The sequence below is a fragment of the Nocardioides sp. NBC_00850 genome (assembly GCF_045207335.1).
Classification (GTDB): domain Bacteria; phylum Actinomycetota; class Actinomycetes; order Propionibacteriales; family Nocardioidaceae; genus Nocardioides.
On record NZ_CP108845.1, the window covers coordinates 794054 to 850796 of the forward strand.

Below are 56743 nucleotides of genomic sequence, written 5' to 3' on the forward strand. Positions count from 1 at the left end.
CGAGGGCCGTACGGCGCGCCGCCGGCATCCGGGTGACGTCGGTGCCGTCGAAGCGGATGGTGCCCGCATCGACCGGGAGCGTGCCGGTCACCAGGTTGAGCAGCGTGGACTTGCCGGCGCCGTTGGGCCCGACGATGCCGAGCGCCTCGCCCGCGGCGACGTGGAAGGAGACGGAGCGGGCCGTGACGACCTGGCCAAAGGACTTGGCCAGGTCGTCAACGTGAAGCAAGGTCACTTGAGCGCCTCGGGCTCGCCCCCGAGAGGTACGTCGGGAGCCAGCGAGTTCTGTACGACGACCAGCTCGAACGGGTGCTCCCCGCCCTCGACCTGGCGCCACTGACCACCCGCGAGCGAGGTCTTGGCGACGTACGGCGGGACGTTCGCGTCCTTGCCCCAGGCGACGTCACCGACGACCGTGGAGACCTCGAGCCCCGCCAGCGCCTTGGTGATCGCGTCGGCATCGGTCGAGCCGGCCTCCGTCACCGCCGCCGTCGCGACCTCGAAGAGCGCGTGCGCGAAGCCCAGCGGCTGGGTCCACTGCTTGCCGGTCTTCTCCTCGTACGCGTCCGCCAGCTCCTGCGCCGACTGGCCGGTCAACGAGGACTTGTAGGGAGCGGTCGGGGTCCACCACACCTCGGTGGAGAGGTTGTGGGCGATCGGGCCCAGCGCCTCGACGCTGCTCGGGAAGAGGAGCGCCTTGCCGATGGTCGCGACCTTCGGGTTGTAGCCCTGCTGCTTCGCCTGCTGCCAGAACGTGGTGAAGTCCGGCGGGATCGGGACGCCGACCAGGACGTCGTGACCCTTGTAGGCACTGATCTGGGCGGAGAAGTCCTTCGTGCCGTTGGGGTAGTTGCCCGGGTTGTCGATCTTGACGCCCGACGCCTCGGTCAGCGCCGGGAAGTTGGCGCCCCAGGCCTCGCCGTCGGGGTCCTTCGGGAACAGGCCGCCGGCCTTCTTGTTGTTCGGGACCTTGCCCCAGATGTCGGCGTAGACCGTCGAGACGTCCTCGAGACCCCAGAAGAAGTGGTAGCTGTACTTCAGCTCGGCCGGCTTGTCGCCGCTGCGGATCGCGAACGGCTGCCACGGGGCGACCGTGGTGATGCACGGGATCGAGTTGGCCTCGCACTGCTCCGAGACCGGGTTGACGATGTCTGGCGTCGAGGAGGCGACGATGATGTCGGCGCCGTCCTTGTTGATCAGGTCGCCGGCCACCGCCCCGGCCTTCGTCGTGTCGCTCTGCGCGTCGCGCACCACGATCTCGACGTCGAGCTCCTTGTCGCCGGCCTTGACCGGGTGGTCCTTGAAGTAGGTCTCCAGCTCGTCGACGACGAAGCTGTTCGCCTCGCCGAACGGCGCCGAGGAGCCCGTCTCGGTCGAGACGAACCCGATGGTGAGCGTGTCCTCTCCGCCACCGCCTTCGTCGTCGATGCCGCCCGACCCGCAGGCCGTCAAGGTCAGCGCCATCGCTGCGACACCGGCGGCGGCCAAGCTCAGGCCGCGTCCGGTGGTGAGTCCGTTGCGCACGTACGTCTCCTTAGAGAGTGTGGGGTGTTCGAGAGTGTCGTCCGCCACCGCCCCTACAGGTGGGAAGCAGGGTCTGGTTGGCGGAAAATCGCATGGAAGACCTATCGGACTTTGGTGGACTTGTCACCCTTTCGCGCCGAGAAGTGAGCAGAGGCTCAGGCGCGGGCGGCGCGGCGTACGTCTCCGGCGGCGACGCCGAAGCGCTTGCGGAAGGCGTGGGAGAAGTACGAGGCGGAGGTGAAGCCGCACTTCTCGGCGACGTCGACGGTGCGGACGGCCGGGTCCGAGCCGGTGGCGAGCATCGCGTAGGCGAGCTCGAGGCGGCGGCCGAGGATGTGGCGGGGGACGCTGGTACCGGCGTCGGCGAAGAGCCGGGACAGGTGCCGCTCGGAGATGCCGGCGCCCGCAGCGACGGTGGTGGCGGAGAGGCCGGGGTCGGCGAGATGGTCCTCGATGAACGCCTTCGCCGCCGCCCGGTGGGCGGTGGCCAGCGAGACCTTCCCGGCGGTGGCGATCACCGAGATCAGGTCGAGCACGGCGCCTTCGTCGGCCGGGACCGGGTCGTGGGGCCGCAGGGCGCGGCCGACCATCTGCACGAGGGCTCGGCCGTGCGGGTCCTGGTCGCGGCCCGCGTCGAGGACGAGCGGCGACGGCATCGACGCCATCCCGGTACGCGCCGCGAAGGCGTCCACCGGAACCTTGACCGCGAGCTCCTCGAGCCCGTGCCCGAAGCCCCGCAGGAAGGGCGCGTCGACGTCGCACACGATCAGCTGACCGGGCCGGATGACCTTGCGGCGGCCGGCGTACTCCAGGATCGCGTCGCCGCGCAGGCTGGCGTAGACGGCGATCGACCGGGCGGGGATCTCCTTGACGAGGCTGGCCGGCCGCTCGACGACGTGGCGAGTGGCCCGGACCCGCGCCAGATGGATCTCGTCGAGCTGCAGGTTGACCTCCTGCGCGTCGAACCCGTGGCCGTCGATGGGTCGGCAGGAGAGCGCGACCAGGGCGCTGGCGTTGTGGCGTTCCCAGGCCTCGACCTGCGCGTCCTCGCTCAGCCGGCTGGTCTCGAAGACCTCCGGGCGGCGAACCCGCGCGAGGAGAGGGACTGGAACGTCTCCGGCTGGCGGCACGAGCCGACTCTACGGCGTACCGAGAGCCACGGCGATGACTTAGGGAAGACTAACCTTTCTGGAATGATTCAAGAAAAGGTGGCACAGTTGGTGTCACCACGAAAAGCCAACACTTCAATCTGGGGGACCCACCGAACATGGCCACGAAGACCGACACGAGCAGCGCCACCCACACCTCGCACCCCGCGTTCATCCCGAGCCCGGCGTTCGCGACCCAGATGCAGCGCCTGCTCGTCGATCTGACCGAGCTCAGCCTGCAGGGCAAGCAGCTCCACTGGAACGTCGTGGGCAAGAACTTCCGCGACATGCACCTCGTCCTCGACGAGGTCGTCGACGCCGCCCGCGACTTCACCGACGAGGTCGCCGAGCGCATGCGTGCGCTCTACATCCTCCCCGACGGCCGCACCGGCACCGTCGCCGAGGACACCACCCTCGCGCCGCTCCCTGCGACCGAGGTCGACACCGCGACGGCCGCCGACCTCGCCGCCGCCGCGCTCTACGCCACCTCGAAGACCGCTCGTGACATCCACGACGACATCGACTCCGAGGACCCGACCACCGCCGACCTGCTGCACGCGATCATCACCCGCGTCGAGCAGCTCGCCTGGTTCATCGACTCCGAGAACCGCGTCGCCAACCAGTCCAAGCCGGCTCAGCTGACCGTCTGAGCCTCCTCGCCCAGGAAAGGCGCCCCGCGACCTGCTCGCGGGGCGCCTTCGCTGTATCACCGAGTCGGCTCATTCTGACCACGAAGCCCGCCGAGTCGGCTCGTTCTAACGCGCCGACTCGGCACGAAAATCGTCACCGGCGCAGCAGGGTTCGTAGGCTCTGAGTCGGATCCGCGAGATCAGCGGGCCGTACATCGATCCCCCGGTCGATCAGGCGACGGGCCGCCTTGACGGCAGCCGCGTCGTCGACCGCGACCGCGCCGATGACGCGCTCGCCGCGGAGAGTGAACACCGAGAAGGGCGGCTCGCCGATGGTGCCGCGTACGGCCCTCGTGTGCTCGGCGTCGGCCGACCGCATCTCGCCGACCCCTTCGACATGGAGGCCGTAGCGATCCGACCACCACCAGGGTGCGGTGGCGGGCGGGGGCTCGGTCTCGAGGATCGTCGCCGCCGCCCGGGCGCCGTCCAACTGGGCTGCCTCCCAGTGCTCGGCGCGGTGGTGGTCACGGAGCCGGGCGCAGTCTCCGACCGCGAGCACCGACGGGTGGCTGGTCACCTGACCGGAGTCGACCAGGATGCCGCGCGAGGTCTCCAGGCCCGCGGTCTCGGCGAGGCCGGTCTCGGGGATCAGTCCGACGGCCAGGAGCACGGCGTCGAACTCTCGCGAGTCCGGCTCGCCCTTCAGCTGCACTGCGACCCCGGTCGGGGTCTCCAGCAGCGTCTCGACCGTGGTCGTCAGCGCCTCCACACCGTGGTCGGCGTGCAGGCCGTGCAGCCACCTGGCCACCTCGGTCCCGACCGCAGCGGCGAGAGGCGGATCCAGCGGATCGACCAGCACGACCTCCGCCCCCAGCCCGCGCGCGGTCGAGGCGACCTCCGCACCGATCAGTCCCGCACCAACGATCAGCAGCCGGGCCCCGGGCACCAGATGCGTACGCAGCCGGTCGGCGTCAGCCACCTCCCGCAGAACGTGGCTCGGGGATCCGATCGCGGGCAGGACCGCACGACCACCCGTCGCGAGCACGATCTTGTCGGCAGCCAGCACCCGCCCATCGGCGAGCTCGACCTCGCCGGCGTCCGGGCGGATCGCGACCGCGACGGCTCCACCGACCAGCGCGATCTCCTGGTCGGCGTACCACTGCGGCGGCTGCAGCGCGATCGACTCGAGGTCGCGAGCGCCGGCGAGATACTCCTTGGACAGCGGCGGGCGGTCGTAGGGGACCGCGTCAGCCGAGACGAGCGTCAGCTCACCGGCGTACCCCTGCTTTCGCAGCTCCGCGACCGTCGACACACCGGCGATGCCGCCGCCGACGACGAGGACCGAGGAGACCGTCACGGCCTCTCGCCGGGGAACAGGTACACCTCACCGTCGCGCACCTCGACACGGTGCGGGACGGTGTCGCGGGTGGCCGGGAGCCCGTCGACCTTGCCGGTCTTGAGGTTGAACCGCGAGGAGTGCAGGGGGCACTCGACATCGCCGTCCTCGACCCAGCCCTCGGCCAGCGAGGCGGTCTCGTGGGTGCAGGTGTCGTTGAGGGCCCAGCAGGTGCCGTTGTCGTCGCGCAGGATGGCGATGTCGTCCTCGGTGCCGGTGATGTCGGAGGAGATGGCGATCCCCTCGCCCTCCGGGATGTCGTCGACGGACGCGACGCGGATGCCTGTGCTGGTTCCGCCGTTTCCACTATTTCCGGTCATGCCCCCATCTTCCAATGCCGGACACAACGGACCGGCCACCTCCCCCGGGTGGCCGGTCCGATTTCGTGCGTCGAGACCGACGGATCAGTCCGGGCAGGTGTTGCGGTAGTCGGACAGGTTGATCGAGGTCGGCGCCGGGCAGAGGAACTGCGAGTAGCGGGTGTCGTCGTCGACGTACCTCTTCAGCCAGGTGACGAACAGGCGCCCTTGCCAGTCGTCGTCGGTGTTGGCGATGAGGTGGTCGCCGTTGTTGATCTCGCCGTACGCCTTCTCCCGGGCCCCGGTGGCGGAGGTGTAGAAGGGGATCGAGTGGGAGTCGACGGGAGCGATCGTGTCGAGCTCCGCGCCGATGATCATGGTCGGGACCTGGATCTCCGGCCAGGTCTTGTCGGTGTGCCAGGGCTGCAGAGCGACCGCAGCCTTGACCGAGGAGTCCCGCGCCGCGGCGGAGAGCGTCCCGCCGCCACCCATCGAGTGACCCGAGATCGCGATCCGGGTCTCGTCCAGCCGCGAGGCGACCGCGGACGAGGCACTGTTCTTCAGGTAGGAGACCGCCGCCAGGATCTGGGAGCCGCGGCTGTCGGGCTGGTCGTAACGGGTGTCGGTGTCGATCGCGAAGACCACGAACCCGTGCGAGGCCACCCGGCGCGCGACGGAGGAGTAGGACGACGAGGAGGCCGTGTAGCCGGGGGCGAGCACGACACCGCCGAAGGTCCCCGCCGTGGTGGAGGTGGGGTAGTAGATCGTCCCTCCGCCGAAGCCGGTCACCAGCGAGGAGACCGAGGCGGTGGAGAGGGAGAACGTGCCGTTGTCCAGGACGCTGGCCGACGTCGGGTCCGGCCCGCGCTCGTAGGGGCTCTCCGCATCGGCCGGCGCGACCAGGCCGAAGAGGGGGAGAGTGACGGCCGCGGCGACCGCGGCGATTCGGAGAGAGAGTGATCTGAGCACCGAGCATGCTCCTTCGTCCGTCCGGCCCCGGGCTGTCCGGGGATCCGGTTGCTACTCGAAGGTAGGGGCGCAGCCGGGCGACCGACACCGGCACGGAGGCAGAACCTCGTTGGGCGCTTGTCACAAAACAGAAACACGACGGCGTACGCAGGTGGGGCTGCGCACGCCGCCGTTTCTGTGCGGGATGTCGGTCAGCAGTGCTCTATTGCTTCGGGCTCCGCTTCAGCAGTACAGGTTCCCACCCGGGTCCACTCCGAGCAGCGAGGTGACCTCGGTGTAGTTGTCGACGCGGCTCTGCACCTGGGCAGGGTTGCCACCGTTGCACTCGATGGACCCGTTGATGGACCGGATGGTCTCGCCGAATCCGGCGCCGTTGACCATCGCCGCGTGCGGGGTCATGGTTCCCGGGCCGTTCTGGGTGTTCCAGTACCAGAGCCCGGTCTTCCAGGCGACCGCCGGATCGGTGGCGACCAGGTTGGGGTTGTTCAGCAGGTCGATCCCGAGCGCGTCCCCGGCGGCCTTGTAGTTGAAGTTCCAGCTCAGCTGGACCGGACCACGGCCGTAGTACTGGTCGTTGCCCGCGGGGCAGCCGTAGGACTGGTTGGGGTCGCAGTAGTGCGGGTAGTTGGCCTCGTTCTGCTCGACGACGTAGAGCAGGTCACCGGTCTCGTGGGCGACGTTGGCGATGAACGCCGCAGCCTCCCGCTTCTGCACCGCCTCGTCCCCAGCATTGGTGAATTCCGGGTAGGCGCTGAGCGCCTCGACGAGGCCTGCGTACGTGTAGAAGGGGTTGCGGTTGGGGAAGAGCTGGTTGAACTGCTCCTCGCTGACCGGGAACTCACCGGCCACCGGCGCAGGCGTCTCCGGGTCGGTCGCGGTGCCGCCGATGTTCACGTCGATGCAGGCGTAGAAGGCGTTGGTCGTGTCGGCGACGTTCCAGACCGCGAGGACCTTCTGCCGGCCGGTGAACGAGCCGAAGTCGACCTGGTGCTCGACGGTGGCCGGCGGCTGCGCGCCACCGTCGTCGAACTCGGCGATCTTGGTGCCGCCGATGAAGTACTGCCAGGTGCTGGTGCTGTGCCGGGCGCTCAGTGACCAGGTGAACGTCTGGGTCCGGCCGACGGGTGTGGCCTGCCAGTTCTTGGAGTCGTCGTCGAGCTCGGCGAACCTCGAGTTGCCGCCGGAGCAGCTGGTCAGGCCCTTCGGGCCCTCGACACTCTGCGGTTCGTACTTGATGTCCCCGCACTCGACGGTGCCGGCAGCACACTGGGCCTGCCTGCTCGGGGGGTTCGAGATGTAGCCGTGCGCACTTGCGGGGCTCGTCGGCAACATGGCCAGGACGGGCGCCAGCAAGATCCCGCCGAGAACGGCGATCTTCGTGGTAGTACGCATTCCAAGCTCCTTGATGGGGGTTGAGATGGATGGCGATCGAAGCCCCACTGTAAGGTTCCTTTACAGTTACCGTCTAGACCCAGCGTGGACAAACACCGTCGCGAGCCCTGCAATTGTTAGGTTGGCGTTCCGTACGCCACCCCGACCCCCGAAAGGAGCGCCGCCGATGTCCAGACCGCCCAAGACACACCTGATCCGCGACACCAACGACCGCGCGGCGCTCGACCTGATGCTCTCGAACGGGCCGGTGACGAAGACCCGGCTCGGCGAGCTCGTCGGCCTCTCGAAGGTGACCGCGGGACAGCTGCTGACCCGGCTCGGCGAGCGCGGCCTGGTCGAGGTCGTCGGGACCCAGCAGGGCGGTCGCGGCCCCAACGCCGCGCTTTACGGCGTGGTCCCGTCGGCGGGCTACGTCGCGGCCCTCCACATCGGACCCGACCAGATCACCGCGTCGGTCGCCGACATCACCGGCACCGAGCTGGCCACGGGTGCGCTCGACCCCCATGAGACCTCCGACCCGGTCGAGGCGGTGCGGGCCACCGTCGCCGACGCCACCCGGAGCGCCGGCATCACGATGTCGCAGCTCCGCTGCCTCTCGATCGGTACGCCCGGCATGATCGACCCGCGCACCGGCGACTTCCGCTTCGCCAACGACCTGCCGGACTGGCGCGCGGGCGTCCTCCAGGACCTCCGCCGCAGCTTCCAGCGGCCGATACTGATCGAGAACGACGTCAACCTTGCTGGGCTCGCGGAGCAGTCCGCCGGAGCCTCCCACGGCGTCAAGGACTCGGTGCTCGCCTGGATCGACCGCGGGCTGGGGCTCGCGGTGATCGTCGACGGTCGCCTCCACCGCGGGGCCGGCGGTGGCGCCGGCGAGATCGGCTATCTGGCGGTTCCGGGCGCCTCCACGCCCCACGGCACCGACAGCCCGCAGCACGCGGCCTTCCAGTCGCTGGTCAGCGTAGAGGCCATGGACATCCTCGCCCGGGCGTTCGGGCTGAAGGGCAGCGGTGTGGACTGCGTACGCGCGGCCGCCGGTGGTGACCCCGACGCCGAGCCGTTCCTCGAGGAGCTGGCCAGGAGGCTCGCCCTCGGCCTGGCGGGCATCTGCGTGGTGCTCGACCCCGAGCTGTGCGTGCTCGCGGGCGAGGTCGGGTGCGCCGGCGGGCCGGTCCTGGCCGCCCGCGTGCAGAAGGCGATCGCCGCCCTCGGCCCCAACGTCCCCACCGTCGTCCCCACCGAGATCTCCGGCGACCCCGTGCTCCGCGGCGCCCTCCAGATCGGTCTCGACACGGCCCGCGACGAGGTCTTCACCCACCAGGGCTGACCCCGACGAGGATCCGCCGGCGGTCAGGGGAACGCCCGATGCCATAGGTACCGCGGCTACATATCGTCGTGGTGTGACCCCACAGATACGCGAGCGCCGACCACGCGTCAGCCTCTTCTGCTTCCGAGCCGTCGCGGTTGTGACCGCGCTCTTCGCGATCGGGCAACCGATCTTCATCGGCTCCTACTTCGCCGGCACCTTCGAGGCGTTGGGCCTCCACTCCGCGGGCGCGGTCGCGCTGCAGGGCCTCGGGCTGCTGCTGCCGATCGCCGCGGGCGCCGTCGTGGCGATGCGTGGGCGCTGGTGGTTCCTCATCTGGTCGGTCGCGCTCTTCTTCCTCATCCATGTCCAGGCGATCCTCGGCTACACCCGGGTCCTGCAGCTGCACGTCCCGGTCGGCGTCCTCACGGTCGGCATCGCGGTGGCCGTGGCCATCGCCTCCGTGCGCCGTGGCGCCGGCAGCCCGCGGGAGGTCCGGCGATGAGGATCGGGCGACGCACTCTTCTCGGCGCCGGACTGGCCGCCCCGGTCGCCGGATCGCTGGTCGCGTGCGGCGAGGCCCCCGAGCAGACCGGACGGATCCTGCGCAGCGCGGCACGGCTGCCGAAGGCGTACGAGAGTCCGTTGCCGTTGCCGCCGGTCAAGCGGCCTTCGGGCGGGATGATCGAGATCTCCCAGCGCACCGCCTCGGTGGAGATCCTGCCCGGGCTGCGGACCGAGATGATGACGTACGACGGGGTCTTTCCCGGGCCCACGCTGGAGACCCGCCGCGGCGAGGCGGTGACCGTACGCCACACCAACTCCCTCACGCTGCCCACCGCGACGCACCTCCACGGCGGGCACACCCCGGCGGAGAGCGACGGCTGGCCGACGGATCTGCTGGTGCCGCCGGGCTTCGAGTCGCACCATGCCCACCACGCCGGTCACGAGGCCATGACCGACCAGAAGGCGCTGGTCAGAACGGGAAAGCGCGACTACCGCTATCCACTCGAGCAGCCGGCGACGACGCTCTGGTACCACGACCATCGGATGGACTTCACCGCCCCGCAGGTGTGGCGCGGGCTGGCCGGGTTCCACATCATCCGCGACGACGAGGAGGACGCGCTCTCGCTGCCACGAGGCGAGCGGGAGCTGCCGCTGATGATCGCCGACCGGGCCTTTGACGAGGACGGCACGCTGCGCTACCCGGCGCTCGACCCGGAGCTCCTCGGCGAGCCCGGGGTCGAGGATCGCTACATGGCCGGTGTGCTCGGCGACGTCATCCTCGTCAACGGTGCCCCCTGGCCCGAGGCGGAGGTCGAGGCGGCGCAGTATCGGCTGCGGCTGCTCAACGCCTCCAACGCGCGCCGCTACGCGCTGAGCCTGCGGACCTCCGACGGGCAGCCGGTGAAGCTCACCCAGATCGGCTCCGACGGCGGGCTGCTCGCGGCGCCGGTCGAGCACGGCGAGATCACGATGGCCTCCGGCGAGCGGTTCGACGTCGTCGTCGACTTCCGCTCGCTCGCGCCGGGGACGACGGTCGAGATGCGCAACCGTCTCGGCACCGGCCGCACCGCTCAGGTGATGCGGTTCCGCATCGCCCGGCGCGCGGCCGACGACGTCCGGATCCCAGGGAGGCTGGCCGACGTACCCGCGCCCGAGAAGCCCGAGGGAGCCATCGTCCGCAGCTGGCACTTCCGCAAGGCGGACGTGCACGGCCGTAGGGGCTGGGGGGTCAACGGCAAGCCCTTCGACCCGGCGGTCCCGCAGGCCAAGGTGGCGCTGGAGTCCACCGAGATCTGGGAGTTCTTCACCGACGCGCACCACCCGGTCCACGTGCACCTCTCGCCCTTCCAGGTCCTACGGCGCGGCAACCGCGGCCCGGGCCCGATGGACCTCGGCTGGAAGGACACCGTCGACGTACGCCCCTATGAGGCCGTCCGGGTCAGGGTGAAGTTCGAGAGGTACGCCGGCAGGTTCCTCATCCACTGCCACAACCTGGAGCACGAGGACATGGCGATGATGGCCGGCTTCGAGACGGTGTGACCCGCCGAGAGCCGGCCCGATCAGCCGGTGAAGGGTGCCCAAGCGAAGCGGCCGATCGCCACGAAAGCGGTCAAGGCGAGGTAGGTCGCGTCCACCAGCGGGACCAGGATCGGCGCGGTGTCGAGCAGGGCGGGCAGGATCAGGCCGACGGCGCCGAGGATCTCGAGTGCTCCGATGACCTTGAGGGTGCTGGGCCGGAAGTCGAGGACCCAGCGCGAGGCGTCGCCCATCGCCGCCATCCTCTCCCTGGGGACCAACAGCTTCCCGAAGCCGGAGAGCAGATAGATGGCGGCCATCAGGCCGGCGACGATCCACAGTGCGATGTTCATGAGTCTTCTCCTGGGCAGAATCGATGAGGTCGGTGGCCGCGGCGGACCCAGGGCCGGGTCCGCCGCGAGCCCGAGGCAAGTCGTGTCAGGCGTACTGCCCGGGCTGGTACTCGCCGCCGGGAGTCCGGGTGATCACGTTGAGGCGGTTGAAGGCGTTGATCAGGCAGATCAGGCCGACCAAGGCCATCAGCTGGTCCTCGTCGAAGTGCTTCGCCGCGTTCGCCCACGCCTCATCGGTGACACCGCTGGAGTCGGCGAGGCGAGTGCCCTGATCGGTGAGCTCCAGCGCCGCCCGCTCCGCTTCGGTGTAGACGGTCGTCTCCCGCCATGCCCCGACCAGGTTGATCCGCATCGCGCTCTCACCGGCGGCCGCGGCGTCCTTGGTGTGCATGTCGAGGCAGCCGCCACAGCCGTTGATCTGGCTGGCGCGGATCTTCACCAGCTCCTGCACGGCCTTCGGCAGTGTCGAGCCGGCGATGATCTTGTTCGACGAGATGATGTGCTTCGCCCACGCGGCCCCGATCTCGTTGCCCATGGGGTTGATCCGGCTTTCCATCTTGGGTCTCCTTCGTCTTCGGATGCTTGCACCAGTACGACGAAGGCGTTCTCCAAGAGGTAACAAACCGGGGCGTCGACGGGCGCCCTATTCGGGTCGCGGGGGCAGATCCATGGCGTCGAGGCGCTTGCGGTCGCTCACCGTCACCAGCTCGACGATCCGGCCCCCGACCACGGTGCACGCCACGAGGCCGAGCACCTTGCCGTTGGCGCCCCAGGCCACGAACCCGGGCTCGCCGTTGACGCGGACCGGGAGCGCCGAGGTCATCGAGCGGGCGCCGCGCAGGACCGGTTCGGCCACCTCGGCCGCGCCGACCGTGGTCAGCACACCCTTCGGGTGGTACGTCCGCCAGGTCACGTTCGGATCGAGCAGGGTGACGAGCCCTTCGAAGTCCCCGTTCCGTGCCGCGGCGAGAAATGCGTCGACCACGGCGCGCTGGCGCCGCGGCTCCTCCTGCGGCTGCGGGGTGCCCTGCACCTTCCGGCGGGCTCGGCTGGCGAGCATCTTCGTCGCGTCGGTGGACCGGCCGATGATCTCGCCGATCTCGGCGAACGGCACCGCGAACATGTCGTGCAGGACGAACGCGAGCCGCTCGGTGGGCGTGAGGGAGTCGAGCACCACGAGCAGCGCCAGCCCGACCGACTCGGCGAGCATCGCGTCGTCCTCGGGCGCCGCCCCGCCGTCGACGGCCACGACGAGCTCGGGCAGCCGGTCCTCGTACGACAGCTCAGGCCGGGTCTTACGCGAGCGGAGCACGTCGATGCAGACCCGCCCCACCACGGTGGTCAGCCAGCCGGCCAGGTTGTCGATCGAGGCCTCGTCCTGCCGCGCCAGCCGGATCCACGCCTCCTGCACCGCGTCCTCGGCGTCCGCCCTGGATCCGAGCATCCGGTAGGCGACCGCCACCAGACGCTCGCGCTGCTGCTCGAAGGCCTCTGCCGTTGCTTCGTGTGGACCTGATCCGGTCATGTCGTTACCTTCCTCGCGCGAGCTCCGTCATGGTGATGACGGGCCAGCAGGCGCCAAGGTAACCGTCCTGCGCCCATCCGCGGGCTCAGCTCGCGTCGAGCCGCTTCTCCATGTCGTCGAGGATCGACTCGACCCTCCGGTAGGTGTGCGAGCTGTAGGCGCCGATGCTGCGCTCGGCGGCGAGCGCGTCGCGCATCGCATCGAGGTAGCGCATCTGCAGGATCATCGTCTGCTCCATCACCGCGGGCCTGAGTCTCGGCGTCTCGCGCACACCCGCGAGCACCCGCGGGAGGATGCTGTCCTTGAGCTTGGTCACCAGCTTCGGGTCGATCGGCTCGCCGTCGATGGTCTGCGACTCCAGCGGTCCGAGGGTGTCGATCGCATCCTCACCGACCTGCCGCAGCAGCGCCCGGAACGCGTCGTGCCGATCCTTCGAGGACTCACCGGGAAACCGCATCCGGCGGATCACCGCCGGGAGCGTGAGGCCGAAGAGCACGAGCGTGATGAGCGCGACCAGGAAGGCGGCGAGCACCACGGTCGCGCGGTGGGAGGTGCCGACCGGGATGGTGTGGGCGGCGGCGACCGTGACGACGCCACGCATCCCGGCCCAGCCGATGATCAGGAAGCCACGCCTGGTGATCGGCTCGCGCTCCTCGAAGTCGATGTCCGCCCGGCCCCGCGCCAGCCGCCGCCGGGCCGAGGTGATCCGGGCGTCCTCCCGGTCGTCGGCGGGGGTCAGCGAGTCGAGCTTCTCCTCGAACTGGTCGAGGCGGGTGCGTACCTCTTCCTTGTTCTCCTCCCGGTCCCTGAGCGCGGGCCCGGCGAGCCCGAGGAACCGGAGCGCGACGAGCAGGCCGACCACGATCAGGACCAGCCCGGCCATCTCGCCCATCGTGGTCTCGCCTCGGGCGGCGTCGACGAGCGCGGGCAACTGGTAGCCCATCGCCAGGAAGACGCCGCTCTCCAGGATGAAGTTGAACGTCGTCCAGGTGGTCGCCTGGGTCTGCCGGTCGCGGGCGCTGAACCGGCGGCTGCCGAGCCCACCCGTCACCAGCCCGGCGACGACGACGGCGAGCACGCCCGACGCGTTCAGCTCCTCGGCCGGGAAGTAGGCGATGAACGGCACCGCGAACGAGATCGTCGTGTTGAGCACCGGATCGTCCAGGCGCTGGCGGAGCAGCACGGTGAGCCAGCCGACGACGGCGCCGATCACGAGCGCGCCCAGCACCGCCCAGCCGAACTCCAGAGCCGTACGTCCCAGCGAGAACGAGCTGGCCGCCGCGATCCCCGCCACGGCCGTCCGGAGGACGACGAGGGCGGAGGCGTCGTTGACCAGGCTCTCGCCCTCCAGCACGGTCATCACCCGCGGCGGCAGCCCGACCCGGCGCCCGATCGCCGTCGCCGCCACCGCGTCGGTGGGGCTGACGACCGCCCCGAGCGCGACCGCGAGCGGGAAGGAGATCTCCGGGAACAGCCAGTGGACGACCGCCCCGATCGTCAGCGCCGAGACGATCACCATCACGACCGAGAGCCAGCTGATCAGCCGGAGGTTCCGCCAGAAGTCGATCACCGGCAGGTTGACCGCGGAGGAGTAGAGCAACGGCGGCAGTACGCCGGCCAGGATCCATTCCGGATCGAGCTCGATCTCCGGCGCCCCCGGCAGATAGCTCGCCCCGATCCCGAGCCCCACGAGCAGCAGCGGCGCCGCCACTCCCGTACGCCGCGCGAACACCGACGCCGCGATCATGATCGCCAGCGCCACCCCGACGATCAACAACACCCGATGGTCCATGCTCAGGAGCCTAAGCGGGGCAGTCCTGGGATCAGCGGAAGCGGCGCAGTCGGAGGCTACATGCAGGGCACCACCGGCGGATGTCCTCGGACCGCAGGTGCCAGAAGGCGTGCCACCCCTGGGCCGACGCACCGCAGAAAGTCACCTGGGTGCCGATCCGCTTGAGATGCGCCTCGCCCCACGGCGCAGGAGCCGCCGTCCCCGCAGGCTGGCGGTGCCTGGCCACGACGATCCAGCTGCGCCCGATCGTCCTGGGGTCGACGCTTGTGGCGGGCACAGCCATCTCATGCCTCCGCGTCTTCGGCGTCTTCGGCGTCGCGGTTCGCGATCAGGGCCATGACGCTCGGGTCGCTGAGCGTGGTGGTGTCGCCGATGTCTCGGCCCTCGGCGACATCGCGCAGGAGTCGGCGCATGATCTTCCCGGACCGCGTCTTGGGCAGCTCCGGGACGATCGTGATCTGCCGCGGCTTGGCGATGGCACCGATCTCTCTGGCCACATGGTTACGTAGCTCCTGGATCAGCGCCTCGCCGGTGTTGCCGTCTCCGGAGCGCAGGATGACGTAGGCGACGACGGCCTGGCCGGTGGTCTCGTCGGCGGCGCCGACGACGGCTGCTTCGGCGACCCGTGGGTGGGAGACCAGAGCGGACTCGATCTCACTCGTGGAGAGGCGGTGGCCGGACACGTTCATCACGTCGTCGACGCGGCCCAGGATCCAGATGTCGCCGTCCTCGTCCTTCTTGGCCCCGTCGCCGGCGAAGTAGTAGCCGAGGTCCGCGAAGCGAGTCCAGTACGTCTCGACGAAGCGGTCGTCGTCCTGCCACAACGTACGCAGCATGGCGGGCCACGGCTTGGTGAGAACCAGGTAGCCGCTCGACCCGTTCGGCACCGAGCGACCCTCCTCGTCGACCACGTCGGCGCCGATGCCGGGCAGCGGCCGCATCGCCGAGCCGGGCTTGCCGGCGGTGACTCCGGGGAGGGGACTGATCATCATCTGACCGGTCTCGGTCTGCCACCAGGTGTCGACGACGGGGCAGCGGTCGCCGCCGATGACGCTGCGGTACCAGAGGTACGCCTCGGGGTTGATCGGCTCGCCGACCGATCCGAGGAGCCGCAGCGAGGTGAGGTCGTACCTGTCCGGGATCTCGCGTCCCCACTTCATGAACGTCCGGACCGCCGTCGGGGCGGTGTAGAAGAGGGTCACGCCGTACCGCTCGATGATCTCCCACCAACGACCCCGGTGCGGGCTGTCCGGAGTGCCCTCGTAGAGCACCTGGGTGACGCCGTTGGCGAGCGGGCCGTAGACGATGTAGCTGTGTCCGGTGACCCAGCCGATGTCGGCGGTGCACCAGTAGACGTCCGTGTCCGGCTCGAGGTCGAACACGGCATGGTGCGTGTAGGCCGCGCCGGTCAGGTAGCCACCGGTGGTGTGCAGGATGCCCTTGGGCTTCCCGGTCGTGCCCGAGGAGTACATGACGTACAACGGGTGCTCGGCATCGAACGCCTCGGGCGTGTGTTCGGGCGAAGCGCTGTCGACGACGTCGTGCCACCACAGATCGGTGGCGTCGTCGAAGGGAACGTACTCCCCGGTGCGGCGTACGACGAGGACGTGTTCGACCGGACTCTGGCCGCCCAGCCGCGCCAGGGCGGCGTCGACAGCCGGCTTCAGCGACGACGGAGCCCCGCGGCGGTAGCCACCGTCGGAGGTGATGACCAGCTTGGCTCGGCAGTCCTCGATCCTGGAGGCGAGGGCCTCGGCCGAGAACCCGCCGAAGACCACGGTGTGGGTGGCCCCGATGCGGGCACACGCCAGCATCGCCACGATGGCCTCGGGGATCATCGGCAGGTAGATCGCGACCAGGTCCCCACTGACCACTCCGAGGTCGGTCAGCGCGTTGGCGGCTCGGGACACCTCGTCCTTGAGATCGGCGTAGGTGATGTCTCGGGTGTCACCGGGCTCGCCGACGAAGTGGAAGGCCACCTTGTCGCCGCGACCGGCCTCGACGTGCCGGTCGACGCAGTTGTACGCCGCGTTGAGCTTCCCGTCCGCGAACCACCGCGCGTTGGGTGCGTCGGACCAGTCCAGCACCTCGGTGAACGGCTCGGCCCAGGTCAGCCGCTCGGCCTGCTCGGCCCAGAAGCCTTCGAGGTCGGACTCGGCCCGGGCGTACGCCTCTTCGGTGACGTTGGCGGCAGCGGCCAGGTCGGCCGGGGGATCGAAGCGGATCGGTTTGCTGGGGATCGTCAGGTCGGTCATTGCGTCGTGCTTTCTCGGGAGGGCGGGAGGGGGAGGCGCTACCCGAGCAGGGCGGCCTCGTCGTCGGTGAACAGTCGCGACCGGATCAGGAACCGCACGCCCTCGGGCGCCTCCAGGGAGAACCCGGCGCCGCGTCCGGGGACGACGTCGATGGTGAGATGGGTGTGCGACCAGTACTCGAACTGCGAGCGCGACATCCAGACCGGCACCTGCTGGTCCAGGTCGATGTCCAGGTCGCCCAGGTGGATGTCGGCGTCGCCGAGCATGAAGTCGCCGCTCGGGTAGCACATCGGGGCGGAGCCGTCGCAGCATCCACCGGACTGGTGGAACATGACCGGCCCGTGGATACCGACGAGGCGGCGGAGCAGGTCCGCCGCCCCGTCGGTCACGGCGACCCGCGCCGGAAGGGAGGAGGCGTGGGTCGCGCTCATCAGAAGAACCCGAGTGCGTCGGGGCTGTAGCTGACGAGCAGGTTCTTGGTCTGCTGGTAGTGGTCCAGCATCATCTTGTGGGTCTCGCGACCGATGCCGGACTGCTTGTAGCCGCCGAAGGCCGCGTGGGCCGGGTAGGCGTGGTAGCAGTTCGTCCAGACCCGGCCGGCCTTGATCTCCTTGCCGGCTCGGAAGGCCTGCGACCCGTCACGCGACCAGACGCCGGCGCCGAGGCCGTACAGGGTGTCGTTGGCGACCTTGAGGGCGTCGGCCTCGTCGTCGAAGCCGGTCAGCGACACGACCGGTCCGAAGATCTCCTCCTGGAAGATCCGCATCGAGTTGTCGCCCTCGAAGACGGTCGGCTGCACGTAGTAGCCCTCGGCGAGGTCGCCCTCGAGGATGGTCCGCTCGCCACCGGTGAGGACCTTGGCGCCCTCGTCCTTGCCGATCTCGATGTAGGACAGGATCTTCTCGAGCTGGTCGTTGCTGGCCTGGGCGCCGATCATCGTGGTGTCGTCGAGCGGGTTGCCCTGCTTGATCTTCTCGACCCGGGCGATGGCGTCGCCGACGAAGTCGGAGTACATCGAGCGCTGGACGAGCGCACGCGACGGGCAGGTGCAGACCTCGCCCTGGTTGAGGGCGAACATCGTGAAGCCCTCGAGCGCCTTGTCGTAGAAAGCGTCCTTCTCCGCGGCGACGGAGTCGAAGAAGATGTTCGGGCTCTTGCCGCCGAGCTCCAGGGTCACCGGGATGATGTTCTGGCTGGCGTACTGCATGATCAGGCGGCCGGTGGTGGTCTCGCCGGTGAAGGCGACCTTGGCGACCCGCGGCGAGGAGGCGAGCGGCTTGCCGGCCTCGACGCCGAAACCGTTGACGACGTTGAGAACTCCGGCGGGCAGCAGGTCGCCGACCAGCTCGACGAGCTTGAGGATCGACCAGGGCGTCTGCTCGGCGGGCTTCAGGACCACGCAGTTGCCCGCGGCGAGCGCCGGGGCGAGCTTCCAGACCGCCATCAGGATCGGGAAGTTCCACGGGATGATCTGGCCGACGACGCCCAGCGGCTCGTGGAAGTGGTACGCCACGGTGTTCTCGTCGATCTCACCGATGGTGCCCTCCTGGGCACGCAGCACTCCTCCGAAGTAGCGGAAGTGGTCGATGGCGAGCGGGATGTCCGCGGCGAGCGTCTCGCGGACCGGCTTGCCGTTCTCCCAGGTCTCGGCGACGGCGATCGCGGTGAGGTTCTCCTCCATCACGTCGGCGATCTTGAGCAGGATGTTGGACCGCTCCGTCGTCGAGGTCTTCCCCCACGACGGAGCGGCAGCATGTGCGGCGTCCAGGGCGGCCTCGATGTCCTCGGCCGTGCCCCGGGCGATCTCGGTGAACGGCTTGCCGTTCACCGGCGAGATGTTCTCGAAGTAGGCACCCTTGACCGGGTCGACCCAGGCGCCACCGATGTAGTGGCCGTAGCGGCCTTGGACGGTGACCAGCGAGTCGGGCTGGCCGGGAGCTGTGTATACGGTCATCGGGATTTCTCCTCAGGCAGTTCAGGCATTGGGGCGTGATCGTGGTCACAGACGCTAGGAACGCTGAGGTTGCAGCAACGTTGCGGTCACCGGACGTGGACGAAGATCGACGGATGCAACGTGAATGCAACCTTCAAATGTGACTCTCATCACTTGAGGAGGTCCGGATGAACGATACGAAGCAGAGCCCCTCCATGCGTGCAGCCGTGGCGGACTCATGGCACCGATCCGCCGCCGCCGGGGTGACCGCGGACGACACGTGCGCGCCGATCACCCTCCCCGAGGACCAGCTCCGGGACATCCGCGCCGCCCACCCGCTGGCTCGCGTGTTCCCGCTACTCGACGACGTGCTCGGACAGGCGGCGCGCGACTGCGACGCGATCATGGCCGTCTCGGACGAGGCCGGTCAGCTGCTCTGGGTGTGCGGTTCTCCGGCGACGCTCCGGCGCGCGGAGCGGATCGGCTTCGTCGAGGGGAGCAACTGGGACGAGCGCCTCGCCGGCACGAACGCACCGGGGCTCGCGCTCCGGCTCGATCGGCCGACCAGCGTCGTCGCCGCCGAGCACTTCCGGCGCGCGGTGCAGCAGTGGAGCTGCGCCGCCACCCCGATCCACGACCCGGGCGACTCGCGCCTGCTCGGCGTCCTCGACATCACCGGCGGAGACTCCATCGTCGTACCCCAGACGATGGCGATGGTGCGCGCCGCCGCGAGGCTCGCGGAGTCCGAGCTCGCTCGCGAGCAGCTGCTGCCGAGGCAGCCCGAGACCCGGCCCGGCTGGGCACGCATCGCCGTGGAGACCCTGGGCCGTCAGGACCTGCTGCTCTCGATCGACGACGGCCGTGGGCAGCGCGCGCAGCTGCGGCTCTCCCCACGCCACAGCGAGATCTTCCTGCTCCTCGCCAGCGCCCCGCGCGGCCTCTCGGGCGACGAGCTCGCAGTCCTCCTGTACGAGGACGACGGCGGCTCCTCGACGCTCCGCGCCGAGCTGAACCGGCTGCGCAACCTGCTCGGCGAGGAGTTCCTCGCCTCCCGCCCCTACCGGCTCACGACCGAGGTGACCGGGGACTGGCTGGGGGTGGAGGCACGGCTCGCGGTGGGCGACGTCGCGGGCGCGCTCCGCTGCTATCGCGGCCCGATCCTGCCGCGCTCGGTCGCGCCGGGCGTGGTCCGGCTCCGCGAGACGCTGGCGCAGCAGCTGCGCGCGGCGGTGCTGCAGTCGGGCCAGCCCGACCTGGTCTCGACGTGGACCCGGTCGGCGTGGGGCGCCGACGACTACGAGATGTGGCTCCGGCTCCGGACCCTGCTGCCGTCCGGCTCACCGTTGCTGGCCCTCGCCGACGGTCAGATCGCCCGGCTGGACCGCGAGGTCGGTCTCTGAGATGACGGCTGGAGTGGCGTCGACGACGGCGGTGATGGCGCGCAGCTGGGAGGTGGCTCCTCGGCAGGAGCAGGTCCCGCCGGCCTCTGCTCCGCTCGACCAGGTGGTGAAGTTCCAGGCTCCCGAGGTGGTCTTCGGGCACAACTCGCTCGAGGAGGCGGGCTACGCGGCTGCCCGGCTCGGGGCCCGGCGACCGTTCGTGGTCAGCGATCCCGGCATCGTCGAAGCCGGCTGGGTCGACGAGCTGCTCCGGCTGCTCCGGGCCGAGGGCCTCGTCCCGGTGCTGTGGACCGAGGTCACGCCGAACCCCAAGGACCACGAGGTACGCCGCGCCTACGAGCGGTACGTCGAGGCCGAGGCCGACGTCATCGTGGCCATCGGCGGCGGCTCCTGCATGGATGCCGCGAAGGGCGTCGCGGTGCTCTCGGGCAACGGCGGCGACATCCTCGACTACGCCGGGATCGACCAGATCGCCCGCCCGATCCCGCCGATGCTGATGATCCCGAGCACCTCGGGGACCGGCGCCGACGTCTCCCAGTTCTGCATCGTCACCGACACCGACCGCCGGGTGAAGATCACGATCATGGGACGCGCCCTGGTGCCCGACGTATCGATCACGGACCCCCGACTGCTGACGACGATGCCGGAGGCGCTCAACGCCGCGACCGGCCTGGACGCACTGACCCACGGCATCGAGTCGTATGTCTCGCTGGCCCACAACCCGCTGGCCGACGGGCACGCGATGAGCTCGGTAGCTCTCGTCTGCCGGCACCTGCGCTCGACCGTCACCGATCCGACCGCGATGGAGCACCGCGCGATGATGGCGCAGGCGAGCCTGCAGGCCGGCCTGGCCTTCACCAACGCGATCCTCGGCGCGACCCACGCGATGAGCCACCAGGTCGGCGGGCTGCTGGACGCCCCGCACGGTGTCGTCAACGGTGTCCTGCTCCCGCACGTGATCCGCTACAACGCGCGCTCGGTCCCCGAGCGGTTCGTCGGCCTGGCCCGAGCCGCCGGCCTGCCGGTCGACGGGATCCCCGGTGACGTCGCGGCCGAGATGCTGGCCGACCACGTCAGACGCCTGGCCGACGACGTCGGCGTACCTCGGCGGCTGAGGGATCTCGGCGTGACCGACACCGATCTCGACACCCTGTCGGTGACCACCCTCGACGACGCCTGCCTGACGACGAACCCGCGACCGGCGAGCCGCGCCGAGATCCACGCGCTCTTCCGAGAAGCCCTGTGAAGGCGATCCAATGAGCGCACCCGATCTGGCAGCGCTGACCGGCGTACGTTCCGGCAAGCGGTCCTACTACCGCGCCTTCCTGCGCTCCGACGAGCGGATGCAGCAGGCCGTACGTGCCATGGACTCGATCTCGCGTGCGCTGGTGCGCACGGTCGAGGGTCCACGAGCGCTCCTGGAGGAGGTCGCCCGCGCGGCCGCGGTGCACCTGGCCGCGGAGTGGACGATCCTGGCACTGGCCGACGGCCACCTGACCGGAGCCAGGCCGAGGTTCATCGTCGTCGGCCACGACGGCCGGGTGGTCGGTGACGAGGAGGAGCTCCCCGGAGTCGTACGTCGCGAGCTCGGCGCGATCCGGGCCGGGCACGCGACCGGTGCACCCGGGCCGGCTCGCTGGGTGCGGGTGCCGATGACGCTGGAGAGCGTCATGATCGGCAGCCTGGTCGGTCTCCACGGGCTCGCCGACGACCCGGAGCCCGGAGACCTGTCGGTGCTGCGGATCCTGGCCAACGAGGCCGCCGTGGCGCTGCACACCTCCGAGCAGTACCAGGCCGGACTCGCCCAGCACCGCCGCGCCCAGCGGCTCTACGACGAGGTCGGCGCCCGCGAGCGGGACCTCGAGCAGCGGACCCGTGAGCTGCGCCAGGCCGAGGAGCGGCTGCTGGTGGCACGCCAGCGGGAGCTGGTCGACCACGAGCGCCACCGCATCGCGCGGGAGCTCCACGACAGCGTCACCCAGTTCGTGCTCTCGGCCGGGATGTCGGTCGAGGTCGCCCGGGGCGAGACGGAGGACCTGGGGCCGGCCGGTGAGCGGATCGCCGAGCTCCTCGGAACTGCCAAGCAGCTCACCCAGGACGCCGTCGAGCAGCTCCGCCGGGCGATCTACGCCCTGCACCAGCCGCACCGCGACACGGTCTCCTCGCTTCCCGAGCTGCTGCACGAGGTCGCCGAGCACCACCGTCCCCACCTGGACGTGTCGGTACGGGTGGAGGGCGAGGTGTGCCCGATGCCCGCGGAGGCCAAGCACGACATCGCCCGCGCGGTCGGAGAGGCGCTCTTCAACGTGGCGATCCATGCCGAGGCCACCCAGGCGGTGCTCCGGCTCCGCTACCGCAAGCACGAGCTCTACGTCGGGGTCGCCGACGACGGCCGTGGGGATCCGGGCCTGCTCGCCCGGAAGCTGCGGCTCGAGCGCGGCGCCTCGATCGACGGCCGACACCGTGGCCTGGCGAACATCGAGACCCGGATCAGCGAGCTCGGTGGCACCGTCGCGTTCCGGCGCTCGCACCTCGGCGGGGTCCGGGTGGAGCTCCGGGTGCCGCTGCCGGTCGTGGATCGCGGCCGAGGAACGATCTGCGGGCTCATCGAGGACCCGCAGTAGCCGCTTCGAGGAGGAACCGATGAACACGCTCAGCCCACCCCAGGCCGCCCCGGACCGGACCGAGACCCAGGCCACGGCCGGCATCGACGTACTGCTGGTCGATGATCACGCCATCGTCCGTCAGGGTCTGCGGTCGATCCTGGAGCGCGAGCCCGGCCTCCGGGTCGTCGCGGAGGCGGCGACGGCGGCCGAGGCGCTGGCCCGGGTCAACAGCGCTCGCCCGGACATCGTGCTGCTCGACCTGAAGCTCTCCTCGTCCTCGGACGCCGAAGGGCTCGAGCTGTGCGCCGCGCTGACCCAGCGGCACCCGGAGGCGCTGATCCTCGTGCTGACGACGTTCCTCGACGAGCAGCTGGTGATGCAGGCGATCCGCGCCGGCGCCCGCGGCTACGTCGTCAAGGACGTCGACACGACCGGGCTGGTCCGCGCGATCCGGGACGTCGCGAGCGGCGGGAGCGCCTTTGACGCGCGCTCCGCGGCGGCGATGATCCGAGGCGTGAACATGCCGGTGACCAGCGACGACTCCGAGCTCACCGCCCGCGAGCTCGAGGTGCTGGAGCTGCTCGCGCACGGGTTGTCGAACCGCGCGATCGGCCACCGGCTCTACATCTCCGACACCACCGCCAAGTTCCACGTGGGCAACATCCTGCGGAAGCTGGGCGTCAGCCGCCGGGCCGAGGCGGTGTACGAGGCGTCCAAGCTCGGCCTCCTCTGACCCGGCGGCCGGCGACATCACGGCACCGGCAGGACCGTACGGTCCCAGGTGGTGTTCACGATGATCGCGGCGGAGGCGTAGAGCGCCACCAGGGCGTCGAGGATCAGCACGTAGCCGGCGGTCTGGCCGAGCGCGACGCTGCCGAGGAACGACCCGAAGGCGGCGAGGTAGAAGACCCCGGCCAGGAGCACGAAGATCACGATCGTGGTGGTGTTGGTGCGCAGCGCCGCCAACAGCATGTAGGACGTGAACAGCGCCCAGGCCAGCAGGAACATCCCCGTGATCGCGGCCCCGCCTGCGGTCACCATCGGGCCGTAGAACTGCACGAGCAGGGCGTAGGAGAGCCAGAACCCGGCGTACGCGGTGAAGACCAGCGCCGGGAACGTCTCGCCCCGCCGGAAGTGGACCAGGCCGGCCACGAGCTCGGTCGCGAAGCCCAGGGCCAGCGCGAGGGGCAGGACCGCGGGCAGGGCGGCCGCGTCCACGATCCCCGACATCACGGTGGCCAGGACGAGCGCCGAGATCCCGAAGCTGGCCAGTCCGAGCGGGAACGGGTCGCCCCACGTCGTCGGCGCGGCGCCTGGCATGGTCTCCACTGCATCGATGGATGTGTTCGTCATCGGTTCCTCCAAGGGTTCAACCGTCGTCCGGCTGGGCCACGGTCCTCACAAAGTAGTGACGTACGACACACCGACGGACCCGCCGAGTGGGCGGTAGCTCACCTGCCCGCGGGTAGCCCTCCAGCACGGTTGCGTGCGGCCGACGGACAGGTCGGACCAGGCGTTGACCAGGCCCGACGCGGCGCCGGGAGGACGACTGCTCGTCCGCGTCGCCGCCGGACAGGTCGCCACCGGAGAGGCGCGATCAGCGGTCGGTGTCGATGACGAGCCAGCCACCGTGGTGCTCGGCGACCCGGTGCGGGTGTCCCGAGGCCGCGCCCCAGGCGGCGAGGTCGTCGAGCGAGACCGTCCGGACGTGTCCCCAGGTCTCGTCGGGCTCGTCCTCGAGGGGTACGGCGATCACCACCCGGCGTCGCGCAACCCGGATCGCCTCCGCGACCGCCCGGTCGCCGAGGCTCGGCTCGATGTGCTCGAGGAGGTGGATCAGCAGCACGTTGTCGGCGGCCCCGTCCGTCCACGGCAGCCGGGTCGCGTCGGCGGCTCGCGTGTTCAGCGGCACCTCTAGCCGGGCCGCCGCGGCGCTGAGCAGCGTGACGGTGCCGGCGGAGAGGTCGGAGGCGGTCACGTCGCGTCCCGCGGAGGCCAGCCGCAGCGAGAGGAACCCGAAGCAGCAGCCGACCTCGAGGACCGAGCCGGGTGCCAGCTGCTGCTCGACGAAGCGGTAGACGGGGGCGTACTCGGCGACGGTTCCGTGAGCCGGGGCGGCAGGACCGGGTCGGCGCAGCGCCTGCTCCACGCGGCGCAGCGTGTTGCGGTAGAACGCCGCCCAGGCCTGCTCCGGGTCCGGAGCGCTGCTGACCACGACGCCGGTGAAGAGCCGCTCGAAGAGGTCGGGGCCGCGGAGCCAACCGGGCTGGAACAGCTCCTCGGCCAGCAGACCGGAGAGGTCGTCGTCGATCTGGTCCGTACGCAGGCAGTGGATCAGATGGACTTGGTGGCCCTCTCGGTGCACGTCGAAGTGGCGGGTGCGGATCGTGCCGAGATGACGCCGCGGCCGCGGGCCGTGCCAGGCCCGGACGCTGACGAGCTCGTCGCGGTAGACCCCGGCCTCAGGGCCGGGTCGCAGCGCGTCGATCACGTCCAGCTCGCCGGGCGGCGTGGTCATCGGCCGACCGACATCGTCTGGGTTACGTTGTCCAGCCCGCGCAGGTTGCGTACGACCTGGACCTTGTCGCACCACTCGGCGTACTCCGGGAGGTCGCAGCCGCCGAGCGCCCACGAGTAGCGCGGCTCGGGGGTGAGCCAGATCGTCGACCGGGCGCGCCGGGTGAGCTCCTCGAAGGCGGCGAAGCCGGGATCCTTGCCGTTCCCGCGACCGTCGCCGAGGATCACCAGCGTGGTCCGTCGGTTCACGGCCGAGCCGAACTGCTCGAGGAACTGCTCGAAAGAGGCGCCGTAGTTCGAGTCCGCGTCCACGTCGAGCACCCCGCCGCCCGGCAGGCCCGCCAGCACCAGGGACAGCGCGTCCTCGATCCGGTGCTCGGCGAAGAGATCGGTGATCTCCACCAGGTCCTTCACGAACGCGAAGGACCGGACGGACGTCGCGACCGACTGCAGGCTGTGCAGCAGGTGCAGCGTGAAGCGGGCGGTGGAGCGTACGGACAGGGAGACGTCGCAGAGGACGAGCAGCCGCGGCCGGTCGTGCGCCTTGGCGACGGTGACCGGCCGGAACGGGACGCCGTCGTACTTCATGTTGGTGCGCATCGTCCGCCGGCCGTCGACGATGCCGCGGGCGGCGACCGTACGTCGCGGGCGCGGCGCGCCGTGGAGCTTCCTGAGCAGCCGGCGCAGCGACTCCTCCAACGCAGCGCGATCGTGCTCGGCGACGGTCTCGGCCTGAGCCGCCTGGATCTCGCGCGACTCGATCTCGCGCTCCATGCTCATCAGCCGCTCGAGGTGGTCCCGGATCCGCTCGGGGAGCGAGGCCAGCCACGGCGAGAGCGCCTTGCGCAGCCCCGCGAGGTCATCGTCGTCGTCGATGCCGCTGTCGAGTTCGCGCTCCTCGAGCCAGCTCAGGAGGGCGATCTCCTCCTGCACGGACAGCTCGGTGTCGAGCTGCATCCCGCTGTCCCGGATCAGCTCGCCCGGGTTGCCGGGGTTGTGCATCCGGCTGGTCGAGAGCTGGACCCGCGCGGCCTCCCCGGGGCTGGACTTGGGGTCGTTGGAGAGGACGATCTCGTCGGTGAGCGCGGCGATGTCGATCTTGTTCGCCTCCTGGTGGAGGTTGTAGCGCTGCGCCATGTCCTCGGGTTTGAAGTACTCCTTGATGTCGTCCGGCTTGCCGTGGCTGTGCCCGTCCTCGGGCACCTCGCCCGGCTCCTCGGAGAGCGTGAAGTCGGTGAGCTCACCGTCGTCGGAGAGGTCGTCGTGGGTGTGACCGTGGTCGTCGGGCTCGTCGACGACGTGTCGCAGTCCGAAGAACCGGTCGAAGACCAGGTCGAACGTGGCCAGGTCGCGGCGGTCCTTGACCAGGCTCGCCGTCAGCGCGGCGTGGAGCACGTGGCGCTGCTCGAGCACCCCGGGCTGGGCGACCGCGTGCATCGCGTCGATCACCTCGGCGGTGCTCACGCGTACGCCGTAGAGCCGGAGCAGCCGGATGAAGCGGTGGAGTGCGGTCTCCATGTCGGGCCCCGATCCCGGCTCAGACCGGACGCTTGCGGGCCGACGGGAACGCCCGGCTGCCCTGACTGGTTGACACGGTGGGCGCCGTACGCGGCCCGGTGCCGCCGGCCCCGCCGTAGTAGCCGGCGTTGTGCCGGCCGGGCTGGTCCTTCGCCTTCCGCTCGGCACGGCCGTCGACATCGTCGTGATCCTCGGGAGCCGGAGCGTGGGAGTGGCCGTGGCCATGGCCGTGGCCGTGGCCGTGCAGATGGTCGGGGACCTCGGCGTTCGGGTCGACCAGGCGCGGCAGCGCCTCCATCACCCGCTTGAGGTCGCGCTCGTACTTCACCACCACGTTGAGGGTCGTCGAGAGCACGTCGGCGGTGAGCTCCTCGACGCCGAGCACCGCCAGCGTCCGGGCCCAGTCGACCGTCTCGGAGATGCTGGGGGCTTTGCGCAGCTCCAGCTCGCGGATGCCTCGAACGATGTCGACCAGCCGCGCGGCGAGGGAGTCGGCGAGCCCGGTCTCCTTGGACCGGATGATCTCCAGCTCACGGGTCGCGTCGGGGTAGTCGAGGAAGAGGTGCAGGCATCGGCGCTTGAGCGCGGCGGAGAGGTCGCGGGTGTTGTTCGAGGTCAGGACGACGTACGGCATCGTCCTGGCGGTCACCGTGCCGATCTCGGGGATGGAGATCTGGAACTCAGCGAGCAGCTCGAGCAGCACCGCCTCCAGGGCCTCGTCGGCCCGGTCGACCTCGTCGATGAGGAGGACCACCGGGGTGTCGGAGTCGATCGCCTCGAGCAGCGGCCGCGCGGCCAGGAACCGCTGCGAGAAGAAGACCGAGTCCTGCTTGGTGATCCTCTCGACGGCCTCGTTCAGGTCGGCGGCGTCCTCGACGACCTGGCCGATCTTCTCGCGCAGGATCTGGGTGTAGAGGAGCTGCTTGCCGTAGTCCCACTCGTAGAGCGCCTTGGTCTCGTCCTGGCCCTCGTAGCACTGCAGCCGGATCAGGCGCCGTCCGGTCGCGGCGGCCAGGCTCTCGGCCAGCTGGGTCTTGCCGACGCCCGCCGGGCCCTCGAGCAGGACCGGCTTCTCCAGCCGCGTCTGCAGGAAGACCGTGGTGGCTAGCCGGTCGTCGGCGAGGTAGCCGCACGTCGCCAGCTGGGCGCGGGTGTCCTCGACGTCGGTGAAGCCCTGGATCGGTTCGGTGGTGGTCGACACGTGCACTCCTCGAGGTGGTGGATGGGGCGAGGTGGCGGGTCCGGCTGGTGTTCTCAGCGGGCCGGACCCGCCACGGATCGATCGGCAGGGACGATCAGCCGAGCAGGTCGTCCAGGTCGCCGTTGAGGCAGTGGTCGACCACCGGACGTACGGTCTCGAACGTGCACTCCTTGGCGTTGCCCGGCGTGCAGGCGTCACCCAGGACGTGGTTGGTGATCCGGTCGACGTCCGTGTCGTCGCCGACGATCTCCTTGGCGTTCTCGTAGTACGCGGTCGGCCCCTGGCCGAGCCGGTTCTTCGAGTACGTGTCCTGCTTGACGTCGACGAACCGCTCGGTGATGCCGACGTCGCGCAGCAGCCGGATGGCCGCGGCGAGCGCCGCGTCGGCGGCCTGCACGTCGGTCATGCCGTGGGTGTCGACGCCCATCGCGCGGGCGATGTCGGCGAACCGCTTGTAGTGCGTGGGCATGTTGAACGCCCACACCCGCGGCAGCGCGATCGCGTTGTTGAGGCCGTGGTGGGTGTCGTAGAACGCACTGATGGCGTGGCTGATCGAGTGGATGATGCCGAGGCCGCCGGAGTTGAACGCCTGAGCGGCGATGTACTGGGCGTACATCATCCCCTCGCGGCCGCCGAGGTCCTGGCCGTTCCAGACCGCCTGCCGCAGGTTCTCCGAGGTCAGCTTGATCGCGTGCAGCGCGTTGCCGAGCGAGGGCTGGAAGTTGATCCGGGAGACGTACGGCTCGCTGGCGTGCGCCAGGACGTCGAAGCCGCACTGCGCGGTGTAGTCGACCGGGCAGTCGAAGTAGAGCACCGGGTCGTCGATCGCCAGGCTGGCCACCGAGGCGTCGTCGAAGGCGACGTACTTGTGCGGGTTGTCCGGGTCCGTGGTGGTGTCGGTGATGACGTACGCCCAGGACGTCTCGGAACCGGTGCCGGCCGTCGTCGAGACGGCGATGTGGGGCGGGTTCTTCGGGTTCTCGGACATGTTGAAGCCCTCGAACTCGTTGACGTTACGGCCGTCGTGGGCGACCGAGATGCGCGCGCCCTTGCAGGCGTCGTGCGACGAGCCGCCGCCGATGGAGACGAACGAGTCGCACTCGTTCTCCTGGTAGAGCTTCACCGAGTCCATGACGTTGTAGTCCTTGGGATTGGACTCGACCTTGTCGTACACGACGACCTCGAGGCCGTGGTACTTCATCGACTCGACGATCTTGGTGACGATGTCCGTGCCGCGGAGGCCGGACGTCATCACGAGGGTCTTGCGGAAGCCCATCTTCAGAGCCTCGGGCCCGATCATCTCGTGAGCGCCGGGGCCCATGAGGGCTCGAGGGAACGGGTGGAACTCCTTGATGGGGAAGGGCTTGAGTAGTTCGTCGACCTGCATGGCAAACCTCCGTTGGTGTGTGACGCTCAGCACATTAGGTACGCCGACAGAGCCGCGAACAGGCGAGGAACGGGAAACAGCCCGGCCCGGGAGGGGCCGACCTACCCGTTGGGAGAGGTGCCTCCCTGGCCGGGTCGGCGCGGCAGCAGACAGGTCATCGAACGGGCTCTGATCGCGCCGGCCCACAGCCCCGCGCCGTACGCCACGTCGTCGAGGCGCCGGGCCAGCGGCCGGTATCTCGTGCCGGGGTTGTCGACCCGGGCGACGACCACGTCGACGAGCAGCGACGCGGCGAGAGCACGCCGAAGGAGCGCGCTGTGCGGGGCGAGGAGCACGGTCAGCGGCCACCAGTGCCGCAGCAGCAGCGCGGCCTCCTGCCGGACCGTCCAGCCGAGGCCCTGGGCGCAGAGCTGGACCGCGAGCCGGTCCCGTCCGGGAGTCTCCGGCAGCCGTCTTCGCAGCGAGAGGACGCCGTAGGCGACCCCCGCCGCGGCGACCGGCAAGGACCACCGGCGGTGCACCATCAGCGCTGCCGCGGTGGCCGCCATGCTCGCGGTCATCACCGCCGGAGCGCCCTTGCGGCCGTGCCGGACGGCGAGGTCGGCGCCGCCGGTCCCGTAGAGATACTTGCGGCCCAGCCAGCCGCGGACCGTGGTGCGGGTGTCGTGCCAGGCCACCTGGTCCGGGTCGTAGCGGACGACCTCGCCGGCCTCGACCAGCCGCCACACCAGGTCGACGTCCTCGCCCACCCGCATCGACTCCTCGAAGCCCGCGCCGAGCCGGGACGTACGTCCGACCAGGCAGGCGCTGGGGAGCCAGCCCACCGCGGCGCCGGGACGTACGACGCAGGCTCGGGTGCCGAGCGCGAGCGAGGAGTCGTCCTCGTCGAAGCGCTCGAACCACCGCGGCGCCCGGCTGCGGGCACGGCTGCGGACCAGCGGCGCCACCAGCGCGACTCGGCTGTCGGCGAAGTGGCGGGAGAGCGCCAGGAGCGTGCTCGCCTCGACGGTGACGTCGGAGTCGACGAAGGCGACATACGGGGTGCTGACGGCCCGCAGGCCGGCGTTGCGGGCGCCGGCGGGGCCGAGGTTCTGCGGCAGCCGCACGAGATGGGCGCCGTGGCGGCGGGCGACGTCCGCGACGGCGTCGGGATCGTGGGAGTCGTCGTCGACGACGATGCAGCTGAGCCCGGCCAGCGGCTCGAGAGCACGGTCGAGCTGGTCGGGCCGGTCGCGCACCGGGATCACGACGGTGAGCTCGGCCGGGTCCACCCCGGGGCCGCCGAGCACCGGATCGGCCAGGTTGCCGTCGACGAGCCTGGCCGCGAGCGCCTCGGTGGCCGCGTCGACCACCGTGATCTCGCCGTCGTCGAGACGGGCGAGCGCGGCGTCGGTGAGCCGGACGGCACGCAGCGGCGAGCCACCGACCAGCAGGCGCCGGTCGATGCGGCGTACGTCCTCCCGGACTCGGACCCGGAAGCCGATCGGGAATCTCACCCCACTGCCACGCCGCCGGGAGCCATGACGTCCATCGTGGTCTGCTCGATCATCGTGGAGAGCGCCTCGGCTCCCTCCTCCGCCGTGGCACCGGTCGGGTCGCCGAGCACGCCGTTGGCCGAGACCGCTGCGACCCCGCCCGCCCGCATCGCCGGGAGGATCGCCGCGAGCGGCCGGGTGTCGCCGGGCTCGGCCAGGTCCATGCGTACGGCCTCGGGCCGCAGGTGCAGCATCAGGGACGTCTCGGTGCGGCCCGCGTGCAGGTCGAACTCCTCGGTGCGGCACGGCAGCCAGCACGCGGTCTGCCGCTCGAAGGTGAGCTGGTTGACCGCGCTGGTCAGCGCGGCGGCGTTGCCGCCGTGGCCGTTGACGAGCACGACCCGTTCGGCCCAGGTGCGGGCCGAACGGACCAGCTCGACGACGACCAGATGGAGCGCATCGCTCCCGATCGACACGGTGCCGGCGAAGGACTGGTGCTCGCCGCTGGAGCCGATCGCGATCGGCGGCGCCGTCCAGCTCTGGACACCCTGCTCCGCGAGCCGTTCGGCCACCCCCTGCGTGACCGCGGCCGCGATGGTGGTGTCGGTGTCGAAGGGCAGATGCGGTCCGTGCTGCTCCAGCGAGCCGACGGGCACCAGCAGGACGGTGCCTCTGCGCACCTGCGGCCAGGTGGCGTCACCGAGTGTGTACATGGAAGCCGTCCGGGACGATCAGGTGCTCCGGCCGCAGCTCGGTGACCGACCCGAGCGCCAGCCCCCGCAGCGCGGAGTCGATGCCACCGCTGAGCACGTCGAGGACGTTCTCGACCCCGGCCTGGCCGTTGGCGGCCAGACCCCACAGATAGGCCCGGCCGATCAGCACCGCCTTCGCACCGAGCGCGAGCGCCTTGACGACGTCGGAGCCGCGGCGTACGCCTCCGTCCATCACCACGTCGACCTGGTCGCCGACGCGGTCGGCGATCGGCTTGACCATCCTGATCGCGGCCGGGGTGCCGTCGAGGTTGTTCCCGCCGTGGTTGGACACGGAGATGCCCGCGACCCCGGCGTCGACGGCGCGGAGCGCGTCGTCGACCCGGCACACGCCCTTCAGCACGAACGGGGTGCCACTGATCTGGTGCCACTGCTCGCGCATCCAGGCGACGTCCTCCCAGCTCGGCGGCGGGGTGGTCATCCACTCGTAGTAGGCACCGAAGAACGTCGGCGCGCTGCCACCGGGCGGGGCGAGGTTCGGGGCGGTGAGATCCGGGAAGGAGCCGGTCCGCCCGAACTGCCACGCCCACCGCGGCCTTGCCGCCACCTGCGGCGCCAGCCGCATCATCGTCCGCAGGTCGACCTTCTCCGGGATCTCGGGACTGCCCCAGTCGCGGCCCATCGAGAAGGACCAGTCGAGCGTGGCGATCAGGCCCTGGGCGCCGGCGGCGTGTGCCCGCTGCATGCGCTGGACGATCGTGTCGCGGTCGCCGGTCCAGTACATCTGGAAGAACGTGGTCGCGCCGGTCGCGGTCACGTCCTCCACCGACCTCGAGGCGAAGTTGGACAGCCCGATGATGGTGCCGCGGGCCGCGGCGGCCCGGGCGACCGCGACCTCGCCGTCGGGGTGTACGGCCTGGACCCCGGTTGGGCTGATCAGGACCGGCAGCGGGACGGAGTGACCGAAGACGGTGGTGCCCAGGTCGCGCTTGGTGTGCTGGCCGACGACGTGGGGCGCCCAGCCGAGCTCGGCGAAGGCGGCCTGGTTGTCGGTCATGCTCTGGCCACGCTCGGAGCCGGCGACCAGCGCACCGTAGACCGGCTTGGGCAGCCGACGCCGGGCTCGTTCCTGGGCCACCGCGACCGACTCGAACCACGGGTTCTTCTTCCAGGGGTTCTCGAGCTTCACGACAGGTCACCTCCGGCGAGCGGGTCTTCGTTGCAGGCCGAGACGGGGCGCCGCCTGGTGGCACCGAGGTTCAGCAGAACCGGTGCGTTGCGGCTGGCCTGGCTGCGCGAGTGGTCCTGGCTCGCCGTCGGCACCAGCCGGTCACCGGCGAGCGCCGCCTCGCCGTAGCCCTGGACGCATTCCGGGTCCGGCCCGTCCAGCGGCAGCCCGGTGAAGAACTTGGCCGCCATGCAGCCACCGCGGCACGCGTCGAAGTGCTGGCACTTCGTGCAGGCTCCACCGGTCTGCGGCGAGCGCAGCTCGGTGAACAGCGGCGAGGACTGCCACACCTCCTGGAAGCCGCCCTCACCGAGCAGGTTGCCGGCCAGGAACTGGTCGTGGATCGCGAACGGGCAGGCGTAGACGTCGCCGATCGGGTCGATCAGGCACACCACGCGCCCGGCGCCGCACAGGTTGAGCCCGGGCAGCGACTCACCGTAGGCGGCCAGGTGGAAGAAGGAGTCGCCGGTGAGGACATCCTCTCCGTGCGCCATCAGCCAGTCGTAGAGCTCGCGCTGCTGCTCGGGCAGCGGATGCAGCTCGTCCCAGACGTCGGCGCCGCGACCCGACGGGCGCAGCCGGGTGAGGCGCAGGGTGGCGGCGTACTCGTCGGCGATGGCCTTGAAGTCGTCGAGCTGACCGATGTTCTCCCGGGTGCAGACGACGGAGATCTTGGCGTCGGAGAAGCCGGCGTCGCGGAGGTTCCGCAGCGCCAACAGCGCGGTGTCGTAGGAGCCGGCGCCGCGTACGCGGTCGTTGACCTCCGCGGTCGCGCCGTCCAGAGAGATCTGTACGTCGACGTAGTCGGTCGAGGCCAGGAAGGCGGCGCGCTCGGAGGTGATCCGGAAGCCGTTGGTGGAGAACTTCACGCCGACCTGATGGTCGACGGCGTACTCCACCAGCTCCCAGAAGTCGGGGCGGATCGTCGGCTCTCCGCCGCCGATGTTGACGTAGAAGATCTGCATGCGCTGCAGCTCGTCGATGACCGCCTTGCACTGCTCCGTGCTGAGCTCGCGCGGGTCGCGCCGGCCCGAGCTCGACAGGCAATGGGCGCACTCGAGGTTGCAGGCGTACGTCAGCTCCCAGGTCAGGCAGATCGGGGCGTCGAGGCCGAACTCGAACTGCTCGACGAGGCTGCCGCCTGCGGGACGGCCCTTGGGAGTGGTGGGGCGTTCTGGTGCGAGGGTCACACTGCCTCCTCATGGCGGGGGCGGATCATGTCGGTCTCGGCGAGGGCGCGGAGCGCCGCTGCGTACGCGTCGTGCTGCTCCGGCGGGATGCCGGCCGCGTCGAGCGCGCTGCCGAGACGGGGGTGCTGCTCGAGGAGCCGGACCACCTCGACCAGTTCCGGCCGCTTGAGGAAGGTCAGCTTCCGGTTGCCGAAGTGGTAGGCGAGGGCCCCGAAGGGCTCAGGACGCAGCGCCACCGAGGGCGAGAGTGTCCACGGCTCCTCGAGCATGCGATCGGGCATCAGTAGACGCCGCACATTCCGTCGATCGAGACCTCCTCGATGAGGTCCTCGGTGGCGACGTCGGTCGGGTTCGACTCGTTCTGGGGTTCCATCTGCTGCTCCTCTCACGGGGTGACCGTTCGCACGTTAATCACGGCGTGAGCGGAGCAACCTCCCCGATCGGAGAGTCTTGCGGGCAGGATCAGGGAGTAGATCAGCTCGTGGCGTAGGTGATGACCTGCTGACCGAGCGGCGAGAGCCGGCCCTCCTCGACCACCAGCTCCCAGCCGTGGCCTGCCTCGGCGGGGACGAACTCCGAGGACGTGGACTGCGCCAACGCCTGGGCGGCGTCTGCCTCCTCTGCTCCGTCGGTGTCCTCAGCGATGGCGATCAGGCCCGGCGTGCTGATCGAGTCGGCGACCGAGGCCAGATCGACGCCGGCCCAACTGGACGGCCCCGACAGGTCGACCCAGCCGTCGACGTCCACGCCGGCGGCGACGGCCCGTACGGTCTGGCTGCCTCCCATCGAGGCGCCGACCAGCACGACCGGCGCATCCGGCCACTGCTTCTCGACCTCGCTCAGCACGGCCTGCACCTGCGGCACCGGGTCGTCGGGATCCTTGATCCCGCATTCGGCATCGCCGTAGCCACACTGGTCGTACGAGAGGCCGGCGACGCCCTGGAGAGCCGCCAGGATCGCGAAGTCACCCCAGCCGCAGCGGTCCCCGTCGGTCTGGTGGAGCATCACCAGCACCGCCGACGGTTCCTGGCCGCCCGGAGGGGAGAAGCGGATGGCCGGCAGCTCGAGGTCCTTGCCGGCGACCTGCATCGGCTCCACCCCGGCGTCGGTCTCCGGCAGGAAACAGCCGCCGAGCTCACCTTCGATGTACGGCCCGTCCGTCGGCAGCGCGCTGCCCGACTCCTTCGCCTGACCCGCGCCGTCCCCCTCGGCACCGCTCTCCGCACCGCACCCGGCCAGCACCAAGCCGAGGATCGCCGCCCCGGCCGCTACGCCCTTCACGCTCCGCATATGTCAATATTGACATATGAATGATCTCGAGGTGACCGCTTCCAACCTCGGCTTCGCGATCCTCGGCCTGCTGGCACGGCGGGCGAGCACCGGCTACGAGGTCGCGCAGCGGATGCGGCAGCCGATCGGCTACTTCTGGACCGCCCGCCACTCCCAGATCTACCCGGAGCTGAACCGTCTCGACGCCGCCGGGCTGGTCGAGCACGAGGTCATCGAGGGAGCCGGCCCCAGGCCGACGAAGCGCTACCGGATCACCGAGACCGGTCGGGCCGCTCTGGCGGCATGGGTCGTCGGCGACCTCGAGCCCCAGCCGGTCCGTGACCTGGAGGTCCTCCGGCTGTGGTCCATCTGGACCGTCGAGCCCGCCGCCGCCACCGAGCTGGTCGGCCGGCTCGAGGCGGTCCACCAGGGCGTACTCGACCGCTATCTCGAGGAGCTGGCCGAGATCGCCGACCGCCCCGGCGGCCGCGACCCGTCGAGCCCGCTGTTCGCCACGCGGATCACCCTCGAAGGAGGCATCCGGTCACGGCGTACGGCACTGGAGTGGTGCGCCTGGATGCGCGCGGAGTTCGCGGCCGCCGAACGCTGATCAGCCCAGACCGGCGGCTTCGGCGGTGATCGTGGTGTCGTCGCCGTGCCCGGTGTGGACGACCGTCTCGCCCGGAAGCGTGAACAGCTTGGCCCGGATCGACGACTCGATGGTGGGCCGGTCGCTGAACGAGCGTCCGGTCGCCCCCGGACCACCCTGGAACAGGGTGTCGCCGGTGAAGACGCATCCCAGCGAGGGCACCGACAGGCAGACCGCCCCCGGCGCGTGACCCGGGGTGTGCAGGACGGTCACCGAGGTGTCGCCGATCTCGATGACCTGTCCGTCGGAGAGGTCCGCGTCCCACAGCTCGTCGGGGTGGGTGAGCTCCCACAGCGGCCGGTCGTCGGGATGCAGCAGGATCGGGGCCCGGACGGCCTCCCGCAGCGCCGGCGCCACGCGTACGTGGTCATCGTGGGCGTGCGTGCAGACGATCGCCTTCACGCGGCGACCGTCCACCACCGCCAAGATGTCCTCCACCGAGTGCGGTGCGTCGATGACCAGGCACTCCTGGTCGTCGCCGACCACCCAGACGTTGTTGTCCACCTGGTGCGTCTCGCCGTCGAGGCTGAAGGTGCCGCTGGTGACGCCGTGGTCCACACGTACGGCCATCAGAGCACCACCACCGAGCGCAGCACTTCGCCGTGATGCATCTTCTCGAAGGCGGCCTCGATGTCACCGATCCCGATCTCCTCGCTGACGAAGGCGTCCAGGTCGAGACGCCCCTGGCGATAGAGGTCGACCAGCATCGGGAAGTCGCGGCTGGGGAGGCAGTCGCCGTACCAGCTGGACTTGAGTGAGCCACCGCGACCGAAGACGTCCAGGAGCGGGATCTCGGGCACCGTCATATCCGGCGTGGGCACACCGACGAGCACGACGGTGCCGGCCAGGTCGCGGGCGTAGAAGGCCTGCTTCCAGGTCTCCGGGCGTCCGACCGCCTCGACGACGATGTCGGCGCCTTCGGCACCTTCGTACGTCTCCGAGCAGATCCGCCGGATCTCCTCGACCGGGTCGGTCTGCGAGGAGTCCACGGTGTGCGTCGCGCCCATGGCCGCGGCGCGCTCGAGCTTCTTGGCGTCGATGTCGACGGCGATGACCGGGCTCGACCCGGCCAGGGCCGCACCGGCGATCGCGGCCACCCCGACACCGCCGCACCCGATGACCGCCACCGACCTGCCGCGGGTCGCGCCGCCGGTGTTGATGGCGGCACCGATACCGGCCATCACGCCACAGCCGAGCAGGCCGACAGCGGCGGGCCGGGCCTCCGGGTCGACCTTCGTGCACTGGCCCGCCGCGACCAGAGTCTTCTCCGCGAAGGCGCCGATGCCGAGCGCGGGCGAGAGCTCCGTGCCGTCCTCGAGCGTCATCTTCTGGGTGGCGTTGAACGTGGCGAAGCAGTACTGCGGCTCACCGCGCTTGCACGCCCGGCAGCTGCCGCAGACCGCGCGCCAGTTGAGCACCACGAAGTCGCCCGGCGCCACGTCGGTCACGTCTGGACCCACCGCCTCGACGATCCCGGCGGCCTCGTGACCCAGCAGGAACGGGAACTCGTCGTTGATCCCGCCCTCCCGGTAGTGGAGGTCGGTGTGGCACACCCCGCACGACTGGATCTTCACCACCGCCTCACCCGGCCCTGGCTCGGGCACGTTGATCGTCACCAACTCCACCGGGGCTCCCTCGGCTCGGGCGATGACGGCCTTGACCTGCTGCATATCTCTCCTCTCAAGGCACCGGAGGCATCCGGTCACTCGTGATTCATCCTGGGGGTTCGTGATATATCTCGGCAAGAGCCGATCTCGGCGTCCAAGGTTTCCCCGGGTCAGGAGCCCGGCCCACGCCCGTCAGCCGGCTCGAACTTCTCCCGGTGAACGAGCCGGGGTGCCATCCGGCGCCGCTTGAACGCCTTGACCCCGGCCTCGACCAGCGCCGGCGACCCGCACAGCCACCCGGACCAGCGACGCGCGCTGGCAATGTCCTCGACGAACGCGTTGGGCGCGTAGCCGCTGCGGTGACCGGGACGCGTCTCCCGGGAGAGCACGGTGACGAAGCTGAAGCTCCGATACCTCTCGGCCAGCTCCGCGAGACGGTCGGTGTCGTAGAGGTCCGCCTCGGTGCGTACGCCGTGGTAGAGCACCATCGTCCGGTTCGGGTGGCGTTGGAGGGCGGTGCGGGCGATGCCGAGCAGCGGAGCCAGCCCGGTGCCGCCGCCGATGAGCACCATCGGCTCGCCCTCGTCCTGGTCGGCGTCCGGGACGTGGAAGTCACCCAGCGGGCCGCGCACCTCGACCCGGTCGCCGACCGACACCGGCCCGAAGATCCAGTCGCTGGCCACCCCGCCGGGGACGCGGCGTACGTGGAGCTCGAGGACCTTGTCCTCCTGGGCCGTGTTGGCGAGCGAGTACTGGCGCCGCTCGGAGGTGCCGGGGACGAGCACCTCGACGTACTGTCCCGCCGAGAACGCGAGCGGCTCCTCGAGGCCGAGCCGGACGCGCCGGGTGTCGCGGGCGACGTCCTCGACATCGACGACGGTGGCGGTGAGGTCGCGGAGCGGGTGGGTGGCGCGACCCATCTCCGTGCCACGCAGCGCGACCTCGGTGTCCTCGAGCGGCCGGGCCTGGCACGCCAGGGCCAGACCGCTCGCGCGCTCGCCCGCGGTCAGCGTCTCGAGCGGCGAGTCGCGGTGGTCGACCTCGCCGCACAGCACCTGCAGCTTGCAGGTGCCGCAGGTGCCCTGGTTGCAGGAGTTGGGCATCCACACGCCGGCGCGGAGGAACGCCTCCAGGATCGACTGGTCCTCGGCACACTCGACGCGGCGGCCGGAGACACTGATCGCGGCGGACATCGCTCAGACCTCCCAGGTGCAGTGCAGGCTGGTCGGGCCGCGGAATCCCCAGCCCCAGAACTCGACGCCGTCGCCGGTGTCGCGCTCCAGGTTCGGGATCGCCTCGAAGAGCTCCTCGAGCCCGATCCGCATCACCTGGTTGGCGTAGTAGATGCCGGCGCACGCGTGGTTCCCGGCACCGAAGGCGAGGTGCGGCAGCGGCGGCCGGTGCAGGTCGTACGCCGTCGGCGCATCGTATTTCCCGGAGTCGTGGTTCGCGGAGCCGTAGGAGAGGATCACCGGGGTCCCGGCGGGCAGGTCGACGCCGGCGATGGTGACCGGCTTGGTGCTGATCCGCGCGGTCGCCGACCAGATCGGGGAGGTCCAGCGCATGCCCTCCGAGATCGCCCGAGGCAGGAGCGACGGGTCGTCGACGACCTCCTCCAGCTGCTCGGGACGGCTGAAGAGGCCCACCAGCGTCGAGGCCATCCCGTGGCCGGGCTCCTGCATCGCGCCCAGCAGGTAGACGTAGATGGTGGGGTAGATGTACGCGCGGTCGCGGGTCTTCCCCGGCGGCATGCCGTCGTGGAGCCAGTGGGAGATCGCGGTGTTCTCGGGGTGCTCGATCCACCGGTCGATCAGCGGGTCCACGACCGCCTGGATCTCGGCTCTGGCCTCGTCGCCGGGGGTGAACCCGTCGGGGTTGGTGAACTCCCCGTTCTCGTCGACCGCCGCGTTGGTGAACGAGACGCTCAGCTTGTGGAACCACTCGCGGAGCTTGTCGGAGGAGACCGACTGCAGCCCGAGCAGGTCGCCGAGCGAGCGTACGGAGACCGGCTCGCAGTACTCCGCGACCAGCTCGCCGCGGCCGCGGTCCTCGAACTGCTCGACGTAGCTTCGGGCGATCGGGCGGACCAGGTCGTCGACCCAGCTGTCGACCTCGGCGGGCTGGAGCTGGGGCTCGACCATGCCGCGCAGGTCGGCGTGGATGTCGCCGTTGACGCCGATGATCGCCGGGTGCCCGAACGTACGTCCTCCGGCCGGCGTGATCACTGCCTCGAAGTCGGGGCTGGTGGCGACCTCGCGGCAGATCTCTGCGGTCGAGGCGACATAGGAGCCGAGGACCGGGACGAAGGCGAGCGGCGCCTCACGGCGAAGGCGCTCGTAGGTCGGGTAGGGGTTCCGTTCCAGCTCGGTCATCGTCACGTCGTCGAGCCAGGAGAGGTCCTGCTTGCCGGGTTGCTGCGTGGTCGTCATGGGTGCTCCTCGGGAGGATGGGAGGTTCCGAACAGGACTCGAAAGTAGGTCGGTCCCGGCGCACCGGCGACACGGATTGCGCGGGTTCGGCACCCTGAACGCGGCCGATTTGTGACGCTCGTCTCAGGTACGCTCTGCGGCATGTCCGGTCGTATGCGAGCCGCTCCCAGGGACTGGGGGCAGGCCTCGCGCGTCGTGGCCCAGGCGTACTTCCCGCACGAGCTCCGGCCGGTCGGCGGCGCAAACGAGCCGCGGCTCACGCTGCGTACGCTCGATCTCGGCCCGGTCCTGATCGGCCACGTCGGCTGGGGCGCGGACGTCGCGATCGAGTGCGACTACCCGAGCGCGTACGAGGTGAACATGCCGATCACCGGCCACCTGGAGAGCCGCGGCCGGTTCGGGGAGCTCACCTCGGTGGTCGGCCAGGGCACCGTCTTCCGGGCCGACACCCCGTCCCTGATCAGCCACTGGGACGCGACCTGCACCGTGCTCGGCGTGAAGTTCGACAGCGACTGGCTGGAGGTCGAGACCGAGCGGATCCTGGGCACCGACCGCGTCAACACCCGCGCCGTCCTCCCGGAGCAGCTGTCGCTGGAGCACGGCCGCGGGCGCGCCTGGCATCGCCTGGTCACGAGCCTGGCCACCAACCTGCACGACCCGGACCTCTTCGCCGACAGCGAGCTCGTACGCCGCCAGCTCGCCGGCGCGGTCGCCGCCGGCCTCCTGGAGATGTGCTGCCCCGACGGCGGCGTCACAGCGGCCGCACAGCCGCGGACGATCCGCCGCGTGGTCGAGGCCCTCCACGACGACCCGGCACGAGCCTGGACCGCCGCCGACATGGCAGCCCTCGCAGGCACCAGCGTCCGCCGCCTGCAGGAGGGCTTCCAGCAGTGGCTGGGTTGCGCGCCCTCCCACTATCTCCTCGACATCAGGCTCCAGCGCGCCCACGCCGAGCTCACCACCGACTCCACCCTCAGCGTCGGCGACGTCGCCGCGCGCTGGGGCTTCTCCTCCGCGAGCCGCTTCGCCGCCGCCCACAGACGCAAGTACGGCACCGCCCCGTCGGCTCTCCGCCGCTGACGGGTCTAGCTGCGCGGCGGCACCACGAGGAACCGCTCCAGCAGGCGGCGCTCTGCGTCTTCGTCGTCGCCGGGGCTGGTGAGGAACGACAGGATGATGCGCAGGACCCAGTCGGCGAGGTCGGGATCGGTGGCGTCCGAGTCGGCGGCGAGATAGCTCTGCGCGACCCCGCGGATAACCGGGGAGTCGTGGAGGACCTCACGGAGCAGGGTGCTGTCACCGGCGTACCAGGCGGCGAGGTGGGGGCGCTCGCGCACGGCGGCGAGGCAGGCGAGGACGGCCTCGAGCACGCGGCGGCGGGGGTCGGAGACGTCGGTCGTGGCCCGGGCGACCTGCTTGGTGATGAGCCGCGCCTCGCGATGGGCGAAGGCGTAGATAAGCGCCTGCCGGTTCTCGAAGTAGCGATACAGGGTCGCGCGCGAGCAACCGGCCGCGCGGGCCACCTCGTCCATGCCCGGCCTGTCGACGCCCCGCTCCACGAAGAGCTCGCCCGCGGCGTCGAGGATCCGCTCGGCGGCGAGCTCGGTCCGCTCCGCCTCGAGCCAGCTCATCGGCCGACCTCGACGTGAAGACTGACGGGCCTGCGTACGTAGCTCCCCGGTGCCCACTGCAGGGAGTCGTGGTCGACGGTGAAGGACGGCATCCGGGTGAGTATCTCGGTGAGCGTCACCCGGCCCATCATCCGGGCGGCCGCGGCACCCAGGCAGTGATGCGCCCCGTGGGCGAAGGTCAGGATCTGCCGCGGCCGACGGGTGACGTCGAGCTCCTCGGCGTCAACGCCGAAGGCGCGCGGGTCACGGTTCGCGGCCGCGTAGCAGAGCAGGACCTTCTTCCCCGCGGGAATCGTGACGTCGTGGATCGTGACGTCGCGGGTGGTGGTCCGGGCGAGCCCCTGCACGGGCGAAGTGAGCCGCAGCAGCTCCTCGACGGCGGCCGGAATGTCCTGCAGCGCGAGCTCCCGCTGGTCGGGGCGGTCCGCCAGCAGCGGCAGGCCACCACCCAGCAGCCCGGTCGTCGTGTCGTTGCCGCCCGCGACCATGGTGAAGGCGAACGCGAGCACCCGCAGCAGCCCGGCGTCGTCGTCGGCCTCCCCGGCGGCGACGAGATGGGAGACGGTGTCGTCACCGGGCTCCTCTCGGCGCCGCTCGATCAGCTCGGCGAAGTAGCCCATCAGCTCGGCGGCGGCGCCGGCTCCGATGCTCTCGTCCTGAGCCGCGTTGGCCGTCACGATCGCGTCGGTCCACACGTCGAACCGATCCCAGTCCACCTCGGGAACGCCGAGGTAGTGGGCCACCACCATGCTCGGCAGCGGCTTGAACAGCTCCGTGACGATGTCGCCACCGCCCGCTGCCCTGAGCTGCTCGACCCGCTCGACGACGAACTGCGTGACCCGGGGAGTCACGTCCTCGACCTGCTTCGGCGTGAACCCGCGGTTCACCAGCTTCCGGAACGCCGTGTGGGCCGGCGGATCGGTCATCACCATCGGCGGGTTGTCGGCCAGCCCGATCCGCTCGAGCTCGTCGTGCGCTGTCGTCAGCCCGCCGCTCGAGCTGTACGTCTCGTGGTCACGCACCGCCGCGAAGACATCGTCGTGCCTGGTCAGGACCCAGTAGTCACCCCGAGCGACGTGGTGGACCGGGTCGTGCTCGCGCAGCGCGGCGTACATCGGCCACGGGTCGGCCCAGGACGCGCCGGTCGGAGGGACGTACGCGGCGATCCTGTGAGACACATCACTTGACATGTCTCACAGAATCAACACATCACACGGGTTTGTCAATGGGTCGGTCCGGCGAGGGCGACGCCATGGCGCTCGGTGACCGACAGGATCGCGGCCATCGAGTCCGCGGCCGGCTGGTCCGCGGGAACGGAGCTGGCGAAGTCGGCGAAGAACCGGCCGGCGCCGTCGCCGGTGGTGATCGCGAGAGCTCGGGCGGAGTCGCCGACGACCTCGAAGGTGCCGGGGGTGCCGGCCGGGAAGACGACCAGGCCGCCGGGCTCGACGTGGTAGGCCCTCCCGTCGACGTACGCCGTGATGCGCCCCTCGAGCAGGTACAGCACCCCGCTCCACGGCGAGACGTGCGGCGGCGCCATCGGGGCAGCGGGTGCGAAGACCTCGAAGACCTCGAAGGCCCCCTGGGCGTCCTTGACGGCGGCCTTCGCGACATGGTCCCCGTCGATCATCGGGCTGTGCTGGCCCTCGTCGGGCCGTACGTAGGTGGTGCTCATGACTCCTCCTCTGGTCGGGTGCGTTCAGCATCCGCCGCTGGAGCCGGAGCGGTGCGAGTAGCGCGCTACTCGACTCCGAGAGGGTCGGCCAGCGCGGCTCGTTCGGAGACGCCGAGCTTGTGGCCGGCCCGGTAGAGGTGTCCCTCGACGGTGCGCACCGACAGGGTCAGTCGCGCCGCGATGTCCTTGTTCGACAACCCTCGGGCGGCCAGGGCGGCGATCTCCCGCTCACGGGCGGTCAGCGGCAGCGGCCGGGCCGCGACCACCAGCGCCGGGGTGCGGGCACCCGACCTCTCGGCCAGCTTCGCCGCGGTGGCCGCCGCGGTCAGGGCCGACCCCTGCCGCCCCGCGCGGCGCTGCACGTCGGCGGCCTGCGCGGCCGCGTCGCCCGCGGCGACGAGGTCACCGAGCCGGGCCCACGCATGCGCCACCCGGAGCAGCGCGTCGCCGTCCTCGCCGGCCCACGCCCGAGCATGGGCCAGCGCCGTGTCGGCGCGAGGGCCGAGTCCGGCCAGTGGTGCGAGCCGGCGGGTCGGCGCCACGGTCGTGTCGCCGAGCTGGACCGCGGTCTGCCAGGCGAGGACCTCGTACGCCGGCGAACCCGCCTCGCGAGCGAGATCCGCCGCGGCGACCGCGTGGCCGATCGCCTCCGTCGTCCACCCCTCGGCAGCGGCACCCCACGCCAGCGCCAGGCGGTCGTCGGGCAGATAGAGCCGGTACGCCGGATGGTGCCCGGCCGCCACGCCGGCCAGCAGCGGCGCGGCGCCCTCCGGTCGGCCCGCCTGCGCCAGGGCGGTCGCCAGCAACGTACGACACCGGAACCGGAACTCGTGGCCGGAGCCCTCCAGCGCGGCCCAGGCCTCGCGCAGCGAGAGCAGAGCATCGAGCAGGCGACCCTCGGCAAGGGCCGCGTGACCTGCGACGACGAGGCCCATGAGCCTGGCCGGCCCGGGGAGGTCGGCCGATGCGGCCCGCATCCTCCGGGCCAGGTCCGCGCCCCGGTCCGGTGTGCCGGCAAGACGGTGCCCGAGCACCTGGAAGTCGGCGAGCCCGAAGCCAGGGATGACTGTCGGCACCCGGTCGGCGGTCAGTCCGCCCACGACCGCGGCCTCGTCGAGGAGCTCGCGGTCACCGGTGACGGCGGCCGCCGCGGACGCAGATGTGGCAACCAGGATGCCGGCCAGGTCGTCGGGAACCTCGCTCCGCAGCAGCTGCGGCGCCCGGGCGAGCACGGCGGAGATCTCGCCGTCCACCAGGCGCAGGACGAGCGCCATGGCGGCGACGTGGACCGGGGCTGCGCCGGTGGCCTCGGCTGCGGCCAACGCCTGATGGGCCTCGTCGGGCCGGGCCATCGTGAAGAGCAGGTTGCCGGTGCGGTGCAGCTGCACCATCGCGAGCAGCCCCGGGTCGGACGCGGTGGCGACGATGTCTTCGTGGATCGCCTCGGCCTCCTCGCCGCGGCTGAGCCAGGAGAGCGCCGCGGCGTGCACGACCCTGGCGGCGATGTCGCCGGTGGCAGCGGCCGCGCGCGCCAGCCGCTCGGCCAGCGGCAGGTCGTACATCCGGGTCGCGGCCTCAGCGGCCCGCAGGAACAGCACTGGCTCTGGTGGCAGGTCGGAGTCGAGGGTCAGTACGGCGCGAGGGATCGGGTCCGGCTCCGCGTCCAGGGTGAGCGCCACCCGGCCGCGGAGGCGTCGGGCGCGCAACGTGCCCATCGCGGCGCGGCGTACCTCGCCGTAGAGGGGGTGCGCCAGCCGGGCGACCACCCCGTCGGTACGCACCAGCCCACGTTCCTCCGCCTCCTCGAGGTCGGCGGCCGAGGTCAGCGCGGACAGCGTCGCGACCGCTACCGGTTCGGCCAGGGCTACCAGGTCGACGACGTCCCGCACCCCCGCCGCGAGGTCCCCGATCTCCCGTTCCAGGAGACCGGCGAGCTCCGGCGAGATCGCCGGCTCGCTGCTCCATCGCCAGATCCCGGACGCCGCGGTGAACCGTCCCGCCGACAGCTCCCCGGCCAGCAGGTGCCGCAGGAACAACGGGCTGCCCTGGGTCATCGTCCACAGCCGGTGGGCGGAGTCCGTGTCGACCGGACCGCCGAGCACCTGGGAGATCAGCCGGGTGCTCTCCTCGGCGTCGAGCGGCGCCAGGTCCAGGCGCGGGAGATGCTCGTCCTTCCACAGCGAGGTCACGATGTCGGGCGCGGGCTCCCCGGTGCGGAGTGTGATCAGCACCGGAGCCATCCGCCGGGCCACCACCCGGTGGACCACGATCGCGGAGTGCTCGTCGAGCAGATGAGCGTCGTCGACGGCCAGCACGAGCGGCAGCTGCCGGGTGATCTGGTCGAGCGCCCTGCCGATGGTCTCGGCCGCCTCACCGGGCGGGACGTCGAGCAGACCGGCGAACGCACCGAGCGGGAACTGCCGGGCGGCCGTGCTCCCCTGGGCGTACAGGACGGATCCCCCGTGACCGGCGGCGGCCGCCAACGCCTCACGGGCGAGCCGGGTCTTCCCCACCCCCGCCGGACCCGCAACGATGACGCCCGCCGCACCGGGCCTGATCGCAGCCGCGACCCTCCGCAGCTCCTCGTCCCGGCCGGTCAGCGGCCACGGCCGCTCCATGAGGTCAGGCTAGTGGCACGGGATCCGGCCGCGCATCACTCAAAAGGTGGCTCCGCTCAACGGCTCGATCCCGGCCGTCGCCAGACCGATGCCAGTCCTGACGGCACCAGCCGCGGGCGCCCTCACAGAGCGGGCGAGAGGTCCTCCCAGACGACCTTCCAGCCGTCCGTCGGGAACCCCGGAGCGGAGCCGCGTGGTCCCGGGGTGCCGGTCGCGCCACGTACGCCTTCGGGCGAGTCCGCCCACCCGGCGCACATCATCGCCACCGAGTAGAGCAGCCCGCCGGCCGACGGGAAGTACGGCGAGGGCACACCGCTCTTGCCGCTCGCCGGAAGCCCGGTGTCGGTGAAACCGAGGCGCTCATGGAGCAGGTTGTCGACCGCGCTGACCGGGTCACCGAGACGGGCCGCGTTCATGGCGAGCAGCGGGAAGTCCCAGCTGTAGAGGTCGGTGACCGGCCAGGTCTCGTACACGCGTCGGGTGGTCGCCCGCATGGTCTCCAGGTCGACACCGTCGCCCGGCAGCATCCCGAACGGCGCGATCGGGTCGGGGTGGTTGGTGTTGCGTTCGGTCCACATGTTCGGCACGCCCTCGTAGAGGACATAGGTGCCGTCCTCGACAGGCAGCGGCGCGAGGTTGTCCAGGATCTCGTCCAGCGCCTCGTCCCGCGCCCGGCCGAGCCGCTGGCGCCACTGCTGGGCGATGCGCAGCCCGAACTTCCAGTAGGAGAGCTCGAAGGTCGGGTTCAGCGTCGACTCCGGCTTGTTCCGTTCGTTGCAGCACATGATCGGCGGCCCGATGACGTACCGGCCGGTCTCCTCCTCACGGTTCGCGAACGACGCCATGAACTCGGCCGTCTCACGGACCACCGTCTCCCACTTGCGCAAGGTGCTCCGCTGCGGATGCGCCTGGTAGTCCATCTCGGCGAGGAACAAGGGGTGCGGCTGCTGCCAGATCAGCAGGCAGGTCGGCGTGCCCGGCGACTCCCGGCCGATCGCGTCACCGAAGGCGGTGGTCATCTTGGGCCAGCGCGCGCCGCGGAAACCCTGCGACACGGCAAGCTCACGTGCGTGCGGAAGGAACCGTTCATAGATGTCCGTGCTCCGGTCGAGGAGCGACCAGCGGTTCCACAGGCCGTAGTGGAAGGCGTGCCACCAGTACATCTCCATGTGGAACTTGCCGTACCAGCCGTTGTTGACCAGCCCGGACTCCTGGGCCGGATCGTTGCCGGCGTCGTTGACCGCGAGGTGGTACTGGCTGAGCACGATGCGGCGCTCGAGCTCACGCCAGCGCGGGTCTGTGCTCCGCGAGAGATCGACGGCGCCGCCGGTCCGCCAGAACCGGGGCCACCACTCCTCGCTCGCGTCGACCACGTCGCGGGCCGACGGCACCTTGTCCACCTCTGGGGCGAACAACGCGGTCAGCTCCAGACGGTTCCCGCGGCCGACGATCTGGTAGCGGTGCAGTGCCGGGTCCAAGCGGGTGATCTCGGCCCCGCCCGGCAGGTCGAGACCGACCTGGTACTCGGTGTCGTCCATCGTGTGGGTGACCCGGGCGGTCCGGCCGCGGCGCGTCACGGTGGTGGTGTGCCTCTCGGGGCGATCCCAGAACCCGACGAACGGCGCCGAGAACTTCTGGGTGCCGGTGGTCATCGCATACGGGAAGTCGATGAACGCCGTCAGGCGACCGGACCTGACCAGGTCCGAGTCGATGCGTACGCCGATCGCGTCCTGCCCCGGGTGGCAGGCGGTCTCGACCTTCACCTGGTGGCCCTCGAGCCGGAACCTGCTGCGTAGCAAGCCGGTCCACGGGTCGAGCACCTGCTCGACGTCGGTCAGGTCGGCCTCGACCGCCTCGGTGCCGTCGGCCTTGAGCATCCGCAGCCCGACCCGCCCGAGGTTCGCCCGGTGGGGGTTCTCCCGGAGCCAGTTGAAGATCTCCGGCTCGCCCTCGTCATGGGTCCAGTACGCGACATCGCGGCCGTAGGTGTCCCAGACCCGGCCCTTGAGGTCGGAGATCTGCTTGCCGGCGGGCAGCGCGTCCTCGTGCCAGCCCCAGTCGGCGAGGGTGTTGAAGGCGAGGAAGGTCTGCAGGCCGGTCACGTCGGCACCGAAGGCGAACCGGCCGTTGCCGACCTGGATCGGAAGCTCGAGGTCGCTCTCGTGGCGAACCACACGGTGCCGGGAGACCAACGCCTCGCGGTCGATCGACCGGCCGCGTGATGACGCGGCCGCCGCAGCCGACTCGGCTGCCAGGACACGGCTCATGAGGGTCGCCGACGCGACGGCGGCCATGCCTTTGAGGACACCACGACGGGCAAGCTGGTGCTGATGGATCACGGTATGTTCTCCCACCTTGATCGGAGCTCCGACCACATCGACATGAAACGATTCAACGTGTGAACCGTAAGATGTGACGTCAGTCACGTCAAGGTTCTGGCCGGGTCCGGCCATGTGCGCCATGTCTGATCGCGTAGCCCTTGCCCAACTTCTGACCGATCGGTAAGTAACCGATCGGTCAGAAGTCAAGGGAGGTCGTTATGGATGCCCTGGGTGCCGTCAGCAGCGTCATGAACTGGTGGATCAGCCACCCCGAGAACGGCGCCGGCGAGATGGTCCGGCACTGCCGATCAAGCTCGACAAGGTGGTCGGTTAGAACGGCTCGATCGCGAAGCGCCCCCACGCGATGAAGACCATCGCCGCGAGGAAGAGCAGGTCGCCGAGGAGCTCCTTGTATTCACCGCGCCGAAGCCGTTCGGTGATCGCTCCGGCCATGTAGAGCGCCATGCACGACGCCGCGATCGGCACCAGGACCGGCGCCACGCCGACCAGCCCCGGAAGGACCAGGCCGATGCCGCCCAGAATCTCCACGACGCCCATGAATCTCACATTGCCGGGCGTGAAGTCCTCTGGCCAGCCCAGCTTCGCTGCGTACTTCTCATAAGGCATCGTCAGCTTGACGATGCCGCCGGCGACGTAGGCGATGCCGAATACGCCGGCGACGATCCAGAGGGCGATGTTCATGTTGTCTCCAAGTGTCAGGTGCTTCCCGATGTTCACCCCCTTCGACGGGACACTTGGCGAATCTGTGACATCGCGACGCCGCAGGCTACTGACGTGCCATCGCGATCCGGAACCGCTCGTCGGGGTCGATGTAGTGGTCATGCACATCGTCGCCGAGGTCGATCTGGACCCACGCGAGCTTGCCGCTGAACCGGCTGGTCCGGCTCGTGTAGTCCGAGGAGACCGTCGTACCGGACTCGTAGCCGATGTCGGTGGTCTCGTCGGCCGAGAAGACCATCGGCTGGGTCACCTCCACCCGGCCCGACCCGATCGGCTTGCCGTCGTCGTAGAGCGTGACGCCGCCTCCCTTGGCGAGGCCACCGCCGTCGTACGCGAACTCCACCCGGACCTGGCGGGTGCCGGCCGCGAGCAGGGATTCGGAGACGACGGGGAACTCCTGGATGCCGAGCACGTTGTAGACGAACTTGAGCCGTCCGTCGCGGGCGAAGAACGCCCAGCCGCCGAACCGCCCGCCCTGGGCGATGATCACGCCCTCGGCGCCGGAGTCGGGGATCGTCACCTCGGCGGTGACGGAGAACGACTTGTTCTTGATGCTGACCACGCTGTTCTCCGAGAGCCGGCCCATGCCGGGGAAGAAGAGCTGGGTCTTGCCTCGGACGAGCGTCGGCCTGCCGGCCATCGTGGGCTCGAGCCGCTCGCTGGTGCGGTCGTCCATCGGCAGCACGCCGTACTTCACGGCCTCGATCAGCCAGAGCCGCTGCAGCTGGGCGAGCTTCTCGGGGTGCTCCGCCGCGAGATCCCTCGCCTGGCTGAAGTCCGTGCTGCCGTCGTAGAGCTCCCACACGTCGTCGTCGAACGCCGGCAGCTCTCCGCCGACCATCACCCACGGGGTGCGGTGCTTGGTGACCGCGCTCCAGCCCTTGTGGTAGACGCCGCGGTTGGCGAACATCTCGAAGTACTGCAGGTCGTGCCGCTCCGGCTCGCTCGCGCCGCGGAAGGTGTAGAGCATGCTCGTCCCCTCCATCGGCGACTGCTGGACGCCGTTGACCATGGCGGGCTCGGGCAGTCCGGCCGCTTCGAGGATGGTCGGCGCCAGGTCGATCACGTGGGCGAACTGCGCGCGCACCGAGCCCGGGTCGTCGATCCCGTCCGGCCAGTGCACGATGGTGCCGTTGCGTGTGCCGCCCCAGTGCGAGGCGACCTGCTTGGTCCACTGCAGCGGCGAGTTCATCGCCCACGCCCAGCCGACCGAGTAGTGGTTGTAGGAGCTGGGTGAGCCGAACTCGTCCATCTTCGCCCGCATGAACTCGGGCGTCTCCAACGCGGCCATGCCGTTGAAGTTGGCCATCTCGTTGAAGGCACCGTTGAGGGTGCCCTCGGCGGAGGCGCCGTTGTCGCCGATGATGTAGTAGACGATGGTGTTGTCGAGTACGCCGAGGTCGGCGATGGTGTCGATCACGCGGCCGACGTGGTGATCGGTGTGCTCGAGGAAGCCGGCGTACACCTCCATCTGACGGGCGAGCACGGGCTTGAGCTCGTCCGGCATGTCGTCCCATGCGGGGATCTCGTCGTGGCGGACGGTCAGCTCGGCGTCGGCGGGGATGACCCCGAGCTCCTTCTGCCGCGCGAAGGTACGCTCCCGCTGGACGTCCCAGCCGTCGTCGAACTTCCCGGCGTACTTGTCGATCCACTCCTTGGGGACGTGGTGCGGAGCATGGGTCGCGCCCGGCGCGAAGTAGGCGAAGAACGGCCGGTCGGGCATCAGCGCCTTCTGCTGCCGGATCCAGGCGCACGCGTGGTCGGCCAGGTCCTCGGTGAGGTGGTAGCCCTCCTCGGCCGTCGCCGGCGGCTCGATCGCGGTGGTGCCTTCGTAGAGCGCGGGGTCCCACTGGTTGTTCTCGCCGCCGATGAAACCGTAGAACGTCTCGAACCCGCCGCCGGCCGAGGGCCAGGCGTCGAAGGGGCCGAGCGGCGAGGACTGCCAGACCGGGACCTCGTGGCACTTCCCGAACTGTGCCGTCGAGTACCCGTTGAGCTTGAGCGTCATCGCCAGCGGGGCCTTGGTGTTGGGCCGCACCGAGCTGTTGCCGGGCGCCGAGGTCGCCGTCTCGGTGATGCTGCCCATCCCGACGGAGTGGTGGTTGCGGCCGGTGAGCAGCGCCTGCCGCGTCGGGGCGCACAGCGCCGTGGTGTGGAACCGGTTGTAGCGCAGGCCGTTGCCAGCCAGCCGCTCGGCGACCGGCGTGGCGCAGGGCCCTCCGAACGCGCTCGACGCTCCGAAGCCGACGTCGTCGAGGAGTACGACGAGTACGTTGGGCGCGCCGTCCGGCGGAAGCAGCGGCTCGATCGGCGGGTACTTGGTCTCCGGGTCCTTGGCGTCGTACGTCGTGTGTCCCGACGCTGGTCGGTCCGGAATCGGCAACATGGTCCGGGCGTGAAGGTCGGGACGGTTCGGCATCGCGGGGTGCTCCAGTCATCGGTGAGGTATTCACCGAGCGTCGCAATCGACCGCGCGCGAGTCGTCACCCTTACCGGGTGATCGTCTGCTGCCTCAGCGGCTCACTCTGAAATGCACGAAGCCCCAGGTCATCCCTGGGGCTTCGGTGGTGGTGCGCGAGGGGGGAGTTGAACCCCCACGTCCTTTCGGACACACGGACCTGAACCGTGCGCGTCTGCCTATTCCGCCACTCGCGCGTGCAGCAGAGGAAACGTTAGCCCACGGGCGCCCACCGACCCAAAACGACGGCACCCCGCTCGCCTTGACGCTGGTGGTCACCCGATCGTGGGAGGATCGAAACCACGCAGAATGCGGGAAGTGGCAGATCCCCTAGGGTGCACCGATACGATCGGGCCGAATCCCGGGGACCACTGTGCCCGTACGCGACTGACCACCCACCCCGACCGGCCCACCCCGGCACCTGAGAGGAGCGCAACAACGTGAGCGGCCTGCAGAAGTTCGAGCAGAAGTTGGAGCAGCTCATCTCAGGCGCTTTCGCCAAGGCGTTCCGGTCCGAGGTGAAGTCGGTGGAGATCGTCGCCGCGCTCCAGCGCGAGATCGACAACAATGCCCAGGTGCTCAGCCGCCAGCGGCGCCTGGTCCCCAACGATTTCTTCGTGGAGCTGTCCGCCAGCGACCTGGGCAAGCTGGAGTCCTACGGACCCCACCTCAAGGAAGAGCTGAAGCGCCAGTTGATGGACCACGCCGAGGCGCAGGGGTTCGTCTTCCCGGGCCGCGTGAGCATCGAGTTCGGCGAGGCGAAGGACCTGACGATCGGCCGGTTCCGGGTGCGGAGCCGCGCCCAGGCTGCCGTCTCGGGCGCCGACATGAGCGACACCCAGGTCAGCCGCGCGCAGGCCTACCTGGAGATCAACGGCACCCGGCACCCGCTCCACGGCAACCTCGTCGTGGGACGGGGCACCGACGCCGACCTGCGCATCAACGACCCGGGCATCAGCCGCCGCCACATCGAGTTCCGCTCGAAGCAGGCCGGCGACCGTGTGCGCGTCGAGGTCTATGACCTCGGCTCGACCAACGGCATGCTGGTCAACGGGCAGAAGATGGCGAGTGCCACCTTGGACGACGGCTCTCAGGTGCGCATCGGCACCACCGTCATCACCGCGCATATCGTGGAGGAGCGCCGTTGAGCGAGCTGACCCTGTTCCTGATCCGGGTCGCCTATCTGGCGATCCTGTGGATCTTCGTGCTGGCCGCGTTGTCGGTGATCCGCTCCGACATGTTCGGCGCGCGGGTCACCAACGCCACCGCCGGCGGCCAGCCCGCGGCCCCGCCGGCGCGCGGCAAGGCTGCCGCGGCGAGGGCACCGCGGCGCGGCGTACCCACGCATGTGGCCGTCACCACCGGCTCCAACGCCGGTGTGACGGTGCCTCTCTCGCAGGCACCCATCGTCATCGGCCGCGGCAGTGATGCCGCGATCATCCTCGATGACGACTACGCCTCCACCCGCCACGCCCGGATCGCCGTCTCCGGCGACCAGTGGTTCGTGGAGGACCTCGGATCGACCAATGGCACCTACATCGGGTCCGTCCGGATCAATCAGCCGACCGCCATCTCTCTCGGGACCCAGGTGCGGATCGGTAAAACAATCCTGGAGCTGCGCAAGTGACCGCTGCGACCGACCCCACCCCCGACCCCGCTTCTAGCCCGGGCGCTGCCGACGGACGACCCTTCCGCCTCGAGTTCGCGGCGGTCTCGGACGTCGGCCGGGTGCGCAAGGACAACCAGGACAGCGGGTACGCCGGACCCTGGCTGCTGACCGTCTGCGACGGTGTCGGCGGCGCTGCCCGCGGCGACATCGCCTCCAGCACGGCCGTCCAGCAGCTGCGCAAGCTCGACGAGGAGCCGGCCCTCGGGCTGGTCGACGACGACCTGATCGGCCTGGTCTCCCACGCGCTGCACATGGCCCACGACGAGATCGGCCACCTGGTCGACCACGACCCGACGCTCAACGGCACCAGCACGACCTCGACCGTCGGCCTCTTCGACGGCTCCAAGCTGACCGTCGGCCACGTGGGCGACAGCCGCGCCTATCTCCTCCGAAACGGCGCGATCCACCAGGTCACCCACGACCACACCTTCGTTCAGACGCTTCTCGACGAGGGGAGGATCACGGAGGAGGAGGCCAAGACCCACCCCCACCGCAACCTGATCCTCAAGGCCCTCGACGGCACCCGGGAGCTCGAGCCCGACCTGTTCATCGTCGACCTCGCCGCCGGCGACCGGCTGATGTTCTGCAGCGACGGTGTCTGCGGCTACGTCGACGACCCGCGGATCGCCGACATCCTGGCCACCGGCACGCCCGAGTACGCAGCCGTCGAGCTGGTCCGGGTCTCCCTCGACTCCGGCAGCACCGACAACGTGACCTGCGTGGTCGCCGACGTGGTGCCCAGCGACACCATCCCGTCCCCGGGCCTCGAGGCCCAGATGGTGGGTGCGGCGGCCGAGCTCAAGCGGAAGACCACCAAGACCGGCCAGATGACCGCGCTCTTCCGCGGTCACCGAATGGGCGACACCGGCGAGCTGGACCCGATCGACGAGGAGATCCCCGACGGCGCGATCGCCGCCGACCCGGAGGAGATGCGTTACGCACTCCAGGCTCCGGCCAAGTATCTGAAGCTGCGCTGGGCCTTCGGCCTGCTGACCCTTCTCGGTGTCGTCTGGATCGCCGTGGCGACCGCGTTCGTCTGGTCGCAGAACCAGTGGTACATCGGCGAGCAGGAGGGCAACGTCACGATCTTCCGTGGCGTACCCACCACGATGATCGGCCTCGATCTCTCCGAGCCCTACCAGACCTCCAACCTGAAGGTCGACGACCTGGCCGAGACGTACCAGAACCAGCTCGAGGACGGGATCCACAGCAAGGACCTGGCCGGCGCCCAGGAGAAGGTGCAGTCGCTGGCCGACCAGAGCGCCGCCGACGCGGGAAGCGGGTCATGAGCGGATTCACTCCGGCTAGCTCGATGCCCGTTTTCGTCCACCGGTCACGGCGGGGAGCGGAGCTGGTCCTGCTGATCCTGGCCCTGGTGGTCGGGATCGGTGCGTACGCGGCGGTCGGTCTGGGGGTGAAGGAGGAGATCCCGGTCGACATCGTCGGCTACGGCACCTGGCTGGTCGCGCTCCTGGTGGCGGCCCACATCGGCGTACGTCTGCTGGCTCCGTACGCCGACCCCGTGCTGCTTCCGCTGGTGGCGATGCTCAACGGGTTCGGTCTGGCCGTGATCCACCGGCTCGACCTGTCGCGCCCGGCGGCTGAGAAAGCGGACTTCGCCGGCCAGCAGCTGACCTGGATGACGATCGGCGTGGCGCTGTTCCTGATCACGCTCTTCGTCGTGCCCGACCACCGGATGCTGCAGCGGTTCACCTACACCGCCGGCCTCGGCGCGGTGGTCATGCTGATCCTGCCGATGCTCCCGATCATCGGCAAGGAGATCAACGGCGCCCGGATCTGGATCAACGTCGGTCCGGTGGGCTTCCAGCCCGGCGAGGTCGCCAAGGTGCTGCTGGTGATCTGCTTCGCCGGCTATCTGGCGGTCCATCGCGACGCCCTCGCCTTGGCGGGGCGCCGGTTCGCCGGCATCGACCTTCCGCGCGGCCGCGATCTCGGCCCGCTGCTGATGATGTGGGTGATCAGCCTCGCGATCCTGGTACTGCAGCGCGACCTCGGCTCCAGCCTGCTCTTCTACGGCCTCTTCGTGGTGACGCTCTACGTCGCGACCGAGCGCAAGGGCTGGATCGTCGTCGGCGGGCTGCTCTTCGCAGGTGGCGTCTTCGCCGCGATCAGCCTGTTCAGCCATGTCCGCGTCCGCGTGCTGACCTGGCTGAACCCGTTCGACTACTACCCGGAGGCCCTCAACGGCACCTCCTCGGAGCAGCTGGTCCAGGGCCTGTTCGGGATGGCCTGGGGCGGCATGATCGGTCGCGGCTTCGGCTCCGGCCAGCCCTGGCGGATCCCCTACGCCAACTCCGACTTCATCGTCCCGGCGATCGGCGAGGAGCTCGGCCTGACTGCGCTTCTGGCCCTGCTGCTCTGCTACGGCCTGATCGTCGAGCGCGGCCTGCGCACGGCGATCGTGGCCCGCGACGACTTCGGCAAGCTGCTCTCCGTCGGCCTGGCCACCTCGATCGCGCTGCAGACCTTCGTGGTCGTCGGCGGCGTGACCGGGCTCATCCCGCTGACTGGTCTGACCACACCGTTCCTCTCGTATGGTGGGTCTTCGCTGGTCGCCAACTGGGTGATCGTGGCCCTCCTGTTGCGCGTCTCGGACCAGTCCCGCCGTCCATTGCCGACGGCGCCGTCCGATGAAGATCTCGCCGCTGAGGAGACCCAGATCGTCAAGCTCGACAAAGGGGCGATGAACAAGTGAACCGCCCCATCCGCACTCTGAGTGTCGGCTGCCTGATCCTGTTCGTGGCGCTGATGCTCAACGTGACGTACGTCCAGTTCTTCAAGGCCAGCTGGTACAACAACAGAGCCGACAACCGACGGGTCACCGAAGAGGCCTACTCGCAGCAGCGCGGCGACATCCTGGTCGGCAAGAGGGCGATCGCCACCAGCAAGCCGAGCGACGACACCTTCGAGTGGCAGCGCACCTACCCCGGCGGCAAGAAGTACGCCCCGATCACGGGTTTCATGTCCTTCTCCTACGGCCAGACCGGGATCGAGAGATCCCAGGACTCGGTGCTGTCGGGCAAGGACAACAAGCTCTTCACCAACCGCCTGGTCGACCTGGTCACCAACTCCGAGCCGGCCGGCGGCAACGTCGAGCTCACCATCAACCCGAAGGTCCAGGACGCTGCGTACGAGGGCCTGACCGCCCTCGGCGAGGACGTCCAGGCGGCGGCTGTGGCGATCGAGCCGAAGACCGGCAAGATCCTGGCGATGGCCTCCACGCCGACCTACAACCCGGACCGGGTGGCGACCAACGACCAGAGCGCCGCGCAGAAGTCCTACAACCAGCTCTCGAAGGACGACAACGAGCCACTGCTCAACCGCTCCATCCAGACCGCGCTGCCGCCGGGATCGACCTTCAAGCTGGTCACCGCCGCGGCCGCGATCGAGAACCTCGGCATGGACGGCGACAGCAAGGTCTACGGTGGCGCCTCGCTCGACCTGCCCGGCACCGACACCGACCTGCCCAACCTCAACGGCACCAGCTGCGGAGGCGAGCAGATCACGCTCACCCGCGCCCTCGAGGTCTCGTGCAACACCGCCTTCGGTTCGCTCGGGATGGAGCTCTCCGACGAGGAGATGCAGGAGCAGGCCGAGGGGTTCGGCTTCGGCCAGGACTACCTCGACGACATCGGCCCGCTGGCCAAGAGCCAGTACCCCGCCAACGACGGCAAGGCCGAGCAGGCCCGCGCCGCGATCGGTCAGCAGAGCGTGATCGCGACCCCGCTGCAGATGGCGATGGTCTCGGCAGGCATCGCGAACGGTGGCGAGGTCATGAAGCCCTACCTCGTCGACCGGGTGACCTCCTCTTCCCTCGACGTCATCGACCAGGGCAACCCGACCACGATCGACAACCAGCCCGCGGTCTCGCAGGACACCG

At 70.2% G+C, this 56743-nt stretch carries 52 protein-coding genes and 1 tRNA gene (2 of these 53 cut by a window edge); 15 read left to right on the top strand and 38 right to left on the bottom strand.

Annotated elements, in window-relative coordinates; genetic code table 11:
- The 3 genes from OH802_RS03790 to OH802_RS03800 all read right to left on the bottom strand — a co-directional run.
- Nucleotides 1-235 carry the 5' end (the start) of an ABC transporter ATP-binding protein gene (locus tag OH802_RS03790; protein WP_406025256.1) on the bottom strand. Its footprint begins 503 nt before the window's first position, so 235 of the gene's 738 nt are visible here — the first part of the coding sequence; its start codon is at nt 233-235; the stop codon falls past the left edge of the window.
- The gene (locus OH802_RS03795; protein ID WP_406025258.1) at nt 232-1524 is read right to left on the bottom strand and encodes an ABC transporter substrate-binding protein; all 1293 of its coding nucleotides are present in this window, start codon (nt 1522-1524) and stop codon (nt 232-234) included. Before OH802_RS03795 ends, OH802_RS03790 begins: the two co-directional genes overlap by 4 nt.
- A 155-nt stretch (nt 1525-1679) precedes the next feature.
- A complete protein-coding gene (locus OH802_RS03800; RefSeq protein ID WP_406025260.1) occupies nt 1680-2654 on the bottom strand; it encodes an AraC family transcriptional regulator in 975 nt (324 codons plus the stop codon).
- A gap of 137 nt (nt 2655-2791) precedes the next feature.
- Here OH802_RS03800 and OH802_RS03805 point away from each other — a divergent pair, with 137 nt between their 5' ends.
- Nucleotides 2792-3322 carry a DNA starvation/stationary phase protection protein gene (locus OH802_RS03805; RefSeq protein ID WP_355018797.1) on the top strand — a complete coding sequence of 177 codons (531 nt, stop codon included), beginning with the start codon at nt 2792-2794 and terminating at the stop codon, nt 3320-3322.
- Nucleotides 3323-3455: 133 nt separating this feature from the next.
- Here OH802_RS03805 and OH802_RS03810 read toward each other — a convergent pair whose 3' ends face one another.
- From OH802_RS03810 to OH802_RS03825, 4 genes are all read right to left on the bottom strand, one after another.
- Complete coding sequence (locus OH802_RS03810; RefSeq protein WP_406025263.1) at nt 3456-4658, bottom strand: NAD(P)/FAD-dependent oxidoreductase; 1203 nt, start codon at nt 4656-4658, stop codon at nt 3456-3458.
- Nucleotides 4655-5017 (bottom strand): non-heme iron oxygenase ferredoxin subunit, encoded by a 363-nt coding sequence (locus OH802_RS03815; RefSeq protein ID WP_406025265.1) that lies wholly within the window; start codon nt 5015-5017, stop codon nt 4655-4657. The genes OH802_RS03810 and OH802_RS03815 overlap by 4 nt, the downstream gene beginning before the upstream one ends.
- 84 nt (nt 5018-5101) lie before the next feature.
- On the bottom strand, nt 5102-5965 hold the full coding sequence (locus OH802_RS03820) for an alpha/beta hydrolase family protein (protein WP_406025267.1): 864 nt from the start codon (nt 5963-5965) through the stop codon (nt 5102-5104).
- A gap of 222 nt (nt 5966-6187) precedes the next feature.
- On the bottom strand, nt 6188-7357 hold the full coding sequence (locus tag OH802_RS03825; protein ID WP_406025269.1) for a glycoside hydrolase family 19 protein: 1170 nt from the start codon (nt 7355-7357) through the stop codon (nt 6188-6190).
- Between the two features lie 166 nt (nt 7358-7523).
- On the opposite strand from OH802_RS03825, the gene OH802_RS03830 reads away from it, so the two are divergent.
- From OH802_RS03830 to OH802_RS03840, 3 genes are all read left to right on the top strand, one after another.
- Nucleotides 7524-8684, top strand: a complete 1161-nt coding sequence (locus OH802_RS03830; protein WP_406025271.1) for an ROK family protein — start codon at nt 7524-7526, stop codon at nt 8682-8684.
- 73 nt (nt 8685-8757) lie between these two features.
- Nucleotides 8758-9168: a hypothetical protein gene (locus OH802_RS03835; RefSeq protein ID WP_406025273.1), complete on the top strand. Its 411-nt coding sequence runs from the start codon at nt 8758-8760 to the stop codon at nt 9166-9168.
- Nucleotides 9165-10709 (top strand): multicopper oxidase family protein, encoded by a 1545-nt coding sequence (locus OH802_RS03840; protein WP_406025275.1) that lies wholly within the window; start codon nt 9165-9167, stop codon nt 10707-10709. The genes OH802_RS03835 and OH802_RS03840 overlap by 4 nt, the downstream gene beginning before the upstream one ends.
- A 20-nt stretch (nt 10710-10729) precedes the next feature.
- Here OH802_RS03840 and OH802_RS03845 read toward each other — a convergent pair whose 3' ends face one another.
- The 7 genes from OH802_RS03845 to OH802_RS03875 all read right to left on the bottom strand — a co-directional run bounded on the left by OH802_RS03845 (nt 10730) and on the right by OH802_RS03875 (nt 18564).
- A complete protein-coding gene (locus OH802_RS03845) occupies nt 10730-11038 on the bottom strand; it encodes a DoxX family protein (protein ID WP_406025277.1) in 309 nt (102 codons plus the stop codon).
- An 85-nt stretch (nt 11039-11123) separates the two neighbouring features.
- A complete protein-coding gene (locus OH802_RS03850; RefSeq protein WP_141802088.1) occupies nt 11124-11594 on the bottom strand; it encodes a carboxymuconolactone decarboxylase family protein in 471 nt (156 codons plus the stop codon).
- Between the two features lie 87 nt (nt 11595-11681).
- Complete coding sequence (locus OH802_RS03855; RefSeq protein WP_406025280.1) at nt 11682-12563, bottom strand: sigma-70 family RNA polymerase sigma factor; 882 nt, start codon at nt 12561-12563, stop codon at nt 11682-11684.
- Between the two features lie 85 nt (nt 12564-12648).
- Nucleotides 12649-14355 carry a cation:proton antiporter gene (locus OH802_RS03860; RefSeq protein WP_406025282.1) on the bottom strand — a complete coding sequence of 569 codons (1707 nt, stop codon included), beginning with the start codon at nt 14353-14355 and terminating at the stop codon, nt 12649-12651.
- A 284-nt stretch (nt 14356-14639) separates the two neighbouring features.
- Nucleotides 14640-16610 carry an acetate--CoA ligase gene (gene acs / locus OH802_RS03865; RefSeq protein WP_406025284.1) on the bottom strand — a complete coding sequence of 657 codons (1971 nt, stop codon included), beginning with the start codon at nt 16608-16610 and terminating at the stop codon, nt 14640-14642.
- A gap of 38 nt (nt 16611-16648) precedes the next feature.
- Entirely contained in the window at nt 16649-17041 is a 393-nt protein-coding gene (locus tag OH802_RS03870; protein WP_406025286.1) for a DUF779 domain-containing protein, read from the bottom strand.
- A complete protein-coding gene (locus OH802_RS03875; protein ID WP_406025288.1) occupies nt 17041-18564 on the bottom strand; it encodes an aldehyde dehydrogenase family protein in 1524 nt (507 codons plus the stop codon). Before OH802_RS03875 ends, OH802_RS03870 begins: the two co-directional genes overlap by 1 nt.
- 167 nt (nt 18565-18731) lie before the next feature.
- Here OH802_RS03875 and OH802_RS03880 point away from each other — a divergent pair, with 167 nt between their 5' ends.
- Genes OH802_RS03880 through OH802_RS03895 form a run of 4 tightly spaced genes read left to right on the top strand, consistent with a single transcriptional unit; the run spans nt 18732 to nt 23282 of the window.
- Entirely contained in the window at nt 18732-19943 is a 1212-nt protein-coding gene (locus OH802_RS03880; protein WP_406025290.1) for a GAF domain-containing protein, read from the top strand.
- Between the two features lies 1 nt (nt 19944).
- On the top strand, nt 19945-21189 hold the full coding sequence (locus OH802_RS03885; RefSeq protein WP_406025292.1) for an iron-containing alcohol dehydrogenase: 1245 nt from the start codon (nt 19945-19947) through the stop codon (nt 21187-21189).
- A gap of 10 nt (nt 21190-21199) precedes the next feature.
- Nucleotides 21200-22567, top strand: coding sequence for a MadS family sensor histidine kinase (locus OH802_RS03890; protein WP_406025294.1), 1368 nt, complete (start codon nt 21200-21202; stop codon nt 22565-22567).
- Between the two features lie 19 nt (nt 22568-22586).
- Nucleotides 22587-23282 carry a MadR family response regulator transcription factor gene (locus OH802_RS03895; RefSeq protein WP_406025296.1) on the top strand — a complete coding sequence of 232 codons (696 nt, stop codon included), beginning with the start codon at nt 22587-22589 and terminating at the stop codon, nt 23280-23282.
- A gap of 17 nt (nt 23283-23299) precedes the next feature.
- Here OH802_RS03895 and OH802_RS03900 read toward each other — a convergent pair whose 3' ends face one another.
- From OH802_RS03900 to OH802_RS03955, 12 genes are all read right to left on the bottom strand, one after another.
- On the bottom strand, nt 23300-23902 hold the full coding sequence (locus tag OH802_RS03900; RefSeq protein WP_406025298.1) for an acetate uptake transporter: 603 nt from the start codon (nt 23900-23902) through the stop codon (nt 23300-23302).
- Nucleotides 23903-24146: 244 nt separating this feature from the next.
- Nucleotides 24147-25067 carry a mycofactocin oligosaccharide methyltransferase MftM gene (gene mftM / locus OH802_RS03905; RefSeq protein WP_406025300.1) on the bottom strand — a complete coding sequence of 307 codons (921 nt, stop codon included), beginning with the start codon at nt 25065-25067 and terminating at the stop codon, nt 24147-24149.
- Entirely contained in the window at nt 25064-26584 is a 1521-nt protein-coding gene (locus OH802_RS03910) for a VWA domain-containing protein (RefSeq protein WP_406025302.1), read from the bottom strand. Before OH802_RS03910 ends, mftM begins: the two co-directional genes overlap by 4 nt.
- Before the next feature lie 19 nt (nt 26585-26603).
- Complete coding sequence (locus OH802_RS03915; RefSeq protein WP_406025304.1) at nt 26604-27785, bottom strand: AAA family ATPase; 1182 nt, start codon at nt 27783-27785, stop codon at nt 26604-26606.
- A 94-nt stretch (nt 27786-27879) separates the two neighbouring features.
- The gene (mdo, locus tag OH802_RS03920) at nt 27880-29172 is read right to left on the bottom strand and encodes an NDMA-dependent methanol dehydrogenase (RefSeq protein ID WP_160026054.1); all 1293 of its coding nucleotides are present in this window, start codon (nt 29170-29172) and stop codon (nt 27880-27882) included.
- 101 nt (nt 29173-29273) lie between these two features.
- Nucleotides 29274-30668: a mycofactocin biosynthesis glycosyltransferase MftF gene (gene mftF / locus OH802_RS03925; RefSeq protein WP_406025306.1), complete on the bottom strand. Its 1395-nt coding sequence runs from the start codon at nt 30666-30668 to the stop codon at nt 29274-29276.
- On the bottom strand, nt 30665-31360 hold the full coding sequence (gene mftE, locus OH802_RS03930) for a mycofactocin biosynthesis peptidyl-dipeptidase MftE (RefSeq protein ID WP_406025308.1): 696 nt from the start codon (nt 31358-31360) through the stop codon (nt 30665-30667). The genes mftF and mftE overlap by 4 nt, the downstream gene beginning before the upstream one ends.
- Nucleotides 31344-32546 carry a pre-mycofactocin synthase MftD gene (mftD, locus tag OH802_RS03935; protein WP_406025311.1) on the bottom strand — a complete coding sequence of 401 codons (1203 nt, stop codon included), beginning with the start codon at nt 32544-32546 and terminating at the stop codon, nt 31344-31346. The genes mftE and mftD overlap by 17 nt, the downstream gene beginning before the upstream one ends.
- Entirely contained in the window at nt 32543-33775 is a 1233-nt protein-coding gene (gene mftC, locus OH802_RS03940; RefSeq protein ID WP_406025313.1) for a mycofactocin radical SAM maturase, read from the bottom strand. Before mftC ends, mftD begins: the two co-directional genes overlap by 4 nt.
- Nucleotides 33772-34056, bottom strand: coding sequence for a mycofactocin biosynthesis chaperone MftB (mftB, locus tag OH802_RS03945; protein WP_141802063.1), 285 nt, complete (start codon nt 34054-34056; stop codon nt 33772-33774). Before mftB ends, mftC begins: the two co-directional genes overlap by 4 nt.
- A complete protein-coding gene (gene mftA, locus OH802_RS03950; RefSeq protein ID WP_141802062.1) occupies nt 34056-34148 on the bottom strand; it encodes a mycofactocin precursor MftA in 93 nt (30 codons plus the stop codon). The genes mftB and mftA overlap by 1 nt, the downstream gene beginning before the upstream one ends.
- 101 nt (nt 34149-34249) lie before the next feature.
- Nucleotides 34250-35065, bottom strand: coding sequence for an alpha/beta hydrolase (locus OH802_RS03955; protein WP_406025316.1), 816 nt, complete (start codon nt 35063-35065; stop codon nt 34250-34252).
- 16 nt (nt 35066-35081) lie between these two features.
- On the opposite strand from OH802_RS03955, the gene OH802_RS03960 reads away from it, so the two are divergent.
- The gene (locus OH802_RS03960) at nt 35082-35654 is read left to right on the top strand and encodes a PadR family transcriptional regulator (RefSeq protein ID WP_406025318.1); all 573 of its coding nucleotides are present in this window, start codon (nt 35082-35084) and stop codon (nt 35652-35654) included.
- Here the strand turns inward: OH802_RS03960 and OH802_RS03965 are convergent, their stop codons facing one another.
- The 4 genes from OH802_RS03965 to OH802_RS03980 all read right to left on the bottom strand — a co-directional run bounded on the left by OH802_RS03965 (nt 35655) and on the right by OH802_RS03980 (nt 39729).
- Complete coding sequence (locus OH802_RS03965) at nt 35655-36263, bottom strand: MBL fold metallo-hydrolase (protein WP_406025320.1); 609 nt, start codon at nt 36261-36263, stop codon at nt 35655-35657. It lies immediately after the preceding gene.
- Nucleotides 36263-37363 (bottom strand): S-(hydroxymethyl)mycothiol dehydrogenase, encoded by a 1101-nt coding sequence (locus OH802_RS03970; RefSeq protein WP_406025322.1) that lies wholly within the window; start codon nt 37361-37363, stop codon nt 36263-36265. Before OH802_RS03970 ends, OH802_RS03965 begins: the two co-directional genes overlap by 1 nt.
- Before the next feature lie 107 nt (nt 37364-37470).
- The gene (locus tag OH802_RS03975) at nt 37471-38493 is read right to left on the bottom strand and encodes an FAD-binding oxidoreductase (protein WP_406025324.1); all 1023 of its coding nucleotides are present in this window, start codon (nt 38491-38493) and stop codon (nt 37471-37473) included.
- 3 nt (nt 38494-38496) lie between these two features.
- A complete protein-coding gene (locus OH802_RS03980) occupies nt 38497-39729 on the bottom strand; it encodes a cytochrome P450 (RefSeq protein WP_406025326.1) in 1233 nt (410 codons plus the stop codon).
- 141 nt (nt 39730-39870) lie between these two features.
- Here OH802_RS03980 and OH802_RS03985 point away from each other — a divergent pair, with 141 nt between their 5' ends.
- Nucleotides 39871-40809 carry an AraC family transcriptional regulator gene (locus tag OH802_RS03985; protein ID WP_406025328.1) on the top strand — a complete coding sequence of 313 codons (939 nt, stop codon included), beginning with the start codon at nt 39871-39873 and terminating at the stop codon, nt 40807-40809.
- Nucleotides 40810-40814: 5 nt separating this feature from the next.
- On the opposite strand, the gene OH802_RS03990 is transcribed toward OH802_RS03985, so the two are convergent.
- From OH802_RS03990 to OH802_RS04025, 8 genes are all read right to left on the bottom strand, one after another.
- On the bottom strand, nt 40815-41360 hold the full coding sequence (locus OH802_RS03990) for a TetR/AcrR family transcriptional regulator (RefSeq protein ID WP_406025330.1): 546 nt from the start codon (nt 41358-41360) through the stop codon (nt 40815-40817).
- Nucleotides 41357-42550, bottom strand: a complete 1194-nt coding sequence (locus tag OH802_RS03995; RefSeq protein WP_406025332.1) for a cytochrome P450 — start codon at nt 42548-42550, stop codon at nt 41357-41359. Before OH802_RS03995 ends, OH802_RS03990 begins: the two co-directional genes overlap by 4 nt.
- Nucleotides 42551-42582: 32 nt before the next feature.
- A complete protein-coding gene (locus tag OH802_RS04000; protein WP_406025334.1) occupies nt 42583-43035 on the bottom strand; it encodes a cupin domain-containing protein in 453 nt (150 codons plus the stop codon).
- A 65-nt stretch (nt 43036-43100) separates the two neighbouring features.
- A complete protein-coding gene (locus OH802_RS04005) occupies nt 43101-45653 on the bottom strand; it encodes a LuxR C-terminal-related transcriptional regulator (RefSeq protein WP_406025336.1) in 2553 nt (850 codons plus the stop codon).
- A 122-nt stretch (nt 45654-45775) separates the two neighbouring features.
- On the bottom strand, nt 45776-47992 hold the full coding sequence (locus OH802_RS04010) for a hypothetical protein (RefSeq protein ID WP_406025338.1): 2217 nt from the start codon (nt 47990-47992) through the stop codon (nt 45776-45778).
- Between the two features lie 312 nt (nt 47993-48304).
- Nucleotides 48305-48676, bottom strand: a complete 372-nt coding sequence (locus OH802_RS04015) for a DoxX family protein (RefSeq protein WP_406025340.1) — start codon at nt 48674-48676, stop codon at nt 48305-48307.
- An 85-nt stretch (nt 48677-48761) separates the two neighbouring features.
- Complete coding sequence (locus tag OH802_RS04020; protein WP_406025342.1) at nt 48762-51101, bottom strand: arylsulfatase; 2340 nt, start codon at nt 51099-51101, stop codon at nt 48762-48764.
- Between the two features lie 182 nt (nt 51102-51283).
- Nucleotides 51284-51370: transfer RNA gene (locus OH802_RS04025), tRNA-Leu, on the bottom strand.
- A 243-nt stretch (nt 51371-51613) separates the two neighbouring features.
- Here OH802_RS04025 and OH802_RS04030 point away from each other — a divergent pair.
- The 5 genes in view from OH802_RS04030 to OH802_RS04050 are tightly spaced (at most 23 nt apart) and all read left to right on the top strand, a layout consistent with a single transcriptional unit that may run on beyond the window.
- On the top strand, nt 51614-52321 hold the full coding sequence (locus OH802_RS04030; RefSeq protein WP_378725056.1) for an FhaA domain-containing protein: 708 nt from the start codon (nt 51614-51616) through the stop codon (nt 52319-52321).
- Nucleotides 52318-52800, top strand: a complete 483-nt coding sequence (locus tag OH802_RS04035; protein ID WP_406025345.1) for an FHA domain-containing protein — start codon at nt 52318-52320, stop codon at nt 52798-52800. The genes OH802_RS04030 and OH802_RS04035 overlap by 4 nt, the downstream gene beginning before the upstream one ends.
- Nucleotides 52797-54131 carry a PP2C family protein-serine/threonine phosphatase gene (locus tag OH802_RS04040; RefSeq protein ID WP_406025347.1) on the top strand — a complete coding sequence of 445 codons (1335 nt, stop codon included), beginning with the start codon at nt 52797-52799 and terminating at the stop codon, nt 54129-54131. Before OH802_RS04035 ends, OH802_RS04040 begins: the two co-directional genes overlap by 4 nt.
- A 23-nt stretch (nt 54132-54154) precedes the next feature.
- Nucleotides 54155-55558, top strand: a complete 1404-nt coding sequence (locus tag OH802_RS04045; RefSeq protein ID WP_406025349.1) for an FtsW/RodA/SpoVE family cell cycle protein — start codon at nt 54155-54157, stop codon at nt 55556-55558.
- Nucleotides 55555-56743 carry the 5' portion of a peptidoglycan D,D-transpeptidase FtsI family protein gene (locus tag OH802_RS04050; RefSeq protein ID WP_406025351.1) on the top strand. The gene runs 278 nt beyond the window's last position, so the window shows 1189 of its 1467 coding nt (coding positions 1-1189); it begins with the start codon at nt 55555-55557; the stop codon falls past the right edge of the window. The genes OH802_RS04045 and OH802_RS04050 overlap by 4 nt, the downstream gene beginning before the upstream one ends.

Bases quoted from the DNA above. Each gene is read 5' to 3' on its own strand.
- acs (WP_406025284.1), bottom strand. From the start codon at position 16,610: ATGACCGACCTGACGATCCCCAGCAAACCGATCCGCTTCGATCCCCCG.
- OH802_RS04020 (WP_406025342.1), bottom strand. From the start codon at position 51,101: ATGTTGCCGATTCCGGACCGACCAGCGTCGGGACACACGACGTACGAC.
- OH802_RS03815 (WP_406025265.1), bottom strand. From the start codon at position 5,017: ATGACCGGAAATAGTGGAAACGGCGGAACCAGCACAGGCATCCGCGTC.
- mftB (WP_141802063.1), bottom strand. From the start codon at position 34,056: ATGCCCGATCGCATGCTCGAGGAGCCGTGGACACTCTCGCCCTCGGTG.
- OH802_RS04005 (WP_406025336.1), bottom strand. From the start codon at position 45,653: ATGGAGCGGCCGTGGCCGCTGACCGGCCGGGACGAGGAGCTGCGGAGG.
- OH802_RS04045 (WP_406025349.1), top strand. From the start codon at position 54,155: ATGCCCGTTTTCGTCCACCGGTCACGGCGGGGAGCGGAGCTGGTCCTG.
- OH802_RS03975 (WP_406025324.1), bottom strand. From the start codon at position 38,493: ATGTCCGCCGCGATCAGTGTCTCCGGCCGCCGCGTCGAGTGTGCCGAG.
- OH802_RS03855 (WP_406025280.1), bottom strand. From the start codon at position 12,563: ATGACCGGATCAGGTCCACACGAAGCAACGGCAGAGGCCTTCGAGCAG.
- OH802_RS03880 (WP_406025290.1), top strand. From the start codon at position 18,732: ATGAACGATACGAAGCAGAGCCCCTCCATGCGTGCAGCCGTGGCGGAC.
- mftM (WP_406025300.1), bottom strand. From the start codon at position 25,067: ATGACCACGCCGCCCGGCGAGCTGGACGTGATCGACGCGCTGCGACCC.
- OH802_RS03860 (WP_406025282.1), bottom strand. From the start codon at position 14,355: ATGGACCATCGGGTGTTGTTGATCGTCGGGGTGGCGCTGGCGATCATG.
- OH802_RS03960 (WP_406025318.1), top strand. From the start codon at position 35,082: ATGAATGATCTCGAGGTGACCGCTTCCAACCTCGGCTTCGCGATCCTC.
- OH802_RS03830 (WP_406025271.1), top strand. From the start codon at position 7,524: ATGTCCAGACCGCCCAAGACACACCTGATCCGCGACACCAACGACCGC.
- OH802_RS03875 (WP_406025288.1), bottom strand. From the start codon at position 18,564: ATGACCGTATACACAGCTCCCGGCCAGCCCGACTCGCTGGTCACCGTC.
- OH802_RS03895 (WP_406025296.1), top strand. From the start codon at position 22,587: ATGAACACGCTCAGCCCACCCCAGGCCGCCCCGGACCGGACCGAGACC.
- mftA (WP_141802062.1), bottom strand. From the start codon at position 34,148: ATGGAACCCCAGAACGAGTCGAACCCGACCGACGTCGCCACCGAGGAC.
- OH802_RS03995 (WP_406025332.1), bottom strand. From the start codon at position 42,550: ATGTCAAGTGATGTGTCTCACAGGATCGCCGCGTACGTCCCTCCGACC.
- mdo (WP_160026054.1), bottom strand. From the start codon at position 29,172: ATGCAGGTCGACGAACTACTCAAGCCCTTCCCCATCAAGGAGTTCCAC.
- OH802_RS03845 (WP_406025277.1), bottom strand. From the start codon at position 11,038: ATGAACATCGCACTGTGGATCGTCGCCGGCCTGATGGCCGCCATCTAT.
- OH802_RS03805 (WP_355018797.1), top strand. From the start codon at position 2,792: ATGGCCACGAAGACCGACACGAGCAGCGCCACCCACACCTCGCACCCC.
- OH802_RS03985 (WP_406025328.1), top strand. From the start codon at position 39,871: ATGTCCGGTCGTATGCGAGCCGCTCCCAGGGACTGGGGGCAGGCCTCG.
- OH802_RS03910 (WP_406025302.1), bottom strand. From the start codon at position 26,584: ATGGAGACCGCACTCCACCGCTTCATCCGGCTGCTCCGGCTCTACGGC.
- OH802_RS04000 (WP_406025334.1), bottom strand. From the start codon at position 43,035: ATGAGCACCACCTACGTACGGCCCGACGAGGGCCAGCACAGCCCGATG.
- OH802_RS03965 (WP_406025320.1), bottom strand. From the start codon at position 36,263: ATGGCCGTACGTGTGGACCACGGCGTCACCAGCGGCACCTTCAGCCTC.
- OH802_RS03840 (WP_406025275.1), top strand. From the start codon at position 9,165: ATGAGGATCGGGCGACGCACTCTTCTCGGCGCCGGACTGGCCGCCCCG.
- mftE (WP_406025308.1), bottom strand. From the start codon at position 31,360: ATGTACACACTCGGTGACGCCACCTGGCCGCAGGTGCGCAGAGGCACC.
- OH802_RS03890 (WP_406025294.1), top strand. From the start codon at position 21,200: ATGAGCGCACCCGATCTGGCAGCGCTGACCGGCGTACGTTCCGGCAAG.
- OH802_RS03825 (WP_406025269.1), bottom strand. From the start codon at position 7,357: ATGCGTACTACCACGAAGATCGCCGTTCTCGGCGGGATCTTGCTGGCG.
- OH802_RS03885 (WP_406025292.1), top strand. From the start codon at position 19,945: ATGACGGCTGGAGTGGCGTCGACGACGGCGGTGATGGCGCGCAGCTGG.
- OH802_RS03970 (WP_406025322.1), bottom strand. From the start codon at position 37,363: ATGCAGCAGGTCAAGGCCGTCATCGCCCGAGCCGAGGGAGCCCCGGTG.
- OH802_RS04015 (WP_406025340.1), bottom strand. From the start codon at position 48,676: ATGAACATCGCCCTCTGGATCGTCGCCGGCGTATTCGGCATCGCCTAC.
- OH802_RS03850 (WP_141802088.1), bottom strand. From the start codon at position 11,594: ATGGAAAGCCGGATCAACCCCATGGGCAACGAGATCGGGGCCGCGTGG.
- OH802_RS03990 (WP_406025330.1), bottom strand. From the start codon at position 41,360: ATGAGCTGGCTCGAGGCGGAGCGGACCGAGCTCGCCGCCGAGCGGATC.
- OH802_RS03980 (WP_406025326.1), bottom strand. From the start codon at position 39,729: ATGACGACCACGCAGCAACCCGGCAAGCAGGACCTCTCCTGGCTCGAC.
- OH802_RS03900 (WP_406025298.1), bottom strand. From the start codon at position 23,902: ATGACGAACACATCCATCGATGCAGTGGAGACCATGCCAGGCGCCGCG.
- OH802_RS03955 (WP_406025316.1), bottom strand. From the start codon at position 35,065: ATGCGGAGCGTGAAGGGCGTAGCGGCCGGGGCGGCGATCCTCGGCTTG.
- OH802_RS03870 (WP_406025286.1), bottom strand. From the start codon at position 17,041: ATGAGCGCGACCCACGCCTCCTCCCTTCCGGCGCGGGTCGCCGTGACC.